Source organism: Peribacillus sp. FW305-BF15 (assembly GCF_058783805.1).
Window position 1 is genome coordinate 90137 of the sequence record NZ_JBYSYV010000001.1, and the last position, 57671, is coordinate 147807.

The 57671-nt window shown below is 39.8% G+C and carries 50 protein-coding genes and 1 pseudogene (1 of these 51 cut by a window edge); 33 read left to right on the plus strand and 18 right to left on the minus strand.

Annotation, left to right across the window (positions count from 1 at the left end; translation table 11 throughout):
* Positions 1–668 precede the first annotated feature (668 nt).
* From AC3WLU_RS00380 to AC3WLU_RS00410, 7 genes are all read left to right on the plus strand, one after another.
* Positions 669–2549, plus strand: a complete 1881-nt coding sequence (locus AC3WLU_RS00380) for a transporter substrate-binding domain-containing protein (RefSeq protein ID WP_492596663.1) — start codon at positions 669–671, stop codon at positions 2547–2549.
* A 24-nt stretch (positions 2550–2573) separates the two neighbouring features.
* Positions 2574–3950, plus strand: coding sequence for a sigma-54-dependent transcriptional regulator (locus AC3WLU_RS00385; RefSeq protein ID WP_222619803.1), 1377 nt, complete (start codon positions 2574–2576; stop codon positions 3948–3950).
* 162 nt (positions 3951–4112) lie between these two features.
* Positions 4113–5120: a TAXI family TRAP transporter solute-binding subunit gene (locus AC3WLU_RS00390; protein ID WP_413002347.1), complete on the plus strand. Its 1008-nt coding sequence runs from the start codon at positions 4113–4115 to the stop codon at positions 5118–5120.
* A gap of 19 nt (positions 5121–5139) precedes the next feature.
* Positions 5140–6240 (plus strand): ABC transporter substrate-binding protein, encoded by a 1101-nt coding sequence (locus AC3WLU_RS00395; protein WP_034306740.1) that lies wholly within the window; start codon positions 5140–5142, stop codon positions 6238–6240.
* Positions 6241–6259: 19 nt separating this feature from the next.
* Positions 6260–7420 carry an ABC transporter ATP-binding protein gene (locus tag AC3WLU_RS00400; protein ID WP_340861992.1) on the plus strand — a complete coding sequence of 387 codons (1161 nt, stop codon included), beginning with the start codon at positions 6260–6262 and terminating at the stop codon, positions 7418–7420.
* On the plus strand, positions 7384–8328 hold the full coding sequence (locus AC3WLU_RS00405) for an ABC transporter permease (RefSeq protein WP_063576219.1): 945 nt from the start codon (positions 7384–7386) through the stop codon (positions 8326–8328). The genes AC3WLU_RS00400 and AC3WLU_RS00405 overlap by 37 nt, the downstream gene beginning before the upstream one ends.
* A complete protein-coding gene (locus AC3WLU_RS00410; RefSeq protein WP_095678476.1) occupies positions 8328–9134 on the plus strand; it encodes an ABC transporter permease in 807 nt (268 codons plus the stop codon). The genes AC3WLU_RS00405 and AC3WLU_RS00410 overlap by 1 nt, the downstream gene beginning before the upstream one ends.
* A gap of 64 nt (positions 9135–9198) precedes the next feature.
* Here AC3WLU_RS00410 and AC3WLU_RS00415 read toward each other — a convergent pair whose 3' ends face one another.
* Entirely contained in the window at positions 9199–9840 is a 642-nt protein-coding gene (locus tag AC3WLU_RS00415) for a hypothetical protein (RefSeq protein WP_440438506.1), read from the minus strand.
* Between the two features lie 110 nt (positions 9841–9950).
* Here AC3WLU_RS00415 and AC3WLU_RS00420 point away from each other — a divergent pair, with 110 nt between their 5' ends.
* The gene (locus tag AC3WLU_RS00420) at positions 9951–11357 is read left to right on the plus strand and encodes an FAD-binding oxidoreductase (protein ID WP_492596568.1); all 1407 of its coding nucleotides are present in this window, start codon (positions 9951–9953) and stop codon (positions 11355–11357) included.
* A complete protein-coding gene (locus AC3WLU_RS00425) occupies positions 11354–12685 on the plus strand; it encodes a (Fe-S)-binding protein (protein ID WP_492596569.1) in 1332 nt (443 codons plus the stop codon). Before AC3WLU_RS00420 ends, AC3WLU_RS00425 begins: the two co-directional genes overlap by 4 nt.
* 215 nt (positions 12686–12900) lie before the next feature.
* On the opposite strand, the gene AC3WLU_RS00430 is transcribed toward AC3WLU_RS00425, so the two are convergent.
* Complete coding sequence (locus tag AC3WLU_RS00430) at positions 12901–13530, minus strand: homoserine/threonine efflux transporter (protein ID WP_098186777.1); 630 nt, start codon at positions 13528–13530, stop codon at positions 12901–12903.
* A 139-nt stretch (positions 13531–13669) separates the two neighbouring features.
* Here AC3WLU_RS00430 and AC3WLU_RS00435 point away from each other — a divergent pair, with 139 nt between their 5' ends.
* The 17 genes and pseudogenes from AC3WLU_RS00435 to AC3WLU_RS00515 all read left to right on the plus strand — a co-directional run.
* Positions 13670–14497, plus strand: a complete 828-nt coding sequence (locus AC3WLU_RS00435) for a TrmB family transcriptional regulator (protein WP_492596570.1) — start codon at positions 13670–13672, stop codon at positions 14495–14497.
* Positions 14498–14772: 275 nt separating this feature from the next.
* Complete coding sequence (locus tag AC3WLU_RS00440) at positions 14773–15228, plus strand: HEAT repeat domain-containing protein (protein ID WP_098865835.1); 456 nt, start codon at positions 14773–14775, stop codon at positions 15226–15228.
* Between the two features lie 173 nt (positions 15229–15401).
* Positions 15402–16220, plus strand: coding sequence for a methyltransferase domain-containing protein (locus tag AC3WLU_RS00445; RefSeq protein ID WP_492596571.1), 819 nt, complete (start codon positions 15402–15404; stop codon positions 16218–16220).
* Between the two features lie 791 nt (positions 16221–17011).
* Positions 17012–17662, plus strand: coding sequence for a GntR family transcriptional regulator (locus tag AC3WLU_RS00450; RefSeq protein ID WP_492596572.1), 651 nt, complete (start codon positions 17012–17014; stop codon positions 17660–17662).
* Positions 17663–17680: 18 nt separating this feature from the next.
* On the plus strand, positions 17681–18613 hold the full coding sequence (locus AC3WLU_RS00455) for an ACP S-malonyltransferase (protein WP_492596573.1): 933 nt from the start codon (positions 17681–17683) through the stop codon (positions 18611–18613).
* Between the two features lie 19 nt (positions 18614–18632).
* Positions 18633–20294 (plus strand): malonate decarboxylase subunit alpha, encoded by a 1662-nt coding sequence (mdcA, locus tag AC3WLU_RS00460; protein ID WP_492596664.1) that lies wholly within the window; start codon positions 18633–18635, stop codon positions 20292–20294.
* A 15-nt stretch (positions 20295–20309) separates the two neighbouring features.
* Positions 20310–21167 carry a triphosphoribosyl-dephospho-CoA synthase gene (locus AC3WLU_RS00465; RefSeq protein WP_492596574.1) on the plus strand — a complete coding sequence of 286 codons (858 nt, stop codon included), beginning with the start codon at positions 20310–20312 and terminating at the stop codon, positions 21165–21167.
* Positions 21168–21180: 13 nt separating this feature from the next.
* Positions 21181–21489 (plus strand): malonate decarboxylase subunit delta, encoded by a 309-nt coding sequence (locus AC3WLU_RS00470; RefSeq protein WP_268565662.1) that lies wholly within the window; start codon positions 21181–21183, stop codon positions 21487–21489.
* On the plus strand, positions 21470–23152 hold the full coding sequence (gene mdcD, locus AC3WLU_RS00475; protein WP_492596575.1) for a biotin-independent malonate decarboxylase subunit beta: 1683 nt from the start codon (positions 21470–21472) through the stop codon (positions 23150–23152). Before AC3WLU_RS00470 ends, mdcD begins: the two co-directional genes overlap by 20 nt.
* Entirely contained in the window at positions 23143–23754 is a 612-nt protein-coding gene (locus tag AC3WLU_RS00480) for a malonate decarboxylase holo-ACP synthase (RefSeq protein ID WP_413002362.1), read from the plus strand. Before mdcD ends, AC3WLU_RS00480 begins: the two co-directional genes overlap by 10 nt.
* A gap of 420 nt (positions 23755–24174) precedes the next feature.
* Positions 24175–24378 (plus strand): DUF3311 domain-containing protein, encoded by a 204-nt coding sequence (locus AC3WLU_RS00485; RefSeq protein ID WP_214768263.1) that lies wholly within the window; start codon positions 24175–24177, stop codon positions 24376–24378.
* A complete protein-coding gene (locus AC3WLU_RS00490) occupies positions 24375–25853 on the plus strand; it encodes a sodium:solute symporter family protein (protein ID WP_252298041.1) in 1479 nt (492 codons plus the stop codon). Before AC3WLU_RS00485 ends, AC3WLU_RS00490 begins: the two co-directional genes overlap by 4 nt.
* Before the next feature lie 42 nt (positions 25854–25895).
* Positions 25896–27071, plus strand: coding sequence for an amidohydrolase (locus tag AC3WLU_RS00495; RefSeq protein WP_413002365.1), 1176 nt, complete (start codon positions 25896–25898; stop codon positions 27069–27071).
* Positions 27072–27109: 38 nt separating this feature from the next.
* Positions 27110–28258 (plus strand): M42 family metallopeptidase, encoded by a 1149-nt coding sequence (locus AC3WLU_RS00500; protein ID WP_413002367.1) that lies wholly within the window; start codon positions 27110–27112, stop codon positions 28256–28258.
* 358 nt (positions 28259–28616) lie between these two features.
* Positions 28617–29312: a GntR family transcriptional regulator gene (locus AC3WLU_RS00505; protein ID WP_492596576.1), complete on the plus strand. Its 696-nt coding sequence runs from the start codon at positions 28617–28619 to the stop codon at positions 29310–29312.
* Positions 29305–30222, plus strand: coding sequence for a DMT family transporter (locus tag AC3WLU_RS00510; RefSeq protein WP_318292028.1), 918 nt, complete (start codon positions 29305–29307; stop codon positions 30220–30222). The genes AC3WLU_RS00505 and AC3WLU_RS00510 overlap by 8 nt, the downstream gene beginning before the upstream one ends.
* A 160-nt stretch (positions 30223–30382) precedes the next feature.
* Positions 30383–30724 (plus strand): annotated as a pseudogene (locus AC3WLU_RS00515) (family 4 glycosyl hydrolase); the annotation flags it as partial.
* A gap of 271 nt (positions 30725–30995) precedes the next feature.
* On the opposite strand, the gene AC3WLU_RS00520 reads toward AC3WLU_RS00515, so the two are convergent.
* A complete protein-coding gene (locus tag AC3WLU_RS00520; protein WP_057277645.1) occupies positions 30996–31367 on the minus strand; it encodes a cyclic-phosphate processing receiver domain-containing protein in 372 nt (123 codons plus the stop codon).
* A gap of 301 nt (positions 31368–31668) precedes the next feature.
* Between AC3WLU_RS00520 and AC3WLU_RS00525 the strand changes: the two genes are divergently transcribed.
* Entirely contained in the window at positions 31669–31848 is a 180-nt protein-coding gene (locus AC3WLU_RS00525) for a hypothetical protein (protein WP_057277646.1), read from the plus strand.
* A 188-nt stretch (positions 31849–32036) separates the two neighbouring features.
* Here AC3WLU_RS00525 and AC3WLU_RS00530 read toward each other — a convergent pair whose 3' ends face one another.
* Positions 32037–32825, minus strand: a complete 789-nt coding sequence (locus tag AC3WLU_RS00530; RefSeq protein ID WP_412992184.1) for a FadR/GntR family transcriptional regulator — start codon at positions 32823–32825, stop codon at positions 32037–32039.
* A 541-nt stretch (positions 32826–33366) separates the two neighbouring features.
* Here AC3WLU_RS00530 and AC3WLU_RS00535 point away from each other — a divergent pair.
* Both AC3WLU_RS00535 and AC3WLU_RS00540 read left to right on the plus strand, forming a co-directional pair.
* Positions 33367–34755: an FAD-binding oxidoreductase gene (locus AC3WLU_RS00535; protein ID WP_440438501.1), complete on the plus strand. Its 1389-nt coding sequence runs from the start codon at positions 33367–33369 to the stop codon at positions 34753–34755.
* A 4-nt stretch (positions 34756–34759) separates the two neighbouring features.
* Complete coding sequence (locus AC3WLU_RS00540) at positions 34760–35734, plus strand: bile acid:sodium symporter family protein (protein ID WP_413008561.1); 975 nt, start codon at positions 34760–34762, stop codon at positions 35732–35734.
* A gap of 90 nt (positions 35735–35824) precedes the next feature.
* Here the strand turns inward: AC3WLU_RS00540 and AC3WLU_RS00545 are convergent, their stop codons facing one another.
* Positions 35825–36856, minus strand: a complete 1032-nt coding sequence (locus AC3WLU_RS00545; protein ID WP_492596577.1) for an acyltransferase — start codon at positions 36854–36856, stop codon at positions 35825–35827.
* A gap of 751 nt (positions 36857–37607) precedes the next feature.
* On the opposite strand from AC3WLU_RS00545, the gene AC3WLU_RS00550 reads away from it, so the two are divergent.
* On the plus strand, positions 37608–38249 hold the full coding sequence (locus AC3WLU_RS00550; RefSeq protein WP_492596578.1) for a glycosyltransferase: 642 nt from the start codon (positions 37608–37610) through the stop codon (positions 38247–38249).
* Between the two features lie 537 nt (positions 38250–38786).
* Here the strand turns inward: AC3WLU_RS00550 and AC3WLU_RS00555 are convergent.
* Positions 38787–39515, minus strand: coding sequence for an exosporium leader peptide (locus AC3WLU_RS00555; RefSeq protein ID WP_413002376.1), 729 nt, complete (start codon positions 39513–39515; stop codon positions 38787–38789).
* 1019 nt (positions 39516–40534) lie between these two features.
* On the opposite strand from AC3WLU_RS00555, the gene AC3WLU_RS00560 reads away from it, so the two are divergent.
* Genes AC3WLU_RS00560 through AC3WLU_RS00570 form a run of 3 tightly spaced genes read left to right on the plus strand, consistent with a single transcriptional unit; the run spans position 40535 to position 44396 of the window.
* A complete protein-coding gene (locus AC3WLU_RS00560) occupies positions 40535–42082 on the plus strand; it encodes a spore germination protein (protein WP_492596579.1) in 1548 nt (515 codons plus the stop codon).
* Positions 42079–43173: a GerAB/ArcD/ProY family transporter gene (locus tag AC3WLU_RS00565; RefSeq protein ID WP_413002379.1), complete on the plus strand. Its 1095-nt coding sequence runs from the start codon at positions 42079–42081 to the stop codon at positions 43171–43173. Before AC3WLU_RS00560 ends, AC3WLU_RS00565 begins: the two co-directional genes overlap by 4 nt.
* A complete protein-coding gene (locus AC3WLU_RS00570; RefSeq protein ID WP_492596580.1) occupies positions 43170–44396 on the plus strand; it encodes a Ger(x)C family spore germination protein in 1227 nt (408 codons plus the stop codon). The genes AC3WLU_RS00565 and AC3WLU_RS00570 overlap by 4 nt, the downstream gene beginning before the upstream one ends.
* Before the next feature lie 342 nt (positions 44397–44738).
* Here AC3WLU_RS00570 and AC3WLU_RS00575 read toward each other — a convergent pair whose 3' ends face one another.
* The 12 genes from AC3WLU_RS00575 to AC3WLU_RS00630 all read right to left on the minus strand — a co-directional run.
* Complete coding sequence (locus AC3WLU_RS00575) at positions 44739–45644, minus strand: tyrosine-type recombinase/integrase (RefSeq protein WP_492596581.1); 906 nt, start codon at positions 45642–45644, stop codon at positions 44739–44741.
* A 615-nt stretch (positions 45645–46259) separates the two neighbouring features.
* Complete coding sequence (locus AC3WLU_RS00580; protein ID WP_492596582.1) at positions 46260–46604, minus strand: hypothetical protein; 345 nt, start codon at positions 46602–46604, stop codon at positions 46260–46262.
* Positions 46605–47539: 935 nt separating this feature from the next.
* Positions 47540–48517, minus strand: a complete 978-nt coding sequence (locus tag AC3WLU_RS00585; RefSeq protein WP_057277652.1) for an NAD(P)H-dependent flavin oxidoreductase — start codon at positions 48515–48517, stop codon at positions 47540–47542.
* A gap of 71 nt (positions 48518–48588) precedes the next feature.
* Positions 48589–50475 (minus strand): sigma-54-dependent Fis family transcriptional regulator, encoded by a 1887-nt coding sequence (locus tag AC3WLU_RS00590; RefSeq protein WP_492596583.1) that lies wholly within the window; start codon positions 50473–50475, stop codon positions 48589–48591.
* 206 nt (positions 50476–50681) lie between these two features.
* The gene (locus tag AC3WLU_RS00595; RefSeq protein WP_057277653.1) at positions 50682–51458 is read right to left on the minus strand and encodes an acetoin reductase; all 777 of its coding nucleotides are present in this window, start codon (positions 51456–51458) and stop codon (positions 50682–50684) included.
* A 35-nt stretch (positions 51459–51493) separates the two neighbouring features.
* Positions 51494–52876: a dihydrolipoyl dehydrogenase gene (lpdA, locus tag AC3WLU_RS00600; RefSeq protein ID WP_063576234.1), complete on the minus strand. Its 1383-nt coding sequence runs from the start codon at positions 52874–52876 to the stop codon at positions 51494–51496.
* 16 nt (positions 52877–52892) lie between these two features.
* On the minus strand, positions 52893–54113 hold the full coding sequence (locus tag AC3WLU_RS00605) for a dihydrolipoamide acetyltransferase family protein (RefSeq protein WP_492596584.1): 1221 nt from the start codon (positions 54111–54113) through the stop codon (positions 52893–52895).
* A 105-nt stretch (positions 54114–54218) separates the two neighbouring features.
* On the minus strand, positions 54219–55253 hold the full coding sequence (locus AC3WLU_RS00610) for an alpha-ketoacid dehydrogenase subunit beta (protein ID WP_098865818.1): 1035 nt from the start codon (positions 55251–55253) through the stop codon (positions 54219–54221).
* A gap of 21 nt (positions 55254–55274) precedes the next feature.
* Complete coding sequence (locus AC3WLU_RS00615) at positions 55275–56267, minus strand: thiamine pyrophosphate-dependent dehydrogenase E1 component subunit alpha (RefSeq protein ID WP_492596585.1); 993 nt, start codon at positions 56265–56267, stop codon at positions 55275–55277.
* Positions 56268–56600: 333 nt separating this feature from the next.
* Positions 56601–57143: an NADPH-dependent FMN reductase gene (locus AC3WLU_RS00620; protein WP_440438495.1), complete on the minus strand. Its 543-nt coding sequence runs from the start codon at positions 57141–57143 to the stop codon at positions 56601–56603.
* A 74-nt stretch (positions 57144–57217) separates the two neighbouring features.
* A complete protein-coding gene (locus AC3WLU_RS00625) occupies positions 57218–57547 on the minus strand; it encodes an antibiotic biosynthesis monooxygenase family protein (protein WP_492596586.1) in 330 nt (109 codons plus the stop codon).
* A 102-nt stretch (positions 57548–57649) separates the two neighbouring features.
* On the minus strand, positions 57650–57671 hold the 3' end of the coding sequence (locus AC3WLU_RS00630) for a TetR/AcrR family transcriptional regulator (RefSeq protein ID WP_063591155.1). Its footprint extends 572 nt past the window's final position; only the last 22 of its 594 coding nucleotides appear in the window; the start codon falls outside the window, past its right edge; it ends in the stop codon at positions 57650–57652.

Sequence of the window (57671 nt, forward strand, 5' to 3'; positions counted from 1 at the left end):
ATAACTGGCTTGACGAGACCCCACAGACGCTTACTTTGATGCGGCTTGGCAGACAGTCGGCGGAAAGGGAGCGGATTTTTGAAATCATGGGAAATTTTATTAAGAAAAAAACTGCAGGCAAACGCCTTTTCTTCGTATATGTCTAAAAACAAGACAAGAGTAACCTTCATGTTCCTTTACTGCAATCCTTATTGGATGGAAGAAATTTGCGACACTCCTGCCGAATAACTGGCTTGACGAGACCCCACAGACGCTTACTTTGATGCGGCTTGGCAGACAGTCGGCGGAAAGGGAGCGGATTTCTGAATCAAGGAAATTTTTTCAAGAAAAAAACTGCAGGCAAACGCGTTTTCTTCGTATATGTCTAAAAACAAGACAAGAGTAACCTTCATGTTTTTTACTTTCAGAAACACACTCTTTTGTAGGTTATTGTTATATTGTGTCAGATTATACTAAGAATTCTTTACATTTTAAAGGGTTCAAGTCTTAATTGGAGAAGTATATAATTATGATGTTTTTAGCAAAGGATTACTGACTGCAAGGATTTTGACGTAGAAGGAGGGCTCTTAATTAAAAGGCAGCTGCTTAAACTAAGTATATTTTGCTTTATAATTTTTGTTCAAACATTATGGTCTCCCGCTGTTTTTGCTGAAGAAAAAACATTTATAATTGCTGGAGAAAGTGCCCTTCCTCCATTTTCATTTGAAAATGAAGCTGGTGAACTGACAGGCATCAATATTGATTTAATGGAGGAAATAGCGAAATATAATGACGTAGATTTCAAATATATTCCGATGAGGATGGAAGAAGCCGAAAAAGCCTTAAGTAACGGAACAATTGATGCTATTGTCGGAAGTACCTATAATACCGAAAAAGATAACCAATTTGATTTCACGCAATCCTATTTTACAATGTCCCAATCCATAATCATTCCTAGTAAAAGGAAACAGGATATTCATACGTTAACGGATCTACGTGATTCACATGTTGTCCTTGACCATAACACACCAGTTATCAGTACATTTCTCAATATGAGGAATACAAACTTAACGACCGTTTCAAATCAATACTCCGGAATTTTAACATTATTGAACAACCGAGCTGATGTGTTCATCGGAAACAAATGGACTGCTGATTTCTATTTAAAAAAATTCCGCCAAGAAAAGAATTACATCATTCTTGATGAAGTCATTGAACCTGCGGATTATACGATTGCAGTGAAAAAGGGAAATCAATCGCTTCTTTTCATGATGGACAATGCACTCACAGAACTTAAGGCAAACCGTAATATCAATGGGATAATCGATAAATGGGTAATGCCGCAATCCAATCAGAAAATTGCCAGACTCGAACAATTCATATTTTGGTTGATCATAATCTTAACTGCCGTGGCCCTTATCCTTCTAATCATTTACATATGGAATCAAAAGCTAAAAAAATCCGTACATAACCAGACTTTGAAATTACATTTATTAAATAAGGATTTAGAGAAACAACGGCAAAACATCGCAAATGCTGAAGCGTTTAAAGATCAAATCTTAAACAATATCAATAATGGCATCATAACATTCGATCTCGATTTCATGATTACCAGCTGCAATGCAAAGGCATCGGACATTCTTAACATTTCCAAGGAAATGATTCTGAATCTTACGAATCATTCGCAATTGATGAAGAATTTCGAAGCTTTACACCAAGAACAAAATGAGAATAATTGTACGGGTTCTTTTCGAATCTTGGTATTAAATGAGGAAAATGAACAGAAGGTGATTTCTTATTCGATGCATAAGATGTTCAATACTGAAGATATACAAACCGGATACTTACTTTCCATGAATGATGAGACGGAAAAGAAAACATTGGAGAAAAAATTGGTCACACAAGAAAAGCTGCACGCTCTTGGTCAACTCGTTGCAGGTGTCGCACATGAAATAAGGAATCCTTTAACATCGATTAAAACATTCATTGATTTACTTCCGAGTAAATATGATAATCCTCAATTCCGACAAGTTCTAATGGAACACTTACCTACTGAAGTTAACCGCTTGAATGGGATTGTTACCGATTTAATTGAATATGCACGCCCGCGGCCGCCAAATATTACAAATTGCCACGCTCATGAGCTTATATCCTTACTTGCTTTTCATAAGGTGACAATGGATAAAAAACAAATAAATTTCGAGCAGATGATTGAGGAGGACTTTATTTTTTATATAGATTTACAACAAATTCAACAAGTACTTCTTAACTTGGTGTTGAATTCGATTGATGCCGTTGAAGAAACAAAGGAAAAGACCATTAAAATCACCATTGATAAAGTGAACGAAAAGACAGGGCGGATTGCCATATCGGATACGGGAAAAGGGATGAAGCAGGAAGAACTGAACCATATTTTTGAGCCTTTTTTCACAAATAAAGAAAAGGGCGTCGGTTTGGGACTTACGTTATCGTATAGGCTCATTAAAGAAAATAACGGAGATATCCATGTGAAAAGTTATCCTAATTCAGGAACGACATTCACCATTTTACTACCTATATATATTGAATAGAAGCCTGGAAAGAGGAGGATTCATATGAAAATGCAAGTATTGGTGATTGATGATGAACCTGCTATTTGCACCGCTCTTAGCTTTGCATTGGAAGATTCTTATGATGTCATGACAACTACAGACCCGGATGAGGGTCTACGGAAAATCGACAATCAGCACTTTGATATTGTGTTACTTGATTTGAGAATAGGAAATAAAAGTGGACTTGATGTCCTACAGAAAATCAAACAAATATCACCTAACGTAACAGTCATCATGATGACTGCCTATTCATCCATTGAAACTTCCATTGAGGCCATAAAAAAAGGAGCCTACTACTATATTGAAAAGCCAATTAATATTGAAGAACTTTCTTTGTTGTTGATGAGGGCAGCCGAATTCAAACAGATGTCCAATCAATTGGAGACATTACATGAAGAATTAGAGATTCAAAAGGGATTCGGTAACTTCCTTGGTAACAGCAAGGCGATGCAGCGTATTTTCTCAATGATCGAAAGAGTGAAAGATATTGATTCCAGTGTTCTCATCACGGGGGAAAGTGGTACTGGAAAGGAGCTTGTAGCCCGAAATATCCATACGTTGGGAAGAAGGAAAAACAATCCAATGCAGATCGTCAACTGTGCAGCAATTCCTGAGATGCTGCTGGAATCTGAATTGTTCGGTTATGAAAAGGGAGCATTTTCAGGTGCAACTCAGAGGAAGGAAGGGAAATTCGTTGCTGCTAATGGAGGCATCCTTTTTCTGGACGAGATCAGTGAAATGCCCCTTCCACTTCAAGCCAAATTATTAAGGGTATTGCAGGAACGGGAAGTGACGCCTCTGGGATCCAATACAAAAATCTCATTGGACGTCCGTATTATAAGTGCAGCCAATAAAAACCTGGAACAAATGGTGATGGAAGGGGAATTTAGGGAGGATTTGTTTTTCAGGCTAAATGTCATTCCCATCTCGATGCCGCCACTAAGAGATAGAAAAGAAGATTTACCGATCCTTATGGATTATTTTATAAAAAAACACGCGAAGGATATGAATCGTGAAGAAAAGATGTTCTCGGCAACCGCACGTAGGATTTTACTGGATTATCATTACCCTGGGAATGTCCGGGAGCTTGGAAACATTATAGAATATGCTGTTGCCCTATCAAACTCAAAAAAAATGGAAGAAACCGACTTGCCGCAATATGTTCAAGAACAGAAGTTCATTCTTCAGCCGGATGGCACGGACGACGATTTCAACAGTTTCAGGATTCCCATTGGCATTTCCATGAAAGAGATAGAAGAAAAGGTCATAACGGCCACACTTCAATATTGTAATAATCATCGGCAAAAAACAGCCCAAATCCTAAAAATTTCTGAAAGGAGCCTTCGTGATAAAATCAAGCTCATTTCAAAAGAAGAATAAAGGGTTCATCGTGTTAACCGGCAATTTTTTCTGGAAAACCGGAAAAAATTGCCGGTTTATCCTTGTATGACATTCTTGAAATAGGCAGAATTTGCGTTTTAAAGCAGAAAATCGACTTGGCATGGCATTTGCATCTAAATTCATTAAGAAAGGAGGATCACGATGAAAAATGGAGCACTCTTTATAAAAGTCGCTTTGTTATTTTGTTTCATGACAGGATGTTCTTTTATGAATGAGCAGCAGGAAATATCTAAACCTGCTACTACCTTGATCCAGAGGCAACTAACTTCAGACGGACAGGATTTAAATAACAGGATGATAATCATTGGAACCGGAGATATGACAGGTGTTTACTTTTCATTGGGACAAAGATTATCAAATATGTATGAAAAATACAACGGGGCTGTGTCAGGTACCCAGGTCACCGATGCTTCTATCGAAAATACTGAATTGGTTAGCCGTCATCGGGCAGAAATTGGTTTTACCTCAGTGGATGTACTGGATTTGCCTGAAACGGATAAATCCAAGTTAAGAGCTTTAACGGCCCTATATTCCAATTATGTTCAAATTGTTTCTACTAAACAAAATGATATTGATTCCTTGGACGATTTAGTTGGTAAACGCATTAGTGTAGGAACGGCTGGAAGCGGTACAAGGCTTATTGCAGAGCGGATACTGTTAGAATCCGATTTACCGACTGATCAATTGAATTTATCCTATCTTTCTTTTTCTCAATCTGCAGAAGCATTACGAAATGGTACCATTGATGCAGCTTTCTTTTCTTCGGGAATCCCTAATAATGAAATCGCTTTCATATCCAAGCAGACGGAACTAAGTTTCATTCCAATACCGGGAGACATCATTGAACGCCTTCAAAAACAATATGGAGTTTATACTCATAATGAAATTCCTAGAGATACATACAGGGGGATGAAAAAAAATGTCCAAACGATTTCAATTAAAAATGTCCTGGTAACCTACAAGGAAATGTCTGATCCTCATGCTTACAATCTTGTGAAAACATTATATGAACATCTGCCTGAACTGCAGCATACACATCCAGCTGCTTCTGATATTTCAATAACGGAAGCAACTAAACAAGTTCCCTTGGATTTTCATCCAGGGGCCGTGAATTATTTCACCGAACAAGGAATTATTGGAAATCAATGAAAAACGGGAGGTAATGATTATGAAAAAGCTGATGAGTCTTTTATCAATAATAGTATTGATCGCTCTTGCGGGATGTGGTAATCCTACTCCGCAAAAACCGGGGGAATCCGTACAAACGGGTGCTGGTGAAAAAGGAGAGAAAAAAATAACGATAGCCGGTAATGGCGGTGTCATCGAAAGTGCCATCCGAGATGTGATTGCCCCAAAATTCAAAGAAGAAACGGGAATCACGGTTAATTATATTTCCGGTTTATCAGGTGAAATCCTATCCAAAGTGGAATTACAGAAGAATGCTCCGCAAATAGATGTTGCCCTTTTTGTACCGGTTGATGTTATACGCGCTAAGGAGAAGGAACTGATTGTACCAATTGATGAGTCCAATGTTCCCAATATGAAATCGGTGGATTCACGGTTCATTCCGGTTGAAAATGCGGCCGCTCCAGCATTTGGTTTGGTAATTGCACCAGCTTATAATACGGAAACCTTTAAAAAGGAAGGCTTAAAATCAATTGAATCATGGAATGATCTTGTCTCTCCTGATTACGAGGGTAAAACGGCATTTTCAGATATTACGAATGATTGGGGTTTCAATACCCTTAATGGTCTGGCGATTTCAAACGGCGGCAGTACGGAAGACATGGAACCAGGTCTCGAAAAGGCAAAAGATCTTGCAGCGTATTCCAATACATTTTATAAAAACTCAACGCAAATGATGCCAGCGATCCAACAAGGAGCTGCTGACGTAACGGTCATGGGAAGTTATTCCATCGGTGAATTAGCCGTTTCAGGTATTCCGATTAAGATGGCCGTGCCTAAAGAAGGGGTGCCGCTTCAAGCTTTCAGCGCTGGTCTAGTGAAAAATACGCCAAATAGCAAAGAAGCCCTAGAATTCATCAACTATGTAATCAGTGAAGAAGCACAAGCATTAATTTCCGAAAAAGGATTTTATCCGACCGTGGAAGGCATGAAAATTCCAGAAAAATATGAAGAGTCAATCGGGCTTAAAGCAGGTGATAAAACATTCAAACCTGATTTCGCCAAGTTTGCCGAGATCCGTGCAGAGGTGTCAGACAGATGGGCGAAAGAGGTTACTCCTGAATTAGGGAAAAAACTCAAATAAAAAGGAGCGTGTTGATCACATGGAAGTATTAAAAAAAGATGTGGAAATTAATAGGCAACACCTGGAGGCAGTTCAGGGGGTTGGCTCAAATAAAAATGATGTAGAGATAAAAGGCGCGTTTAAACAATTTGGAGCGAATGTTGTCCTGAATGGCATTGATTTGGAGGTGAAACAAGGAGAGTTACTCACTCTTCTTGGTCCTTCCGGGTGCGGAAAGTCCACAACCTTAAACCTTATTGCCGGGTTCCTCGATCCGGATCGGGGCGAGGTCCATATTAAAGGCAATAATGTTACGAAGGTTCCGCCTTACAAGCGTGATTTAGGAATGGTTTTTCAAACCTATTCGCTTTTTCCCCATATGACAGTCTATGAAAATCTCAGTTTTGGCTTGAAACTGCGCAAAGTCGGGAAAGCTGAGCAAAAAAAGAAGATTAGTAAAGCGCTTGAATTAGTGAAAATGTCAGGATTGGAGAATCGTTATCCAAGGGAATTATCAGGAGGTCAGCGTCAGCGTGTGGCGATTTCAAGGGCACTTGTTGTTGAACCGGAGCTCCTTTTGCTTGACGAGCCGCTTTCAAACCTTGATGCAAAGCTGCGTCATGAACTAAGGGCCGAGATTAAGCGTTTACAAAAGGAAATTGGCGTAACGACCATTTTTGTGACTCATGATCAAGAAGAAGCTCTATCCATGTCTGATCGAGTCGTGGTCATGAATGCAGGGAAAATTGAACAAATCAGTACTCCGACTGAAATATACAATCATCCGAAGACAGAGTTCGTCTTTCAATTCATCGGGAAATCGAATTGTTTTGAAGGGAATGTGTCTGCTATCGATAAGCGGAAAGTTGCAGTCAAAATCGGTTCTGATATCACTCATGTAGACACAAATAACGTCATGGGAAATGAAAGTGATCTGAAAACCGGGGATGAGGTAAAACTTTATATTAGACCGGAAAAACTGCAAATTGTTTCACTCGATGAAAAATCTTCATCTCCATTGGATTTCCATCGTGCCAAGATCAGCCAAATGAACTATCTCGGTACCTCATGGGAAATCAATGTTCTGTTACAGGGGAAAAGTATTCAAGTATTGACTTCCGCTTTCGATTCATCATGGCAAAATGGAAGTGAGGTGTTGATTGGATGGAGCCCATCAGAAGTTATGCTAGTCAAGAAATAGAACAGCAAACGAGTCCTATCGAGCCGCAAAAGAAGCCTAAAAGCAAGAAAAGGAAAGTCTGGGTGCCGGGATTACTTCTTTTAACGCCGATTCTGCTTTTCATATTTGGTTTCTTTGTCATACCGATGTTATACATTTTATATTTAAGCTTCATATCCACAGATAATCTTGGAGGAGCGGAGGCAGTTTATAGCATAAAAAACTATACACAATTATTTTCCGATAGCTATTACTTATCTTCATTATGGCTGACAGTGAAGATCAGTTTATATTCGGTCTTGGTTGCTTTATTTCTTGGATATCCAGTAGCTTTGACAATGGCCAAAAGTTCAGCGCGGATCAGAGGGTATATCACTCTCTTGATCGTGTCACCGCTCTTGGTAAGTATAGTTGTCCGTAATTTTGGCTGGTACCTTTTGCTCTTGCCTAATGGAACGATTAATCAAACCTTGATGGCCCTTGGCATAATAGATGCACCATTGAAACTATTGTTTTCAGAGATAGGAGTTGTGATTGGGCTTTCCAATGCATATCTTCCTTTCATGATCTTATCCATCGTAGCAAGTCTTTATAATATCGATCCTTCTCTTGATAAGGCAGGAGCCATACTTGGGGCAAGCCCATTCAGAAGGTTCTTTTCCATTACATTGCCGCTAAGCATCCCAGGTATCGTATCTGGCTGCATTCTCGTATTCAGTTTGTCAATGAGTGCTTATGTGACGCCTGCACTAATGGGGGGAGCCAACGTGCCCGTGATGCCTGTTGTCATCTATGATCAAATTAATAACCTGCTGCATTGGACATTCGGATCTGCTCTTTCTTATATTCTATTAGCAACCACTGTCATATCGGTAACAGTCTTTACCAGAGCGTTTGAAAAAGGGAAATTCAAGGAGGTATTCCGATGATGAAAACGTTTGGCGGCCTGCGGGTCGCAGTTGCCGTTTTGGCCATTATCTATATCTTGATCCCGCTCATTGTCGTTATTCCCGCTTCTTTTACAAGTGCCAATTATCCAAGTTTTCCGGCTGAAGGCTTTTCACTGCAATGGTATGCCAAGATCTTGGAGCGCCCTGAATTTTTGGAAGCATTTTTGAACAGTGCGAAGTTCGCAGCATTAGCTGCCCTTTTCTCCGTCATATTCGGTACTTTGGGTGCCCTTGGCATCGCAAAGTATGATATTCCGGGAAAATCGTATATTACGGCCCTTTTAACTTCTCCATTAAGTGTGCCGCAATTAGTCTTAGGGATTGCACTCTTAATGTACTTTACACCAATGATGCTTGCCGGTACGTCTACAGGATTTTTAATTGCCCATATCGTGATTTGCATACCATATGTCATGCGGCTCGTATTAACCGGTTTAAGTGGATTCGATTATAATCTCGAAAGGGCTGCGGCCATACTTGGAGCCAATCCACTAACGGTATTCATGAAAGTGACACTGCCGCTAATTGGATCCGCGGCCATCTCAGGGGGATTATTCGCATTTTTGACATCATTTGATAATGTAACGGTCTCTCTTTTTATGGTATCACCTGAAATGAGAACGCTGCCGATCGAGATTTTCTCGCAAATGCAGGATGCCTACAATCCAATCGTAGCATCCGTGTCGAGCGTGGTTATTTTCATATCAGTCCTTCTGATTGTCATACTTGAAAAAATTCAAGGTGTAGGCAAAGTTTTTGGCGGTTCGCATCATACAAACGGTTAAAAAACGGTATATATGATGTGACATACGATCATGCTGGCAAAGTTATGATTTTTTCGAAGAAAACTCATGTGTACATTCCATTCAAATGGGCCAAACACCTTTTCGCAGCCAATAACGGCGCCGTTAGGACAGGGACAGAGGGATTAACCTGCTTTGCGATATGTTCCATACTATATTGTGAAAGCAAAATCACTTCTGTCTTTCCATCCAATTGTTCCACCATCTTTTTAACCCGATTGTCATGTTCCTTTCTTTTTCCTTGTGATAATAAATGGATGATTCCGGGATCGACCAATGACTCGATCATACAGTCCGGATTCTTATTTAATAGGTAATTTTGAAGAGCAATCGGCGTTTCTTTTACGGTGGAAACCAGGCCAATGCGAGTATAGCGAAGAGCTTCATCAAGCATGGCCTCATCTGAACGAAATAACTTTACAGAGTATAAAGGCTGTAAAATTGCAGTGATGTCATTAAAGGCAGAGCAAGTAAGTTGGATGCATGAAACATCAGAATCATAGGCGATATTCACTAATGCAGAAAAGCGGCGGATGATTTCAGGAGTTAACTTGCCGCTCTTTTCCATCAAGGAGAGAAGAGACGTGTCCATGAAATGAAGGAGTTCAATGTTCGGTGCAACGGTCTGAAAGGCAATTTCAATTGGTTTTAGTGCAGTTGTGGTTGCATGAATCAGTGCGATTTTCAAAAAAAACCTCCTTTTCTTTCATCATTATATCTAGCAGAATCTTAAAATGCCATTATATTACATACGGATAGACCTTTTCCAAATTTCTATTAAGAAAGGAAGTGGGAATCATGGAGAAAGAAGCCTTGGTCGATCTTCGACAGGTAATTCCAGGTGACAGAATGTTTCTTGATTTGGCAGAAAGGTATTGTTATAGCTATGACGCTTCTTTTGGGGAATATTTACCCGAAATCGTCATCCAGCCCAAAAACGCGGAGGAAATCAGTGAAGTGGTTAAATTGGCTAATACTCACAAAATACCTGTTTACCCTAGAGGATCAGGAACCTCGCTAAGCGGCGGCCCTTTACCTGTTAAAGGGGGGATGGTTCTTGATATGACCCTTTTGCGGGATAAATTGATCATTGATCGGGAAAATATGCTTGCCATAGTCTCTCCAGGGGTGATTACGGCAGTTATTCATAAAAAGGCTGAAGAAGCTGGCTTATTCTATCCGCCGGATCCAAGCAGTTCCAATGTAGCCACTATAGGCGGGAATCTATTAGAAAACTCCAGCGGGCCAAAGGGATTGAAATACGGAACGACAAAAGAATACGTGATAGGTCTGGAGGTGGTCACCCCGACAGGAGAAATCATTCGTACTGGCGGAAAGACCGTAAAAAATGTAACTGGGTATGATTTGACCCGATTGATCGTAGGATCGGAAGGTACTCTGGGCATCGTAACTGAGGCAATCATCCGCTTAATACCAAAACCTCAATCTAAACAAACATTTGTCGCCCACTTCAATCATTTGATAGACTCTGGACATGCAATTACCAGCATTTTATCATCAGGAATTCTACCCTCTGCCCTGGAATTAATGGATAATGCGTGCATCCGTGCTGTTGAAAGCTACCATCCTTCCGGGTTGCCTCTTCAGGCAGAAGCCATTCTGATCATAGAAATAGATGGACACCCATTGGCGATTGAGGAAGAAATCAATAAATGCGCCGATATATGCAGGGCAGAGGGTGCTTCCTACGTCAAGATAGCGGAGACAGAGGAAGAGCGCCAAACGATTTGGAGTGCGCGTAAATTGGTTTCCCCGGCCATTACACAAATGGGTCCTACAAAAATTTCTGAAGACGCGACCGTTCCACGCAGTCAAATACCGGCAATGATGGAGAGATTAAACAATATCCGGGAGAAATACGGGTTGAACTTGGTTGTATTCGGTCATGCAGGGGATGGGAATTTACATCCGAACATCATTACTGATAAACGAAATATTACGGAAATGAAAAAAGTGGAGCTTGCTGTCAGTGAAATTTTTGAAGCGGCAATCGAATTAGGCGGAACACTTTCAGGGGAACATGGAATCGGTACTTTAAAGTCACCATATATGGAAATGGAATTAGGAATTACTGGAGTGAATATGATGAAAAAAATTAAAGAAGCATGGGATCCCAATAATATCCTGAATCCAGGGAAGATTTTTCCTGATAAGGGACAGACAAGGGTCGTGTTGGTTCCATGAATCTACCCACCAAACCGAATGAGTCAAATGCTGCGGTCCAAAATTTATATTCAGACGCCTATGATTGGACAAACCAATGCGTAAAATGCGGATACTGTTTACCGGCATGCCCTACATATGAATCAATGGGTGTGGAATCCGCCTCTCCACGCGGTCGTATCAATCTAGTGAAAATGGCAGCCGAAGGAAAAATAGATTTCCAAAAAGATTTAGCTGAACCAATCGACTTATGCTTAGGCTGTCGTGCTTGTGAAACAGCATGTCCTGTTGGTGTGCCATACGGACATATACTGGAAGCGGCTAAAGAAGCCATTGAAAACTCCCCGTCAGCAAACCAAAAAAACAAAATGACAAAAATCAAAAAACTGGCATTGGTTCATCTTTTTCCATATCCAAAACGAATGAACAGGATTGGAAGTGCAGTGCAGCTCTATCAAAAAACCGGCTTATCCAAGCTTATCCGTTCATCAAATATATTGCAGAAGGTTTCCCCTGCCCTTGCACATTTAGAACAGGCACTTCCAGTCATCGAGACTTCTTCCAAACGTATCCGACCAGGTACGATTATGCCGGCAAAAGGGGAAACGAAATTAAAAGTGGCATTTTTTACTGGGTGTATCATGGATTCCATGATGTCACGAATTAACCGTCTTTCCATTGAGCTGCTTACCATAGCAGGTTGTGAGGTCATTCTCCCTGAAAATCAGAATTGCTGCGGTGCTCTGCATTCCCATCAAGGTGAAACAAAACAAGCGAAAGCATTGGCAAAGAGGAATATCCAATCCTTCATGCAAACGGATGCTGATGTAATCGTAAATAACGCAGGAGGTTGCGGCGCTTCGCTTCTTGAATATGGACATCTATTGGCAGAGGATCAAGAATGGGCTGCGGCGGCAAGGGCTTTCTCGGAAAAATCAAAAGATATCAGTCAAATTCTTCATCAATTGGGACCGCTACCCTTCACTGAAGGATGGCAAGGCATCGTTTCCTATCAAGATTCATGTCATTTACGCAATGTACAAAAGGTCCAAAAGGAACCTCGTTTATTATTGCAATCCATACCAGGAGTTTCCTATGTCGAAATGGAAGGGTTTGACCGTTGCTGTGCATCTGGAGGCATTTACAATCTTCTCCACTTTGATGAATCCATGAAAATTCTTGATGAGAAAATGAAGAATCTTAACGAAACGAAAGCAACTACCATTGTTACGGTTAACCCAGGATGCCAAATGCAAATGAGCATTGGCATCCAAAGGGAGGGAGCGGCAAACCAAATGAAAAGTTTGCACCTTGTTGAAGTACTTGCCAAGGCTTGCGGCTTGGATTGATAAAAAGGGATACTTCAAACTTCATAGGACATTACTTCGTCAGTATTTTCTGCACTTATGGGAAAATACTGACGTTTTTGTTTTAAATGATGAAGACGTAAAAATCTTTTCAGTCAATAATACAGTGCCATATGTATAATTAAAAAGATATCGGTGCCGGTTCGTAAATGAAAAAACCGTTCAATTGTCTGAACGGAATGTGTGAGTATATGAATTTAAATTCCTGTTTTTATCCCAAAACCGATTAAAATTAAGCCAGTTGATTTTTGGAATGCTTTCTGGAATTTGGAATTGTTCATCCATTTTTTTGCGTAATCAATTAGATAAACAAGAAATAGAAACCACAGTACAGCGAGCAAGGTTAAGATGAAGGCTAAAATAATCAATTGTTGGTTTACATTTCCGTTCAAATCGATAAATTGTGGCATGATTGTTATATAAACTAAAACGGTCTTTGGATTAAGAATATTATTAAGTAATGCTTGCATGAAGGAATCTTTATTGTGCCGGTTTGAATACTTAACAGGTGTATTTGCTTGTGCTTGAATTTCTTTTAAGGAAAAAACGCTTTTAGCAAAAAAACTTTTTATCCCTAAGTAAATTAAATATGCGGCTCCCAAATATTTGATTGTACTGAAAAGAATCACAGACTTTGCAATGACAACAGATAGTCCAAGAATGGCTATAAGCGTCCAAAAAGAAAGTCCCGTTGCCATTCCGAGAACGGTATAACGTCCCGCTTTCGGACCATGGCTAAGCGTATTTTTCACTAAGAGCATTGTATCTGCTCCCGGTATAATAACCATCATTGCCACGATTGAAATGTATGTAAGTAAGCTGTCCAAACTAATTCCCCCTCCTGTTTTCATAGTGGTTACTAAAGTAACTACTTAGTAAGTATATTAGATGAAAATGGAAAACGTCAACAGATTTTGCTAAAATATTAGTTACAAAGGTAGCGACTAAGGTTGTGTTGGAGGGCTTATGAAAGAAACCATTTTAGAAACATTAAAAAATCTGAATTTCACCGAATATGAAGCGAAAGCATATCTTGCCTTATTGGAAGAATCGCCATTAACAGGCTATGCAGTAGCAAAAAACTCCGGTGTACCACGTTCAAGAATATATGAAATTCTGGATAGTCTCGCCATACGCGGAGATATTCTGGTCAGTCCTGGAAACACACCACAGTATACTCCTGTTCCTGCAAAGGAGCTAATAAAAAACCGTCGGATGAGAGCGGAAGAGAATTTTGAACTGGCAGAAAAATCATTAGCGGAGTTCGAACGGTCTGCAAATGATCGTGAAAATATCTGGAATATCATGGGGCGCAATGAAATACTTGATAAAGTTAAAGCTTGTATATTATCTGCTAAAAAAAGAATACTCTTAGAGATTTGGGAAGACGAATTCGAAGAATTAGAACCTGAACTAAGACAGGCCGCAAATGGTGGGGTCAATGTAACAATTATTGCCTATGGGGAAATCGTCTGTGATTTTGCAAATGTTTACCTCCATTATATGGGTTATGAAATTACAGAAGAGTATGGTGGACGATGGCTTGTTATCAGTGGCGATGATTCTGAAGTAGTCGCAGGTATAGTCTCTCTTGGTAAAGATAGCCGTGCAGCATGGACCATGCATGTAGGTTTAGTGATGCCCATTACAGAAGTCATGATTCATGATTTGTATCTCATGGAAATCATGGAGAAACATAGGGAACTTTTAGAAGAAAGTTTTGGTGTAAACCTCGTCAATTTACGTAAAAAATTTTCTATTCATCCAGATAATAAAAAACATTACGTGGACTAGATTTGTACATGTTCAATAATAAAAGCATCCTTCAAAGTGGCATGAATCCAGGCAGGATTTATGCCTTTTAAAGTTGAAGTTGATAGGCGCAGGTTAATTGAAGACAAACAAAGCATCTCGTCCTGGAACCCGGGTGTTTGACGATACGGCAGATAAATTTAACTATATTAAAATATGGAAAAGGGTATAATGAAGAAGGAATAAGCCATTTTGGTAATGGGATTATCATATCGGATTACATGTTTGATATCCGGATCACTAAGACAGAAGGAGAAATGATTCATTTGAATAACAAGGAAACAACGGGTATCGAGTTACCTGCCAACTATGAGGAATTAAAAAAATCTGCCAATCGCAAATCTAATTGGAGAGAACGTTTAGATGCAATCGAAGAATTGGGTCAAGCAAAAAATAAACAAGTAATCGACATTCTCACACATATCATGAATAATGATTCTGTATATAAAGTTCAAGAGGCAGCCTACCGTCAATTGAAAAGTTTAGGCGAAGATGTGCAATTGCCAGCAAGGAAAAAGGGCGAGTTGATTAAAGGTTTGACCAAAATCTTAGTGAGGATCAAGAAGAGTTTACCTGAAAATCACACATATCACGAATTCAAAGACAAACTCCAGAAGATGAGAATGGATATATATGATACATATGAGGGTGAAAAAGGAGCAGACTTTGATAAATGGCTTGAAAATACGTGGTCAGCTTTATCGAAAAGATAAAAGTTTTTAGAAAAATAAGCAATATGGATACAGGAGCAAAGTTTTTGCTCCTTTTTCTTATGTGTAAAACAAAGTTTTAGCTATGGTATGCTAATATATTTAATAGAGGAAGTATTTGGCTGTTTGCTTTAATTTGAAAACCGATAACTACATACGAATTCAGGGGAGAAAAGATGACAGATTATATTGAACTTTGGAAACAGGCAATGACAGATCATACAGGGAAGATACCTAACAGGCTAAAAGATGATGCTGCAGAAGAAGCTTTTTGGGCTTCCAAGGTTGCAGTGAAAAAACAACATAAAGCGGACCCTTATGCAAAAATTGTGCAGCAAGAGTTATTGGCATTATTAAAACAGGATGACCATGTTTTGGAAATCGGCCCTGGATGGGGCAATTATACATTTGATATTGCAAAAGAAGTCAGGAAGCTAACTTGTATAGATAGTTCCAAAAGCATTATCGATTTTTTGGAAGTCCAGGCAAACGAAAAAGGTTTCGAAAACATGGAGTTAATTCATGATAAGTGGGAAAGTGATAACAAAAAAGTCAAATATGATGTAGTATTTGGTTTTAATTGTTATTACCGAATGAGTGAAATCGGTCATACCTTATTAAAAATGAATGATTCTGCAGCTCGTTTAGCGATAGTAGGTATGACAACCGGACCAGAAAAACCTCATTATATGGAATTGAAGCAACGAGGATATACGATCAATTTAAGAAGACGGGATTACATACACATCTTGAATGTTTTGTATCAACTTGGAATACTGGCGGACTGTAAGATCGTTAAATTGAAAAGTAAAAAAATCTATTCCACCTATGAAGAAGCAATCCGAGATAATACAACAAAAATTCTTGATGAACATTTTTCCTATGATGAAGTAAAAACGATCCTAAATAAATATGTGGTGGAAAAAGAAGGAGTTTTCGAATACGAATATCCGTTTCATGCAGCTTTGATGTATTGGAATCCAAGGTTAAATTAACAATTTTAATACCTTTTTCTCTGGCCCTTCAGGAAAAAGGTATTTTTTCGGTTGGATATTCGCAAAATAATAGTAACAAGGCTACAAATATGTTGAAAAAACGGAGTGTGAATGATAAATGAAAGAAATATCCGAAAAGAGATTTTGTGAAACTTGTAAAAAAGAGACAGTTCATACAGTAACTGAAGATGCATTGGAAATAGAATATTCATGTAATGAGTGCGGTAAGCACCAAGATATTTTCAAGACATTTTTTTAGAAAATATTTAAACCAATTTTAATTTCGCAATCGGAATTTTGTTGCAAGGTAAGTAGTTCGACCATGGTCATCTTTCTTGGTATTTGGAAATGACCTCCCCCTAAGGGAATCACTCGCATTTTCGATATTTTTTGCATCCCCCTTATTTAGAGCGGAACGAAATCAGCTGAATAGTTAAAAGCCAGTCAAAACAAGTGGACCCCCATCTAATGCAATAGTGTCATTCCCGTTTTCCACCAAGTATCTACCGATAACGAACTGTTTTAAAAAAGCTCCTTCATCCGCACCCGCCTTGTTCCACCATAAAGTCGACAATCAACATAAAATTGTCAGTACTGCAGCTAAGACTTCGTCATTCCCACAATAGTTAATCAAACGAATAATTAAAATCGAGTGGGTTTCACGAAATATTATCCTGGCATATAAAAAAACACAAACTTTATTTTAAATTTTCAGAAAATATTGAATTCTATTTAATTTGTTTGTATAATTGAGCCGACAGTCGACAGTATTCTGAAAAAAGGGGTGCTTCATGGGTTCACTTATGAATAACGCATTATCTAAGTCAATAGCGGAACAAATCACAGAACAAATCATAACCGGTGTACTTAAGCCAGGAGAAAAATTGGTGGAACTTATTTATGCAGAAGAATACGGAACGAGCAGAGCACCGGTTCGCGAGGCAATTTATTTGCTTGCAAAAGAAGGATTAGTAGAAAGAATTCCGCGTAAGGGCGCCATTGTAAAAGAATATACGGAAAATGAAATATACGATTTGCTTGAAATTCGGAATATGTTGGAGAACATGGCGATCGAACGAATTAAAAAGCATGGAATAGACCAATTACTTCTTAGAGAAATGAAACAGCATCTTTCAGAAATGGAGAAAATAGAAGATATACACTCCTATACCCAATTGAATCATTCCTTTCATACATGTCTTATCAAGATGAGCAAAAGTGAAACCATCAAAAACATGTACTCCCAACTAGGCTGGCCTTTGCTGAGAATTCAAAGCCTATCTTTTTCAAACGGGAACAACATTGAAAAATCCATTTCTGAGCATGAAGTTATTTTCCAATTGTTGGTCGACCGAAACATGCATGAATTAACAGCAGTTTTACAAAAACACAATCTTGATGTGATTACCAGCATTCAAAAATGCTTAAATAATCGTTCATGACATGAACGGAGGTGAACAGTGTTGAAGGTTGCTTTTTTGTTTCCCGGTCAGGGTTCCCAGAAGCCAGGACTATTAAATGAACTGCCGGGCGGCAACGCAGTCAAAGAAGTGCTGGAAGCAGCAAGTGAAACACTGAATGAAAACGTATATAACCATCACTCAAAAGAATCACTATGCTCGACCAAGTCAGTACAGATTTCCCTTTTGACTGCTGGTATCGCAGGATTTAAAGCACTTGAAGCGGAAGGAATCATGCCAAATTTTGTCGCCGGACATTCAGTGGGCGGATTTAGTGCTGCAGTGGCTGCAGGCGTCATTGATTTTAAGGATGCCATAAATACCGTCAAGCTTCGGGCTGAACTAATGGAACGGGCATATCCTCAAGGATATGGCATGGGGGTTGTCATAGGCATGGCAGCAGATACACTACAATCACTTTTAAGCCAATATTTTGATGAAAAATTCCCAGTGTTTATGTCGAACAAAAATACACCAGATCAAATAACGCTATCGGGAGCTTTGTCCGGTATAAACAGGATATTAAATGTAGCCAAAGAGAACGGGGCCCGCAGTGCTTCTTTGCTGAATGTCAGCACGCCATCCCACTGTCCACTTCTCTCATCTGTTTCACAAGAGCTCGGTGAAGCGCTTGACGATATTCTATTTCATCGTCCTTTGATTCCGTATGTAAGCAATCGGGGGGCACGGCTCCTGTTTAATCCGGGAGATATTCGACTGGATTTAGCTGAAAGCATCTCATCCCCTGTCCAGTGGCATGATGCTTCTACCGTTTTATACGAAAACGGAACGAGATTATTCATTGAAATGCCGCCGGGAAATGTATTGTCGCGTTTAGCAGCAAAAGGATTTCCGGATGCCAGAGTCATGTCAATATCAGAAAATGGCTATGATGATTGTCTGTATATAGCAAAGCGAGAAAAAATCAAATAAATAAAGGAGGACTGCCATGATGAAATCCGCGGGACAGGTAGTAAATCAAAATAGATCATGGACGAAACGCCTTGAAGAAAAGATAAAGCGTATGGACAGTGTAAAGGATCTCGTAAACGAGATGTTTATCCCTACTGATCGAATTGTGGACGTGATGGAAAAGGTTATTAGGCCTTATGATCGTGTAGTTCTTGAGGGAAATAATCAAAAGCAGGCCTCTTTTCTTTCAAAAGCGCTGGCACAGACCAATCCAAAAAAATTGTTTGATTTGCATATGATAATGTCCAGTATTTCAAGACCGGAGCACTTGGATCTATTTGAATACGGCATTGCAAAAAAAATCGATTTTGCTTATGCTGGTCCGCAAAGTCTTCGTATGGCTCAAATGCTTGAAGATGGCAAACTATCCATGGGAGAAATACACACATACATCGAACTTTATGGACGCCTTTTCATAGACCTGATTCCTTCAGTCGCACTGGTTGCTGCAGACAAGGCAGACCGACATGGGAATCTTTACACTGGACCAAATACAGAAGAGACACCTACCATCATTGAAGCAGCCGCATTTCGCGATGGAATTGTCATCGTTCAGGTAAATGAATTGATTGATGAACTGCCACGTGTCGACATTCCCGCTTCTTGGATCGATTATATCGTTGTGGCAGATGAACCATATGAACTTGAACCCTTATTTACACGTGATCCCCGGCATATTACGGATATTCAAATTTTACAGGCGATGATGGTGATTCGTGGTATTTATGAGAAACACGAAGTCCTATCGTTGAATCATGGTATCGGGTATAACACGGCAGCGATTGAACTGCTGCTTCCCACTTATGGAGAATCACTTGGATTAAGAGGGAAGATATGCAAACACTGGGCATTGAATCCGCACCCGACACTCATTCCCGCGATTGAAAGTGGCTGGATTGACAGCGTTCATTGTTTTGGCGGTGAAGTCGGTATGGAGAAGTATGTGGCGTCCCGCCGTGATATTTTTTTTACCGGACGCGATGGCACTTTGCGTTCGAACCGAACATTATCGCAGATGGCAGGGCAATATGCGGTCGATTTATTTATTGGGTCGACCCTACAAATGGACAAAGATGGAAATTCTTCTACTGTAACCCGGGGAAGACTGGCCGGGTACGGCGGTGCGCCAAATATGGGTCATGACCCAGGGGGACGGCGACACTCAACTCCAGCGTGGTTAAATATGATGACGGCCAATGATCCGCTAGCTCGTGGAAAGAAATTGGTTGTCCAAGTTGTGGAGACCTTCCAAGCCGGTAATAAACCTATATTCGTAGAATCATTGGATGCTATAAAAGTCAAAGAAGATACAGGTCTCGCTATAGCGCCCGTCATGATTTATGGGGATGATGTTACACACGTCGTTACCGAAGAAGGCATCGCTTATTTATACAAAGCGGACAGCATGGAAAAACGCAGAGAAGCGATTGCAGCAGTCGCAGGGGTAACGCCTGTTGGTCTAACACATGATCCGAAGAAAACTGATAGCCTGCGGCGTGAAGGATTGATCGCACTTCCAGAAGATTTGAACATACGCCGGTCTGATGCAAAACGGTCTTTGCTGGCGGCTAAAAGTATAGAGGAAATCGTTCAGTGGTCGGATGGGCTATACGAACCGCCGGCAAAGTTTATTAGCTGGTAACCGGGAGGCGCAAAAATGAGTCATGCAAAAGAGACATTCAGCCGCAACGCAGCTGATTCAGCAGTTCATTCTTTAATAGAAGAAGTCGAACTGACACCGAAACCGGGCCTTGTTGATAGGGTCAATAACGGCGCACACCAAGATTTGTCTATCGAACTCATGCGAAAATCCGCACGATCATTAAAGGAAACATTTGAACAAATTGCATTGATTAGCTACGGCAACAGTCCCTCACTTTCTTTAAGAGAAGAAATTGCGGCAATAGGCCGTAATGGAGAAAATAGAATGTTCGAAACTACCTGTGGCGTGAACACGCATAAGGGCGCCATTTGGGCGATTGGTCTGCTGGTTGCAGCTGCAGCCATGGGAAAAGGTTGTTATGCAATAAAAGAAATTGTTTCACTGGCCGGTGAGACGGCCCGTTATCCAGATCGACATTGTCCTATTACCGCTACAAACGGCATGCTTGTTTCTGCAAAATACGGTGTAAATGGAGCAAGAGCAGAAGCGGAGCAGGGGTTTCCTCATATTGTGCATGTTTCCATGCCAATGCTAAAGCAAGCGAGAGCATGCGGATTTGCGGAAAATGAAGCTCAACTATATTCACTGTTAGCCTTGATTGCTTCTTTGGATGATACATGCATTTTACATCGAGGCGGTCCTGAGGCACTTATATTTGCTAAAAGGCAAGCAGCTTCGATGTTAACGAGTGGAAGTCTTGAAATGCTTAAAGCACTTGATGAAGAGTTTACGAGACTTAATATATCTCCAGGGGGAAGTGCGGACATGCTCGCTGCTACGCTTTTTTTGGATAAAATCCAAAGACATATTATCGGTGATGTAGTTCAAAAAGAAGTCGGGTCTATACATTAAGGGGGTGCTTCATTTGGAAAGTTTCAAATACACATTTCCTGCAACAAGGAAAATTGTCAATCAGGCGCACGTTGGCGTTGTTGGATCGGGTGATTTGGAAGTGATGATAGAGCCGTGCGAAGAATCACAGACCGAGGTGACCATCCGGACGGGAATCACGGGTTTTAAAGACACATGGGAGGCGATAATTCAACGATTTTTCACACAGAATGATGTCGCTGCAAAAGTTACAATTAATGACTTTGGCGCAACACCTGGTGTTGTGACGATCCGCCTTGCACAAGCGCTGGAGGTGAGCTTTCTTGATTCAAACAAAAAGTAGTTTTGTAGAATGCAGTGGACGGGAAAGAGCGATGAATCTACTGGATGATGGAACATACAAAGAGCTTCTTGGTCCTTTTGATGGGCTGGAATCGCCTCACTTGGAACCTCAAGGAATCGTTCCGCAAAGTGATGATGGCGTCATTGTGGTTAAAGGTACAATTAATGGGGAACGGGCAGTCGTGATTTCCATAGAGGGGAATTTTCAAGGCGGAGGTATCGGCGAAGTATCTGGTGCAAAAATCGCTGGTTCACTCGAAATGGCCTTAATAGATTGTGAAGCCGGAATAAAGACGATACCAATCATACTGTTTGATACAGGGGGAGTGAGGCTGCAGGAAGCCAATTATGGATTACTTTCCATTGCCGAAATTGGTTCAGCCATTGTGGCGCTTCGCCGCCATGTTCCAGTCATTGCTGTTATTCCAGGGAAAATCGGTGCATTTGGCGGTATGTCTATAACAGCCGGCCTTTGCAGTGCCATCATTATGACCAGAGAAGGCCGCCTGGGATTAAACGGACCTGAAGTAATTGAGCAGGAAGCCGGTATTCGCGAGTTTGATTCAAAAGACCGGCCACTAATTTGGGGTACACTTGGCGGAGAACAGCGGAGGTCGGCCGGTTTTGCGGATATATTAATTGAAGATGATACGGAGGCTGTAAAAACAGCCGTCTTTTCAATATTAAACGGTCACGTATCCTTTGAACCAAGATCAGAACAAATTAAGAGGTATAAGTCGTTTATAAATGCAGCGGAGCCGTCACAGCGGATAACGCCACAACATGTACGAAAGCTCTGGAATCAGTCTCGATATGATATTATGGAAAATCAAAATGTTTCAAACGGTGAAAAATATAATGGACGGGGACAGACCTGGTTTGATTTATTGAGTAATGGGGTTCCTGAAATAGGCGATGTTCCCTCCGTTCGAGTTGCTGATGCTTACTTAGGCAAGACGAAGGTGCGTTATATTGCTGTAGTATCCGATGCAAAGAGTCGCTTTCCAAGGGCAAGAAATGGGGAAGTAGGTTTACAGGAGGGTTGGTCAATTGCCAAGCATGTTAGGGAAGCGATTGAAGAAGATCGTAATGGTGAAAAACGAGCAATCGTGGCCATCGTCGATGTTCCGAGTCAGGCCTACGGATATCACGAAGAATTGTTAGGCGTTCATCAGGCATGTGCAGCTGCCGTTGATGCATATGTCACCGCACGTTTGGAAGGTCATCCCGTTATTTCGTTCATACCGGGCAATGCCATTTCAGGTGCCTTTTTATCACATGGTATGCAAGCCCACCGGTTAATTGCACTTCGTGATCCCGGTGTGAATGTACATGTTATGTCAAAACAATCTGCTGCCCGAATTACACAAAGAAGTATAGAAGAATTAAAAGTCGCGGCGAAAAAAGTTCCAGCGATGGCATACGATATTGTATCATTCCAACATCTTGGCGCATTGCATTCGTTAGTAGATGGAGTAAACGCGGACATGCCGGAACAAAAGGACCGCGATGTTATTCATGAAGAAATAAAGGAAGCGATTTCTGACATGAAAATGGCTGGTTCAGTAGATTTAAAAGTGCGATTAACCTCTCCTTTTGCTGTATCAGGTGGACGTGCGGCATCCATTTTAGTGAGGGAGAAGCTGAATGAACAATGGAACTAAGCCCACATGACTTGTTGAGGATTAAAGGCACAGAAGAATTAATCAGCCATACCCCTATCCCGAATTGGGTAGAAGGATCTCTGGCAATTTCGCCATTTGTGGTAATCCGCCGTTCCCGTGCTGCAAAAGGACAGGTGGCGGTAGGTGTGCGAGGGACGGAAAGAAATAAAAGATTCGCAGCATTTTTACCAATTGATTCGATTCTGAGCAGGGTTTCTCCCGAACAGCTTGCACAGGAAAAAGGATGGCAGAACCATTCAAAAAAGATTTTTCATTGTTTAGATCGGATCAGTGATTTACTGGATGTGGCTTCGCTAACGTGGGGGCCAACTGGAAGTGTTGGATTCGAACTCGTCACTGGACAAGAAGCAGTCACAGAAAAAAGTGATATTGATATTGTCATTCGAATTTCCGAAGAATTCACCATTACTTTCGCACAGAAAATTGAAAATGGACTGAAGAAACTTCCTTTTCGGATTGATGTCCAACTGGAAACGAAAGAAGGTGCTTTTTCATTAAGTGAATATGTAAATTCAGAAGGAAAGGAGGTATTATTTCGGACGATGGATGGTCCCTTTTTAAAAGAAGTCACTCTTCGATAATAGAGGACGCCTTGATCTGAAAGTGGTAATGTTTTTCTTCATCTCATTTTGGGTTTATCCATCTATTCAAAATAGGTAAAACCGTGTATTGGCAAGGAGAGATTGAGAAACTTTTTTCTAAGTAAAAAACCTTTTTCCTCACCCTTAATTTTCAGAATAAACGCATTATTAAAAGGGTTTTATAAAAAACAACGTCTTATGAAATATAAGATCATTACATGATGAATTGATTTTACCCGATTAGTTTTTTATGAGTAAAAGCATTGAAAGGAGGTGATTCATAAAGCCGTGTGTTTTTTTGAAATAAACATAATAGGGGGTTTTGGTTTTACTAGATTTCAACATGATGAAGTGCAAGCAATTCGAACAACATTATATGGTTGTCATTTAAAACGATTAAATTAGAAGGAGTGTTGGACAATGAAGCTTGGCCATTTTTTAAGTATGATTCCTTTTCTCGGAATGCTTTTTTCTCTTCCATTAGTTAATCGTGTAGAACCGTTTGTACTCGGATTGCCGTTTTTCATGTTTTGGATCGTTTTATGGGTCGTTTTAACGACATTAATTATGGCCATCGTTTTTAAACTTGACCCCGCCAATCAAGAAGGTGGTGATACGGAATGAATGCCTCACTCTTTGTGCTTTTCGGTTTTCTGCTGTTCATTATTTATACCGGAATAACTGCAAGAAAAGGTAAAGATATGAACCTTGAGCAATGGGCTGTTGGTGGAAGAGGGTTTGGAACGATTCTTGTTTTCCTTCTAATGGCAGGAGAATCGTATACAACATTTACTTTTCTAGGTGCAAGCTCTTGGGCTTACGGAAAGGGTGGACCTGCTTTTTATATAATCGCATATTTAAGTCTCATTTATTGTATTTTTTATTGGCTGTATCCAAACGTTTGGAAATATGCAAAAGCTCACAGGCTGGTGTCTCAATCCGATTTCTTTGCTAGTAAGTATAAAAGTCCATATTTAGGGGTTATCACTGCTCTTATTGGTGTCATTTCGATGATTCCTTACATCGTGCTTCAGTTAAAAGGTCTGGGCATCATTGTCTCTGAAGCGTCTTATGGTTTCATATCCCCTACTATCGCAACTTGGATTGGTGTAATTTCGGTTACGGTTTACGTAATGATTTCTGGAATACATGGATCCGCTAAGACGGCTATAATCAAAGATATTCTAATATTTGGAGTGGTTGTATTTATCGGAATATATATTCCCTACCATTATTATGGTGGAATAGAGTCCATGTTCAGAGAGATTCAAGCTTCCAATCCAGACTTTCTCAAGCTGCCTGATTTTGGCCTCGGAATATCATGGTTTATTTCCACTGTCGTGATGACAAGCATTGGCGGATTAATGTGGCCCCACTTATTTGTTGCAACTTATTCGGCAACTGGGCCAAAAGCTATTCGAAAAAATGCCGTAATAACTCCGCTGTATACACTTATGTTATTGTTTATCTTTTTTGTCGGCTTTGCAGCGATTAAGCAAGTCCCTGGATTACAGGGTGCGGAAACTGACCTCGCATTACTGCGTATTTCAATACAAACGTTTGATCCTTGGTTTGTTGGGGTGATTGGTGCAGCTGGCTTATTGACTGCTTTAGTTCCAGGCTCAATGCTCTTGATGACAGCATCCGTAACACTATCCAAGAACGTATATAAAGTCATTATTCCATCAGCTTCAGAAAAACAAATTTCAATGCTTTCTAAAATGTTGGTCCCTGTCATTTCCCTAATTTGCGTTTACTTTACATTTAACGGTGGCAATTCCATCGTAACCCTTCTCCTTATGGCATATAGCTTTATAACGCAATTGTTCCCAGCAATACTGTTTAGCTTGGCTAAAAACAATGTAGTTACGAAACAAGGTGCTGCAGCTGGAATGATAGCTGGAGTCATCACAGTGGCGTACATAACGATCACAAATGCTACCATTGGTACTATGCTGCCGGCACTACCACAAGTATTGAAGGATTTGAATTCGGGTATTATTGCGTTGGGCGTAAACATAATCATCATGCTGATTGTAAGTGCTTTCACCAAACAACTTCCAGTATCTTCAGAAGTGAAAAATTCCCACTTAATTTAATTTCAATTGCAAGAAAAATAGTAAATGGAAAGGACTTTTCTTATGATAGAAAACTTGCTTAATAGGTTCCAAGATTTATACCCTGCACTAGTAGAAATCCGCAGAGATCTTCATATGTACCCAGAACTATCCTTTCAAGAAGAGGATACCCCTAAGAAAATAGCTGAGTTTCTAACTAACCTGGGATTGGAAGTGAAAACGGGAGTTGGTGGCAGAGGAGTTCTGGGAAAGTTGAAAGGAGGGAAACCCGGGAAGACAGTTGCTTTCCGTGCCGATTTTGATGCTTTGCCCATACAAGATGAAAAAGAAGTAGCTTATAAGTCAAGAGTTCCAGGAGTCATGCATGCTTGTGGGCATGACATTCATACGGCAGCTTTACTTGGAGTGGCAAAAGTGTTGAGTGAAGTGAAAGATAAGCTTGAAGGTGAAGTTGTGTTTATTCATCAATTTGCTGAAGAAGTAATTCCAGGAGGAGCCAAGCCTATGATCGAGAATGGCTGCCTTAACGGAGTGGATTCCATTTATGGGGCGCATGTTGCTTCCCATCTTCCATTTGGAACAATAGGAGTTAATGAAGGATACTTAATGGCTTCGGGAGACCGGTTTGAAATCGACATCTTAGGAGTTGGAGGTCATGGGGCTACACCAGAATTAACTGTAGATCCACTTTTGGTCGGAAGTCAACTTGTCATGAATCTTCAACAAATTGTAAGCAGACGTGTGGATCCGCTCAAGCCTGCTGTTGTTACAGTCGGTTCATTTAACAGCGGTGATGCTTATAATATAATCCCAAACACCGCAAAAATTAAAGGAACGGTACGAACTTTCGACGAAGATGTCCGTGACTTGATTGAAAAGTCTATTGGGCAAATAGCAAAATCCACATGTGAAGGTGCAGGAGCTACAGTGAAGTACAGTTATGAAAGAGGCTATCCTGCAGTTTGGAACCATCCGAATGAAACAAGAAAAGTGGAAGAACTAGCTAAGCTGCTTATCGGAGAGGAACATGTAAAAAAGATGAAACCTCATATGGGCATGGAGGATTTCGCCTATTATTTGCAAAGAGTACCCGGAACATTTTTCTGGGTTGGAGGTAAGAACCCGGATAAAAATGCTATATATCCTCATCATCATCCAAAGTTTGATGTAGATGAACAGTCCATGTTAATCATTGGAAAAATGTTCATTTCCATTTTTTTAGCGAAAACCCTACTATAAATTAGGTTAATCCATTGAAACCAAAAGGAGGAGTTCAAATGAAAACTACCAATATGATAGACCAAAAGGCAGGACATTCACTTAGAGAGGAAAAAGTGAAAGAAAGTATAAAAAACTCATTAAGAGATTTAACTGGCTTGGTAGGAGTTTCTGGTTCAGAACAAGAAGTTGTTAAATATATGAGAGACAATTTGTTACCATATGCTGATGAGGTGGATGTAGATCGCAATGGCAATGTGATTGCAATAAAAAAAGGAAATGCCCCCGGGCCAAAATTGATGATATCTAGTCATTCTGATGAGGTTGGATTTTGCGTAAAAAATATTTTACCCAATGGGTTTATCATGTTTGATAAGGTGGGAGGAGTTTCCGATCAATTATTGTTAGGGAGGAAAGTCTGGGTTACAACAAAAAAAATGCCTGGAATAATCGGGATCAAAGCTGGACACATGCAAACTCCCGAGGAAAGTAAGCGCGTTAAAACAACACGTGAATGTTACATAGATGTAGGGGCTTCCTCGAGAATAGAGGTTGAGGACATGGGAATTAAAGTGGGGGATCCCATTGTATTCCAAAGTGATTTTATGGAAATGGTAAATAAAGATCTTGTATGTACAAAATCAGTGGATAATCGAATTCATTGTGCAATTTTAATAGAGTTATTTAAAGAATTACAAGGCGTTGAATTTGCCGGAACATTGTATGGTGTTGTAACTGTTCAAGAAGAGGTGGGACTACTAGGAGCCATTATGGTAGGAAATGCGATTGAGCCTGATTATGCAATCGTCCTAGATACAATCCCAGCTGGTGATACACCTGATATCGATACGGAAATATCACTTCCCGTCTACCTAGGGAAAGGACCAGCTTGTCCTATTGCGGATGGGGTAAGAGGTACAATGGTATTTAACCACATCCACCCTAAAGTGAGAGAAATCATTGAAGAACAGGCAGCTAAAGCAAATGTATCCTTACAGATGATTACATTGGTCGGGGACGCCTATACAACTGATGCAGCCAGCTTGACTTCAGCTAATAAAGGAATACCAGTAGGAGTTCTTTCAACGCCGCGCAGATATTCCCACTCCCCGGTGGAATTAGTCAATCTCAATGATGCCGAAGGAGTATTGAAGATTGCAAAAGGAATCGTATTGGACAATGGAGGGAAAGATTTAGGTTTTATTTAACAGATTATTGTGTATAGAAGGAGTTAAGTTTCTTAAACTTTTCACTTTAGAAAATAACTAAAGGTTAGAAGGTGTTTTCCGCTTTCCAATGGCAAAAGAATATACCATACCGCCAATTACTTATCAATGATGGGATAACTCAAATAAAAAGACAGCACTCTGGTTGTGAGTGTTGTCTTTTTTGTTTCTAATTATAGTGTTTAAATTCTATTCCTCGTGGTTTTTACCACCATCTAGACGTCTTAGGCCATGTGGCGGTGCAATTATGAAATCATTTTGAAATTTTCTGATTTTCATTCCAATGGTATGCAATATGTGATATATTGCATATTATATATATCTTTAAGGAGGAAAGCCGTTGAATCATTCAAATTCTTCACAAAAAATTAAACGTACGTCTGTACGTGAAGAAGCATACATGATATTGCGGGATTGGATTGTCCAGGGGATCCTGACGCCAGGCCAACAATTACGCGACAAAGAATTAGCCGAACAATTGGGAGTAAGCAGAACCCCTATTAGAGAAGCACTTTTAAGGCTTGAGGATGAGGGGTTTGTCGAGACCAAGCCGAGCCGTTCAACTATTGTTTCCCCTATTCGATTCGAAGGGGGATTAAACATATATTCCCTTGTTTGGACACTGGAAAAGCTGGCTATGGAACAGGCTTTTGATTTCATTGAAGAAAGACACTTAATGGAAATGGAAGCCATCAATCATGAAGTTAAAAACGCAATCGAAGAGGGAAATCAAATAGTGGCCGTCCAGAAAGATAATGACTTTCATTCCATTTACATCAATCTTTCAACAAATGATGAGTTGAAGCGGATTCTATCGGGACTCAAACAAAAACTTATACGAATGGAACTGTTTTATTTCAATCAGGTAAGTGATGTTCACTTTTCCGTTGATGAGCATGACCAGATCATACAGGCAATTAGGGGTGGAAATCTCACTATGGTGCTTAAGGAGATAGAAAAGAATTGGAAAGAAAGTTACTTTAGAATACAAGCCCATACGGAACGTGTAAAAAGTGGGAAAGAAAAAAATGAATAATGATACTTTAGTTGCCATATCACCTTCAAGAAATAAAGGGATTGCACTGGTACTGACTGGCGCTGCGTTATGGGGAGTGTCAGGAACGGCAGCTCAATATCTATTTCAGCAGCAAGGTTTCAGTCCTGAGTGGCTCACTGTTGTACGCTTGTTGCTTTCTGGAATCATCTTATTGGGGGTCGCTTATAAGAATGAAAGACTGAAAGTTTTTGAGATTTGGAAAACTAAAAATGATGCGCTTCAAATTATCCTTTTTGCCATTCTGGGCATGCTCGCTGTTCAATACACATATTTTGCAGCAATTGAACATGGCAACGCAGCCACTGCCACTGTCCTTCAATACTTGGCCCCGGCACTGATCACATGTTATTTAGCCATTCGTTCCAAACGTTTTCCAAGCATTACGGTGAGCGTAGCTGTGATCATAGCGATTTTAGGCACTTTTTTGCTTGTGACGGGAGGAAGCATACGTACACTCTCCATTTCCGGGTGGGCAGTATTTTGGGGAGTAACATCAGCCTTTGCCTTGGCATTCTATACATTGCAGCCTTTTAAACTCCTTTCAAGATGGGGTTCAATGATTGTTGTGGGCTGGGGCATGTTGATTGGAGGCATATGCTTTAGCATGATCCATCCCCCATGGGCATTTGAAGGAAAATGGACGTTATCTTCATTTTCAGCGGTTTTATTCATCATCATTTTCGGTACGATCATTGCTTTTTATTTTTATTTGGAAAGTACAAAATTCATATCTGCTTCAGAGGTAAGTTTATTGGCTTCCGTTGAGCCGTTATCCGCAACCTTAATATCCGTTTTCTGGTTGAATGTAACGTTCGGTTTTGCCGAGTGGCTCGGCACACTCTGCATTATAAGCACCATTACGATACTATCCATCGTAAAGAACAAGTAAGGTCATTGTAAACCGGGGAAAATCTTCAGGAGTTTATTTTTACTTGGCGATTAAAACCATAGTCTACCCTGTAAGGGGATAGCTCGAATATTAACGAAAGCTAAATTAGCATGAGTTATATCCATACACTTCATTAAAAAGCAATTACACTACATGTGAATTGCTTTTTTTTGTATCGCTTGCCGAAGAAAAGGAATCCTCAGCAACAAATGGGACGACGAGGGCTGAGGTCGTTCAACAACTGGAAAAAGATTTATTTGAATTGTATAGAGATCCTGAACTGAATGTTAAACCGACTCAACTAGAAAAGCGCGGTGGAGCGTATTACAGCGAAGCGGCCTGCAGCCTCATCTATTCGATTTACAATGATAAGCGGGATATTCAGCAGCCAGTCAATACACATAATAACGGAGCGATAGCGAGTATCCCAGATGAATCAGCAATTGAAATTAACTGTGTGATCACCAAAGAAGGGCCAAGACCAATCGCCATAGGCGACCTGGAATCTTTATGTGTACCCGGTATGAACTTCTGCTTGTCGGTACAATGCTATGGGAGTTGGGATATAGATATACGCAGCCAAAAAGAAAAAGTAATTCGATGATCAAGTTGTTCACATGGTGATGATGGCAAAGTGTGCAATGAAAAATATTCAATCTCTTAAACAAAGTAGAAATACAAAAAGAGCAACTCGGATTAAAGTTGCCCTTTGTATCTTACCTACGGTCTAATGTAAAAACAATGGGTGAAATGTAATTGAGATTGAGAAGGGGTTACCGTATATCTATATAATGTTGCAGAACCTTTGACGGGAAGAATTTGAGGGGCAATGGTCGTAAGGATACGATAATGGCAGGGGGCATAGTTAAATTCCGTTGTGCTTGCTTTAAACAGTTGTACATCGCTTTACCGCCAACTGAATTGGCAGAGTGAATAGTAATGCGATTAGCAAATAGTTTTTCTTTCACCATCTCTTGAACAAGCATAAAACCATTCCTGGTTTTATTTAATAAATCATGATCCAAAGAGAGATGTTCAATATCAAAGTTTTGCAATAGCTCTAAACATTCGTCAATAGTCTCGACTAACACATAGCCATCGGGTGCTTTCCGATAGTCATCCAAAAAAACGCTGATTTTCTCCATTTCCTTCACTCCTTTGCTTATGCAAGTGTGACTAAGAAAAGTCAATTAAAACCAAGAAAATATGGTTTTATCTATTAAGTCTAACACAACAAGGTAAGAAGGGGGCATATTCGACGTTTAATACTACTATACGACAGCCTTTTTTAGATCGTCGTGCTACTTCAACTAATGGATCTTTACTATAAGAAGGAATTGTTACTGAGCAATACCTTGTGAAATATAGTACAAAACATCCGCTTACAAGTTAATGATTGTAATAATTTGGGTAAAAGGTAATATCTTGATTAAAAGGAGAAGTGATATGTTACATCCAGACGAGATTTACCTTATATTAAGGGACAAAACGCTGCTGTTGGAGTTAAAGGAACAAATTAATGACTATCATATTTCCTACTTATCAATGATTAATGAACAGCTTTCATTGATTGATAATGCTCTAAAAGTATGTATCATTGATTCCTTCACTATGTCAAAAGGATAAAACCAACATTTACTTATATAGGGGATCAATTTTTTAACTATAATTAACCAGCTTAGCGCCCTCTGAGAAAGGCGCTTTTTTTATTGGGCAAAGTAGTATCAATTAATAGGCCAAGGTTAAAAAATCACTTAGTTTATAATTTTAGAGGTGTAGTTCCATATTGGGTTAATCATATTGCAAGCGGAACTTTATTTTTCACCTACAGCATTGTGAGGCTGGTCTTTTTTATTTGGATAAGCAGCAATTTTTGCATCTTTTCCAATGCTTTCAAGTGTAGCCGCAGCCATCTGCTCTCTAATGCGAATGATATGGGCATTCATTAGTTGCTTGGCTTTGTCCGCGTCCTTTAATGCGATGGAATAGTAGATTTCTTTATGTTCTTGAAGCGTTTCTTGAAAATGACCTGGTTTTGCGAAACGATGCCGTCTGGTGGCACGAATCGTATTTTTCATTTGGTCACTTAAAGTATGAACCAATCCAGCATATATGGAATTATTTGTGGCTTGTGCAATACTATGGTGAAAAAGCAGATCTGCTCTTAAGCCTAATTCTTCATCATGTTCCGAGCGTGCCATTTCTTCTAGAGCCTTAAGGATATTTTGTAAATCAAGAGAGTTTGCTCTCTGCGCAGCAAGAAAAGCACACTCCGTTTCAATTACTCGACGGACTTCAAGCATTTCATAGACCATATTGTCCTCAGATTTGATGATGGAGGTGGATAGCTGTTCAATCAGTGATTGAACATCAGATTGTCTGATAAATGTTCCATCACCTGGTCTAATCTCAATGACTCCGTTTATCTCCAATACTCGAAGGGCTTCCCTGATTGATGTTCGACTCACCTTAAAAAGGTTGGATAATTCGCGTTCAGGCGGTAATTTATCTCCAGGTTTCAATTCACCGCTAATAAAAGAGTCCTTAATTTGATTGAAAATGACTTCGTACACTTTGGGAGATTTAACTGGTATTGAATCCATTACTTTCTTCACATCCTTCCATGACAACCCTAACAACATGTTGTTACTAGCATTAGTGAAATCATTCTAACAAGCATTCAATTATGAAGCAAGGGGATAATCCGCACTATTAAAATTAAAATTAAAATTAAAATAGGTAACGGTTGAAAATATCTGATATTCAATTGGTTAGACCAATATTGTAAAAATATAACGGTCTAGATTCAGTCAAATTATGTTCACATGGCTATTAAAGGTCATTTGGTTTTTGTTATAAGGATGGAAAATTAACTATAAATATTGAGAATAAAGCATTTTTTTATGGAAAAAAGTATAAAACGGATAATTGTTGAAAAAGTCAAAAAATTTAGTATAATGGAAATTGGTTAGACCAATTATCCGATAAATGGAAGCGATATCATATAAAGCTATTTAAGGAGGGGGAAACCATCTCTTGATACTCAGTTGAAGAATAGAAGAAGAAACTAAATATTGGTATAGGTACGACCAAAGTTTTTGATATGACAAAAACGGATGTTATAGCAGAAAGAAGGAGAATAGAATGGAAGCGGCTAGTGTAAATTTAATCAACGATCTAAAGGAAATTCTTTCGGAAAGTCAAATAACGGTAAACCAGACAGTAAGAGAATTGCATGGCAGAGATGAATCCTACCATGCTGTAAGTCTTCCTGATATTGTTGTATTCCCGGAAACAGCACAGCAAGTCAGTGAAGTTGTGAAATTGGCAAATGAGTACAAAATTCCGATGGTTCCTTTTGGGTTGGGATCAAGCCTCGAGGGACATGTCATACCGTACAACCATGGCATAACTATTGATTTTTCACTAATGAATAAAATCCTGGAAGTGCGTGAAAACGATTTTCTCGTAAAAGTTCAGCCAGGTGTAACGCGTTCGCAACTAAACAAAGAATTGAAAAAATACGGTTTGTTTTTTTCCGTTGACCCGGGAGCTGATGCTACTCTTGGCGGAATGGCGGCAACCAATGCCAGTGGAACGACATCCGTTAAATATGGTGTGATGCGTGATCAAGTCCGTGATCTAGAAGTGGTACTTGCAGATGGTTCGATTATACATACTGGCAATTTGGCCGCTAAATCGTCATCAGGCTATCATCTAAACGGCCTATTTGTTGGATCAGAGGGAACGCTTGGCTGCTTTACGGAATTGACGTTAAGAGTTTATGGAATTCCTGAGCACGTTATGGCGGCAAGAGCATCATTTCCGACATTGACCCATGCAGTGGAAGCTGTTGTATCCATTTTACAGTCAGGTGTTCCAATAGCAAGGGTGGAACTTGTCGATGAACCCTCAATGAAGCAGGTTAACCTTTATAGTGATACAAGCTATAACGAAGCGCCTACACTATTTTTGGAGTTTCATGGCAATGAAGCCGGGTTGAAGCAAGACATAGAGTTCACTAAGGAAATAGTAGCTGAACATAATTGTCTCGATATTGAATTTGAAACAGATAATGCTGCCAGGAACCGCCTATGGGAAGCTCGCCATAATCTTGCCTATGCTTATATTCATGGCAATCCTGGGAAAAAACTGATGGTGACTGATGTCTGCCTTCCGATTTCAGAGCTGTCCGGTGCCATTCACCATGCAAGGGAAGCTATTGATTTCCTGGGCCTTGCCGGTGGGATCGTCGGCCATGTAGGCGACGGGAACTATCATGTACTTTTAATGATTGATAACAATAATCAAGAAGAGATTAAAAGAGCTGAACAGCTAAATGAACAAATTGTCCTTTATGCCCTAGAACGTAAGGGAACATGTACTGGCGAACATGGTGTTGGGGTCGGTAAACAAAAATATCAGGAAAAAGAACATGGGAACTCACTGTTTGTGATGGAAAAAATCAAATTAGCCCTTGATCCAGATAATTTATTAAATCCAAATAAAATATTAATGCTAGAAAGAGTGTGATGGAATGAAAGTATTAGAAGCATTAAGCGCAGTAGCCGGAAAATATTTTGCTGTTTGGGTTATCTTAATATCCGTCATTGCTTTTATTTTTCCTGCTCCATTTTTGGGATTGGGGGGATTCATTACAATATTGCTTGGCGTTGTCATGTTTGGAATGGGGCTCACTTTGAAGGCAGTTGATTTTAAAATCATCATTACTAAACCACTCCCCGTGATAATTGGAGTTTGCGCCCAGTTTATCATTATGCCATCTGTAGCATTCCTTATTGCTAAACTCATGAATTTGCCAGCAGAATTAGCTGCAGGTCTGGTATTACTTGGTTGTGTACCAGGCGGAACAGCCTCTAACGTGATGGTATATCTTGCAAAAGGGAATGTACCTTTATCGATAGCTATGACTTCGGTATCAACTTTACTGGCTCCTATCATGACACCGCTGCTTCTGCTTTTGCTGGCAGGACAATGGATGCCGGTTGATTTTTTTGATATGTTTAAGTCCATTGTACAAGTCATCCTTCTTCCGATTGTTTTAGGATTGGCCATTAAGCGGTTTTTCCCAGTAGCAGTTGAAAAAAGCTTGACCGTTTTACCACTTATTTCGGTAGCAGCCATCATTACTATTGTAAGTGCAGTAGTCTCAGGCAACGCAGCTAGCATTGCTGCTTCAGGGTTCCTTATTTTTACTGCCGTGATGCTTCATAACGGATTTGGGCTACTTTTTGGTTACTTAGCAGCAAAAGTGCTTGGACTTGATGAAGTGAATAGAAGAGCGATTTCGATTGAAGTGGGCATGCAGAACTCTGGGTTAGGTGTTGCGCTTGCTACTGCACATTTCGGCCCGCTGGCAGCACTTCCAAGCGTCCTGGCTGCTGCATGGCACAACATATCGGGTCCAATTCTCGCGACTTACTGGTCAAAAAAACATGCTGGCGACAGTATAGAGGAACCGAGAGTTCATCCGGTGGAGACCAAGCTTTAATTATTTGTAATTGAAAAAAAATCCCATGCTCCCAGCAGGGGTTTTTTTTATCTATAAATCCCAGCACTAAGTAAGGGTTTTAACCTTCCACTAACAGATTTTTACCAATTCGTTTAAACGCCTTTTGAAATATTGAAGCAGGTCATAAGAAATGTACGACATCGTAATTATAAGGAGTGTCTCAAATAGTTTTAAGAAAAGATTGTCAGATATATGATCCATTCTTAGTACCGATATAATTAAATCAAAAATATCGATGAAGACTACATGAACAATGTATATACCCAGGGCTCTTCCTCCTACTTTAGTAATGAACAAATCCTTCCCCAATGTTTTATTATTTAATGCAAACAAAAAAAGAAATGCAGTTAAAAAGATAGTAGAAATAAAATATTCCCCATGACTTCCCGATAATATCTTTTCTAATAAGTATCCTTCTACAACTTGGATAGTAAAGAAGATAAAAATTAATGATAAATTGGTTTTGGCTGTTATTGCTCCCGACTTTTTAAAGAATTTATTATCCGCAAAGAAGAATCCCAAAGTTGTATAAAAAAGACCAATGAATAAAGCATCCCGTGTACTCAGAGGAAGATCATAGAACACCGAATACGATTGTCCGAAAAGACCTAACAAGTTGAATATTAAGCTAATGGTTAAAAGAAGCCTTGCTTTTTTTAACTTAAAAAAACCGAATAGAATGATAACACTCCAAATTAATGCGGTTAAAAACCACAATTGGTATCCGCTAGTCCCAGTTCCGTAATATAAAAGGTCAAGAAAAGAAAAATGATTAATGTATTGCGCAAATTCCTTTGGTACATCGGCAGCATCTTTATAAAGAATTAGAACATCATACATCATATAAAAGAAGAGCCAGCACAAATACAGTTTCAAGATTTTTATAATATACCTTTTAAAATAATCAAAGGAATCCCTTTTATGGATCATCTTTTGACCGAACAAATAACCAGATGCAGTAAAGAAGAATGGCACCGCAAACCTTGAGAGGTTATCGAGAATAAATAGACCAATTTGGCTATCCCTAGGGAATACATGAATGACTACAACAGAAAATATGGCAAAAAATTTAATAAAGTCAATCGCGTTATTTCTTTCCATTTGCTCACCCTTTTCATAACACTTTTACTATCATTGATTATTCCCTATATTATGTACACCAAAGAAAAATTTATTTTTCTCTTTCTGATTCCAATTACAAGATACTGTAAGACTTAATTAATGAACAGCTAATCGTTCAGGAGGGTGGACTGTTTGTAGTAGTAGCTTCACTATACAGATAGTAATCATTTGAATGCCTATGTTCTTGTTAATCTGGCCCTTACAGAAGAAACCCCTGTAATCAAGCCTTTTGACTAAGGGAAATGGGAGACTTTCTGATTGCAACTTGCAAATTGATATTTAATTATCATTGCTTGGAGCACTACCCACATGCTGGAGCATAAGTCCTGCTGATCTATTAAAAACATTTAATTTTTGCTGCTCTAAAAGAATGCTTAATAGTCTTGGTAAGACAATGGGATGAAGGGGGAGGAGGCGCTCTTATTTTCTACTTTTTCTATTAACTTGCTCTCATATTAAATTCACTAATTCTTTGCGTCTCATTCCTGAATTTTCAAGTAATTTAAACATTAATTCATCATATTTCAAGCACCAATGCGGCGTAGTTGTGTCTGTGTATTAATCATGATTGATGACCTGATTTTATACAAAACAGCTTACATTGGACAATGTGAGTCCATCTAATTCCAATTTAATGTAAACGTGGTAAGTACAAGCAATTTTATGCATATAAAAATCGCATATATCAATAATAAAAAAGAACTTTTTAACTTTGGGAGGAGATGGTTTTATGAAAAAATTATTGTTGATGGGATTCATTTTATTATTTCCTCTAAACATGGTGGCCGGAACAACTAGCGCATACGCTAAGCCACAGGAACAACGTATTAGCCAATCTGAGGTAAACTTCGAAAATGAATTCAGGAGACTTTGGATTGATCATGTATTATGGACAAGTAATTATATAACAAGTGCAACCACCGCTGGAGCGGAGGATCAAAAACAGGTACTGGCTAGACTTCTGAAGGATCAGGAGGCTATCGGTAATGCTGTAAAGCCAGTATACGGAGAGAAAGCTGGGAACAAACTTACCGAACTGCTTAAGGAGCATATTGTAATTGCGGGAAAGATTGTAGATGCGGCTAAAAGCGGAAATGATGCCTTGGTGAAACAGCTAAACAAAGAATGGTATAGAAATGCTGATGAAATAGCAGCTTTCCTTAGCGGTGCCAACCCCCATTTAAAAAATGAAGATCTGAAAAATTTACTGTATATCCACCTGAAATTAGTGACGAATGATTTATCTGCAAGCTTAGCAAAAGATTGGAACGCAAGAATCGCTGCAATAGACGAAGGGGTCACACATATAATCTTAATGGCAGATACTATCACTGCGGGAGTTATAAAGCAGTTTCCGGATAAGTTTAAATAATAATTTTAAGAATCCTCCAGCAATCTGTTGGAGTATTCTTTCATGTTTAGAGAGATATTGATTAAGTTTAATAACTGGTTCAATCAAATGCGCGCTGGTTGCGCAACTGCATTATTACACTGAACTGCACGGTTACTTTAAGTACATTCCTTGACAACCTCTTTTATAAAAGAGATTTCTTTAACATCATGCCAGTGCATTATACTGAAGAAAGGTAAATTTCACTTTTCGAATTATTAAGGGTATGGGGATATTTCTCATTAGTTACTTATCAGTGAGTAGAAGCTAAAACAAATAAGTGATCAAGACACAAAAGTATTGTTTTTCATTCGATTAACAAAAATTCGAATTTAATCCAAAGACAGCAGGTTTGTGTTTGTGTCACTAAATTAATAAACACAAATTTACTGTCTTTTTAATTTTTAGACATTATGACTTCACTAGTGTGTAACCAAAACCACCACGTTCAGTAAATCGGAAAAAGCCCACAACATTTAGGTTAGGGCTCTTTTTTCTCCTATTTACTGACTTTGGCAGCTAGTTGGCGATTTTTGTGACTACTAATGAGGGATACCTATATGTTACATTGGCAGATGCAGTAATAACTCTAATACTTAGCCTATCGTTTGCGGATAATTGAAGTTGGATTGTTCTTCCTATCGTGTTTCTAGTTTCAACTTGCGATGGTTGACCGCCTGGACCGCCTGAAATACGATTAAAGGATTCAAAAGTACTTTCAAGAACCGGGGTTGTGTCATTGATGAATAACCTGAACTGCACCTCGGTATTAAACGTCAAGTTAGAAGCATTAATCAATCTAGCTGTTAAATCCATGCTAATCTCATAAACCCCAGCAGTCAGAACCTCAATATCAGTATAAGGACCAGGACCAGGAGGAAAAGGAGCAGTTCCTAATAACGGCCCAGTAGTTGTAAAAACAACCTTCTGCCCCAGAGCAGGAGGACTTACCGTAGATACTGTGACAAAATTTCCAGACGGATCGTACAATGATCCATAAGCCAAAGCACCCCCTGGTCCTGGGGGTCCAGTTTCTCCCTGAGGTCCTGGAGGTCCTGGAAGTCCTTGAAATCCTTGAGGTCCTGCAGGTCCTTGAGGTCCTCGAAGACCTTGTTCACAATCCTTACATTTTTTATGATCGTTTTTATTGACGCAATCATCTGTTTTATTAAAGAAATCATCTTTTTTACACTTATAGGTCGTGTCAACAAATCTACGACCTTGAATTGGCTTATCTATTTTACTCACCCTTTTTCTCATTGTTCACTTTCCGAAAAGTCGAACAATGAAGCTTTTTTTCTGTTTTTTCCGTTTCTCTTTCTGCTTTAATAGTTTCTATTTCCTCTTTAGCAGAGGATACAAGGGTCCTATACGTTTTACAGTAAGTCACGGAGATCTATAAGAAACACTTCCACTCACTGACAAAATTCCCAGACGGATCGTACAATGATCCATAAGCCAAAGCACCCCCTGGTCCTTGAGGTCTTGTTTTCCACAGTGTGATTCTTTGCAACAATTATTATCGTGATCGGCCAAATTAATCACTCCTTTCTACAACTATATATGCCGATATAAAAAAAAGGCTTGGATTTTTAGGTTTGTTTTTTTAAAATCAGGATCTATTTAAAGTTATATTGAATGGGTTATATTGAATGGGTTATATTGAATGCGTACAATTAGAATGATAGCTGAATATCGTTTGGGCAAGTCGTTTTAAAGAAGAAGCTGGAATATCGATTTATCAACAACGTTATGTACACCTTACAAAGAAAAAACTTAATTACAACTGAAGAGAATGTGCTTGTTGAACTACCATGAAAATTAACTTCTGCAGTTATGGGAAAAAGGCAATACTGAATAAGACGCAGTTCATTTGTAAAAGGGGAGAGCGTCTTATTTATGGAATCGGATTGGTTATAAAACTGAATTAAGAAGACTCCGGTTCTGCCAATGTAACCGTGTAGCTTAAACTTTCAAGTCTTCCAAGTGAATTCCGAACAATGGATTGTTGCTACTGAGTAATATGATTTTCGTAAAAAGAAGTATTGTCGAATCCCTTTGCGTGTGGAAAATCATGGATTTCTAAATCTGAATCACCCTGGGGTATATTTGAAAAGTTTAGATTCATGAATATGATATTTGTAAAGATTTGTGAATTATTTCGGGAATAAGGAAATGAATCAAATAATAAACGATTATCTAATTATTTAAGAAATAACTAATAGTCCTTTGCCCCATACTAAGTAAAAAGCAGGCAGAGGTGTGTGATGATTAATTTTCATTCAAGAAAAAAGAAATCCAAAATAAAAGAAAACGCAGAAAAAGAACAGGTGCTTTTTTCGTATGATTTGCAGGAAAACAGTACCTATCTGAAAACCATTTTTTCTTATCCCGATAACTCCGACTTCGGAGTCCGTTCCATACATGTTCCTTCACAAAATAAAGACGCCCTCGTTTTTTTTATGAGGGGAATGGTGGATACCCACCTCATCGAACACGCCATTTCTTCTTTGCAAGAAAAGGAGATACAAATAGAAACGGGCGAGGAATTGACTGAAGCGATAAGCAAAACGATTCTTACAGGAAATCAAGTCTCCACCCTTTTAGAAAGGGAAAAAGCCGTCTCCGCTTTATTGGCCGGACAAACCATCATCCTGATGGAAGGGTCATCAAGCGTCCTATCGCTTCAAACAGCCAAATATGACGGTCGAAGCGTGGATAAGCCGCAATCGGAAAATGTGATCAAAGGGTCCAATGAGGCGTTTGTGGAGTCAGGAACCGTCAACATTTCCCTCATTAGAAAAAGGCTCCGTGACGAATCATTAGTAACGGAAACGCTCTATATCGGACATGATAAGAAAACGAAAATCAGTCTGATGTATCTAAAAAATGTGTTGGACCCTGACTTGTTGCATCAAATTAAACATCGCGTGACCCAAATTGACGTGGACTATATCGAGGATGTATCGGTATTGGAACAACATATGGAAGAGAGGGCGTACTCCCTTGTTCCGACCATTCTCTATACAGAACGACCTGACAGGGCGACGTCCTTCATACGGGAGGGGAATGCCATCCTCCTCATGGAGAATTCACCCGCAGCGCTTGTGGCGCCCGCTACTTTTTGGTCATTTTTTCACACGTCGGAAGATTATTACCTGAGATGGGCCTATGGAAACTTCATACGTTTGATTCGATTGTTTTCGGTCTTCATCGCCCTTTTCACACCCAGTTTGTACGTGGCGATCGTGAACTTCCACAGTGCCATGATTCCAACCGACCTTCTTCTTGCCATCGCCGCAACAAGGGAAACCGTCCCGTTTCCTGTCATTTTTGAAATCATCATGATGGAATCGGCTTTTGAAATCTTAAGGGAAGCGGGAATCAGGATTCCGACACCGATGGGTTCGACGATTGGAATCGTAGGGGCACTCATTTTAGGTCAGGCTGCCGTCGATGCCAATATCATCTCCCCGATTTTGGTCATCGTGGTTTCGATAACGGGTCTTGCCTCCTTTGCCATTCCGAATGTATCGTTTAGCTTTGCGGTTCGGATTATGCGTTTCGCCATGCTCATCCTCGCCGCCTTTATGGGACTTTTCGGTATCATGATGGCGACAATCATGTGTGTAGCCTATTTATCCACCCTCACTTCTTTTGGTGTGCCGTACCTGGCACCGACCATTCCTTTCTTCCCATCGTCTAAAGATACGATAGGAAGAAAGGTTTCCTGGAAGGATCGAATCAAACCAATGTATCTGCATCCGAAGAAAGCGAATGAAAACTCCAAAACGAAAGGAAAGAGAGGGCTATGATCCAGAAGAAAGAGTATAAACTCGGAAAAAGAGAAATCATCTCGTTGCTTTTGCCCGTCATTGGAATTAAGTTTGCCGACATGACGCCCAATCTGATGTTCGACGAAACGGAAACAGCCAGTTGGATGGCGATACTCGTTTCCGCTCTTTGTTTTCTTCTTTCCTTTCTTGTTTTTTTAAGCGTGATGAAGAAATACCCTGATAAAGGATTAGTCGACGTGTTTGCCATGATTTTTGGAAAACCCTTGGGTTTCATGGTGGGATTGATCCTCTTTCTTTTTTTCCTAATCGGAACGGCCGTGGATACCAGAAGCTATGTGAATATCATTTCCACTCTTTATTTTCCGAAAACGCCCCTTCTCGCTCTTTATTTCCTTCTCTTTATTGTGTGTGTTTTTCTTGCAAAAAGGGGGCTGGAAGGAATCACCCGAACCAGTTTCGTTTTTCTTTTTATGATAAAAGGAGGGTTGTTCCTCCTCATTATCCTCCTGTGGGATCGGCTTGAATTTTCGAATCTTTTTCCGATTTTCGGACGAACATGGGAAAACATTTTCATCACAGGGTTCAAGTTCATGCCGCTTTTCGTGGAAATCATGGCACTTGCCGTCTTCATGACTTTTTTTAGGGATTTTTCCACCTATAAAAAATCGAGCCTCATCAGTTTTGCTTTCGTCTTTTTCGAACTGGTCACGTTTTTCTTGTTTTATATCATGCTATACGATGTGCCGCTAGTGACGGAAATCACCTATTTGTTTCATGAAACGACCAGAAATGTTTCGGCAGGACGATTTTTAGCGAACCCCGAAACCATCTTTTTACCGATTTGGCTTCTTTCGACGTTTATCCGATTTTCCTTTTACCTGTATATCACCACCGCCCTATTTTCCTATTTATTTAACATCAAAAAAGTCGAACCCCTTTTGATTCCCTTTGCCGCGCTTCTCATTGGTCTAGGCATGCTTCCTGAGAATCCCGTCGAATCGGAATACAGCATAAGGGAAAACGTTATTTTCCGTTTCGGTTCCTTCTATTTCTTTTTCTTGCCCTTCGTTATGTGGATATTTGCAAAAAGGAAGGAGGGGAAATCATGAAAAAGTGGATGCTTGTCTTGTCCCTTTTCTTATTAACGGGGTGCTGGGATAAAATAGAACTGGAAGAACAAGCGTTTGTTGTGGTGGTGGGTTTGGACAAAGGGAAAAATGGGATGCTCGATGTAACCTATCAAATTGCCAATCCACAAGTCGGTTCAACGGATCGTTCCAAAGCAGAGAAAGAAAAACCTTTTGAAATCGTGACGCTCTCTGCCCCGAACCTTGCGGTCGCCACACAACTCGCGAATGTAAGCATAACAAGGAACATTTCCCTTTCGCATGTGAAAGCGTTAATCGTCGGCGAGGAACTGGCGAAAGATAACATGTTTCTGCATATATCGGAAACCATCACAAAAGAAAGGGGACTGAGGGAAAACGTGTTATTTTTGGTATCGAAGGAGAGTGCATCCGATTTCATCAAACACAATAAAACCCCCTTTGAGACAAGGCCTCACAAATTTTACGATTTGATGGGTCAAAGGTGGAAAGAGACGGGATTTGTTCCTTTATCGACGTATCAAATGTATTTAAAAAATACGCAGCACGATGCGGGTGCCTTTTTAGCCATTTATGGTACAGCCAAAAATAGACCTCAACAGGTAAAGAAAGAAGAGGATGATAATGTGGCAGGTGAGGTGAAAATCCGATCAGGAAGTCACACACAATCCATCGGTTCGGTTGTGTTCAGAAATGGAAAAGCGATCGGAAAGTTGACGGGTGAAGAAACGAGGTTAACCCTCCTATTGCAACAAGATTCAGATGTAGATGAATTAACGACCGCATTTTTAGATCCCGTCAAAACAAAAAATACGATTGGGACACGGATTTATATCGAAAAAAAGGCCAAAATAAACGTCAATACAAAAAAATCAAGGCCCGTCATTACAGCGACCGTTCCCGTGAAAGTGGATCTCGTTTCTGTTCCGAGTTTGGTTAATTACTCAACGAATACAGAGAATGGAACCATGCTGAAAAACCATATTGAAAAGGAATTGGAAAGGAAAACGGATAAGGTGGTGGAAAAATCACAAGAAAAATTGAAAGTGGATATTTTTGAATTTTATTATCTGGCGAGGCGAAAATTTCTCACCATGAAACAATATGAAGCCTACAATTGGATGGAAAACTATCCAAAAGCCACGGTCAACATTCATTACGAGGTGGAGTTATACCAATTCGGAGAACAAGTGTTACCCACCAATCGACAACGCGTAAGGGATTGATATTATGGTTTTTCTTACAAATCTTTTACTGATTTTTATCATCTTCCACACATTTAAGCATGGGGTAACCGTAGGCAGAGAGATTGGAAAAAAAGCGAAATATGCGGTATGGTTTTTAGCCCTTTCCCTTATTTTCCTGCAAGGATATCATTTTTTTCGTTAAAAAAATGACGATTGTCACCCCATACGCAAGGTGTCTTCTGACAGGCAAAGATTATTAAAAGACTGAGTCAGTCTTTTTTTCTAAACATATATTAGTTTGCCTGATGTATTGAACACTTACATCAAATCGCATGTAGAACCGTTGAAGCTTTCCTTTTATAAATCTTATAATTTCAAGATTTAACCAATTAAAAAACTATTTATCGCTTTTTTCTTTTGTTTAAAATCGATATGGGTATACATACTAATAGTAGCAAGACTTTCATAACCTAATAATTCCTGTAACGTTCTTAAATCCACTTTATCTTTGTTTTCTTGCAAGAGTAAGGTAGCAAAAGTATGCCTTAAATGATGCAGAGAAAATCGGTGAGCGGGTAAGCCAGCCCTTTCTAGAATCTCCTTAAATATTTTGTGCAATCCACGAGGATTTAAAGGCTTATTTTTTTGATTATAAAAGATCGGTTCACTGTAATGTTTTTGCTGCTCCAAAAGGGTTTCTTGATAATCTTGAAATAACGGTAAGACAATGGGATGAAGGGGGAGGAGGCGTTCTTTTCTCCCTTTTCCTCGAACTAAAATCGTTTGATTTTCTAAATTAACTTGCTCCCATGTTAAATCCACTAATTCTTGACGTCTCATTCCTGTTGTTGCGAGTAGTTTAAACATTAATTCATTTCTAATGCTTTGGGGGCGCGGATCATGTTCTAAATAGGTAAATAATTTTTTAAGCTCCTGTAAGGTCATATATTTAGGTAAATTCTTATCGGCTTTTGGTGCTTGAATACCTGCTGTGAAGTCAGACTTCATGTAATTTTCTTTTAAACAATATTTACTAAATGATTTTAAGCACGAAATGCGGCGTTGTAGCGTTCTTGGCTTAATACCATAATTAATGATCTGATCTTGCACAAATCGCCGCACACTGGACGAAGTGAGATCATCTAAGTCTAATGATCGGTTGTTATCAGTTAAAAACTCACCGTAGAGCTTTAAATCGAATGCGTAACTAGATAAGGTGTTCAAGGAGTAATTTTTGTCAACTTCTAAGTACATAAGATAATCATCCGAAGCTTGAACGTAATTCATAATTATCTGACCTCCTGGGAATTATTCGGTCCAACCCAAGGAATTATGTTCGAAACCATTTATTATGAGAACTAACCGACTTATAGAAAGAACCCTGATAATTATCGGAAGCAGCATTGAATATTATAGTCAACTTGAGCCAAGTTAGGGGACAATAATGAATCTTACGGGAACTTGAAGCTGAGACCACTTGGTACTATTATGTTTTATTCTAGTTTACATAATATATATTATAGGAAGTTGTATTTTTAATGTTTATTTTGTCTCATATCTTAAGAATACTTAACTTAGTGAGACGGGATACGGATTTTTTATATTTAATATCATGCCATTATTTATCTATAATTTTTTTATTAATTAGTCATTGTTAACTTATACTTTAAAACTTAAATAAATATTGTTCCATTTAAAATGATTGATCTTCAATTAAAAATTCGGTCTAAATTCGCAATAAGATTTCTTTGATTTAAGGTAATTTCACATCAGTTACGGTCATTAAAATTTTCTTGATTTATATATTGATTTTTAATTTATCTGCTAATTGTTAACATATTTCGTTTTCAATCATTTTTATACTATAGATCGGATTATTCAATTAGTATTTATCATCCTTAGTCATTTCACTCTAAGGATCTCTAATTGCTTGGTTGTGGTAATCAAATCTATTTTATTATTTCCCTTCATGTATAAAACGGAAGCGCCCTCACTTTTCCCCTTTTTCCATCCATTCGCTTTAAGGGCCATTGCATATCCATTGGGAATGCCGTCTTCTTCAGAAGCCCTTGACCATTCATATCTATTCCCTTGTTCATTTAACTGAACCAATTTAGCATTTTTAGGTATAGGGAATTCATTTAAATCTTCTGTAGCTGTGTATAAAGAAATAGAAATTGAGTAATAAATGATTGCCCCTCCTAAAAAAGCAGCTAGGGTAAGTGCACAAATAATCTTTTTCTTCATATTGCTTCCCCTTTCCTTTCCTAAAGACCTATTCAAAGAATAGTTATCTAATAACCTGTAGTAATCTAAATATCCCGGTTTTATTTACATTTTTTATCATTTTTATTATTCTTATATATAAATTAAATGGCCAAATGAGAAAAATCACGGGTTAACATTTATGAAAAGTTATATAAATATAATTTACCTCAATGATAATTCAAAAGGTTTTTTATCATGCAAGTTCCGCTTTCTACCTGAAATTGATGATAGCTCCTCCATTTAGCCACATAATTACAATATAAGCTTTCATAATTAACCTCATAGCAGCCTTTAGCATGAATAACCTTTAAAAATTGTTTTAAACTTAATGATGCTCAAACCGCCATCGAGTTTTGATGTAAAATAACAAGCATTGACCGCTTTCATATGTGGAAACAAGAAGTGAATCAATAGGAAGCTGCCAAGGATTATAAGGCAAACCTTCAAATTAAATTTGTATAGAGCCACACCTACTTTGAGCAATCAGTTCTTGTTTATCATGAGTGAAATAAAATCGTAAAAGTCGATTTTTACATTTTATATAAAAAGATTTAAAAGTTTCAGGAATCAAAAATGCCAGATAAAATAGAATGGTTTTAAAATCTCAAGCTTTGTTTGAATTAAGCAGAATAATAATGTTATGTAAACACTCACGAAAGGTTAATTACCTTTTTGGTTTTTTTGCATTTGAAAGTTTTTATTAAGAAGTTGCTGAAAGTTAATTAGCAAGTAATTGATGGGCTTATGTAGCTTTTTTCTCTTGAATTGGCTTTTCGCGTTAGAGTTATAAATCATTCTTCTGTTATAAATAACGGTCATGCATTTTTGATAAAGTCTATTCTTGACCACCTATGGATAATAGATAAAAAAAGGAACACGAAATCACTATTGATTGCATGTTCCAGTTAGGTTATTTATGTTCGAATGGATTCGATACGGCTTTGGATGAATTCGAACGAGTTTTTTGCTTCTTGGACGATTTGTTTGATCAGTTCATTGACGGTCAATATTTCTTTTATGAGTCCTACGGATTGACCGCATGACCAGATGCCTCCGTCTAAATTTCCTTCAAAGTATACTTTCTTGCTTCTTTGTCCCGTAATTAGCGGAATCAATTCCTCTATAGTGGCTCCTTCATTTTCAAGTTTGTCCACTTCTTTACTGACGGCATTTAATGCTACACGCGAAGGACTGCCTATATTCCGTTGGATGACGACCGTATCCGTTTCATTGGCCGATACCATCCACTGCTTCACGTTTTCATGAATCGGTGCTTCTTGCGTTGCCATAAAGCGAGTCCCCATGACGATACCTTCAGCACCGAGTGATAAGGCGCTGATAAGGCCCCTCCCATCCGAAAATCCCCCTCCAGCTATTACTGGTATATTTACAGAGTCAACGGCTCTAGGGAGCATGACAAGCGTTCCTACATCCCCCATGCCTGGATGTCCGCCTGTTTCATTCCCGACAATAATAATCGCATCGACTCCTAATTTCTCTGCAGAAACAGCGTTTTTGACGTTCGCTACCTTATGTAACACGGTAAAGCCGTGCTCTTTAAGTCTGGGCATTAAACTTTCTGGGCTTCGGCCACTCGTTTCAACAATTTTCACATCTTCCTCAATTAAAATATCGATGAACTCATCATTCGGGGTTGCCGTTTGACTTGGAAACAGGTTCAGGTTGACAGCAAAGGGTTTCTTGGTCAAAGTTTTCACTTTCCGTATTTCATCACGGAGACCCTCTGGTGTCACCTGTGTTTTCGAAGTGATGATACCAAGTCCCCCGGCTTCTGAAACAGCGGCTGCGAGCGGGGCCCGGCCAACTTGAAACATCCCGCCGCAAATGATCGGATATTCAATCCCCAATAATTCAGTCATTCTCGTTTTCATTTGCCATACCCCTTTCATTTTTCAAGGATTTCTATAAGTCTGTTTTTCTTACATAATGTACACACGCATGTCTATATACCATACTTATGGAGCCGCTTGTAAAATGTACTTCTTGGAATATCCATCAGCTTTGCTGCAGCAGTGACATTTCCTCTTGATTTTTGTAATGCCTCTATCATTAGATCCCTTTGAATTTTTTCACGGATCGTCAGTTCATTTCCCTTGATGCCATTTTTACCCGGTTCTTCCCATGCAGGGAAATCATCATGCCGTGTAACGGTCGGTGAATGCATGGTATTCAACACTTTAACATAATCAAGAGGTCCTTCTGCTAGTAAGATGGTCAATCGCTGAAGTACATTCTGCAGTTCTCTTATATTTCCTGGCCAATTGTACTCCTTTAAACGGTTCAATAATTCTTCAGTTAATGGAATATTCCAATGATTCTTCGAACACAAGTAGTTGACTAGATAAGGAATATCTTCAATCCTTTCCCTTAAGGGAGGTACATGAATGGGGTAAACGTTCAGCCGATAGTATAAATCCTTACGAAAGGACCCTTCATTGACAAGCTCTTCAAGATTACGGTGTGTTGCAGTGATAATGCGAATATCCAATGATATGCTTTTTGTGCCGCCGACCGGAACGATTTTTCTTTCCTGAAGAACACGCAGTAAGGCAACCTGCATCGCTGAAGGGATTTCACCGATTTCATCGAGAAAAATGGTCCCTCCATTTGCCTGCTCGAACTTCCCTTTGTGACCTTGCCGTTTAGCCCCTGTAAAAGCGCCATCAACATACCCGAATAGTTCACTTTCCATTAAATCCTTAGGTATGGCTCCGCAATTTATCGTGACGAACGGTCCTTTTTTGCGGATGCCATTATCATGAATAGCCTTGGCAATAAGCTCTTTCCCGACACCCGTTTCACCGGATATATACACATTCGCTTCTGTCGGTGCAACAAGCTTCACTTTACGTAATGTGTTATGAAAGGATTCACTAATCCCTCTTTCCCCTTCGAAGACAAATCTTTCTGAAGGCATTGAAGCAGGAAAAAGCCTATTGGCTTCACGACCATGATTCTCCGATAGGAATAAACACTTACCGGAAATCCTATTATCCTCTTTGGATAGAAGCGGATTTTCCTTTACGATTCGATATCCATGATTTAACAGATCGGTCAACGCCATACCGATGGATTGAGGAATTTTTTTGCGAACCTGTTTACTGGCGGAGATTATCATTTGTTTATGATTACATACGATAAAAGGCAAATCTGGATAGGTTTCTGCAAGTTCTATCGAGTGCTGGGTCAGTGCCAGCTCCTTTTTATAGGAACGCATTCCCATTTCCTGTTCGATCGTATACGCCAAATTGGCTACCATCCCCAGCATGGAGGGATGAAAATATTCTACTGGACATGATATATCCAAAACTCCTAATATCTTACCGTCTTCATTTAATATGGGCATGGCAGAGCAACTCCATTTGTGCGAGGCAATCGAATAGTGTTCGGTACCTTGGATCATTACGGCTTCACCCGTTTTCAAAGCTGTTCCAATTGCGTTCGTTCCGACCTCACCCTCCGTCCAGCATACACCCTCCACAAAATTTATTTTTCCTGCCTCATCGAGGATTTTCTCATTTCCGGAAAGTGAAAGGACATATCCATCCGGATCGACCAATAAAGCCATCATTCCAGATTCTTTTATCGATTGATTCATCCTGGATAATTGGGGTGATGCAACTTCTAATAGGAAGGAGTTTTTTTCTCTTTGAATGTCCAATAATTCATCCGTCAAAATGTGTTTGCCTTTATTAAGGTATGGGTTGACTTGATCTTTTTTGCAGCGATACCAGGATTCCATTATTCGCTTGTTCAGACGATTTGAATCGAGAACCCCTTCACTGACAAAGCGTTCCCATGTACGTAGATAACAACTGGTGGATAGCATATAATCCTCCTCTAATCATTTGGTTTGAACCTTCATTTGACCAGTCAATCTAGAGGAAAAATACCATGGAGTAATAAAATAGGATGTTATTCGAGGTCTTTTTAATTATAGTAGATTATGTATTCGCTTACAATATATAGATTGAGTTTGCAAAAAAAAGCATCATGTGATCATTCACATGATGCTTCTCTATTTACCAATAAAGTTTATGAGAAAATAACTCCTCCATCAATCATGATGGATTGACCTGTCATATAATCCGAATCCGGTGAAGCAAGGTAAGATACGAATTTCGCCACATCTTCTGGGGTTTCGGAGCGTCCCAAGGTTATGGAATCTGTGAACTTTTTAAATGTTTCCCCTTTAGCAAGATTCATATATGGACCCATTTTTTCATCGATTAAATCCCACATTTGGGTCCCGACAATTCCTGGACAGTATGCATTCACCGTAATGCCGAACTGGGCCAATTCCTGTGCTGCCGCTTGTGTAATGCCCCTAACGGCAAATTTTGTGGCCGAGTATGTACCTAGTAAACTAAACCCTTTATAACTGGCTATGCTGGCAGCACTTATGATTTTCCCGCCTTCTTGCTTTTTCATTTGTTCTGCCGCCGCTTGCAGGCAAAAGAGGACACCATTTACATTTATATTGAAAATCTGTTCAAGATCTTCTTGAGTTACTTCCAATAGAGGCTTTATTTGAGCAATTCCTGCATTTGAAACCATAACATCCAGTTGTCCAAAACGTTCCACAACTTGATTCACCATTTCGAATACTTCCCGTCTATTGCTTACATCCGCTTTAACGGCAAAGCTTTCACGTCCAAGTTCCCTTATCTCATTCACGACCGATTCAGCCGTATCCAGTTTGACATCGTTAATGACCACATTCAATCCATCTTGAGCTAATCTTAATGCAATGGCACGTCCGATACCACGACCTGCACCAGTGACGACTGCCGTCCGTTGACCGCTAACCATACAAAATCCCCCTTCAGTAAAAAAACTTATTTATTTTAGGAATGCACAGCTTGACCCACTACATTTAAAAGAGCTTCATGTATGGATTCCGACAAGGTTGGATGCGCCGCCACTAAATCTTCCAACATATCTGCCGTTATTTCTGCATGCAGCATGATCGTCCCTTGTCCAATCAATTCTGTTGCATGCTGACCGACAATGGAAAAACCTAGAATTTCATTATATTGTGGGTTCACTAGGACTTTGACCTTTCCTACCGGTTTATTGGAAAGGGCAGCTTTCCCATTTGCCGAAAAAGCGAATTCACCAACTTTAATTTCACCATATTTTTGACGCGCTTCTTTTTCGGTCAAGCCTACACTGGCAATCTCCGGGGAGGTATAAATGCAGCGAGGGATTGCCCGGTAATTCACTTGTGCAAATTGACCGCAGGCATTCAGGGCCGCCACCCGTCCTTCATGAAAAGCTACATGGGCAAGTTGGATGCCTCCTATCACATCACCGCAGGCATAAATCGTTGGATTGCTTGTTTGCATTCGATCATCCACCGAGATGCCAAGTCGGGAAAAATCAATATCGTTTTCCTCTAAGCCTACTCCGTTCACTCTTGGTCTTCTCCCTATAGATACGAGTACGTAATCAGCATGCATTTCTTCCAATTTGCCATCGCCATTCTCTAAATATACCGTTTTACTGGTTGCATTGATGTTTTTGACAGCTGTGGAGGTATGGACCGTAACGCCTTGGTTTTTCAATTCTTCATGCAGAATGCTGGTGATATCCTCATCTTCCCCTGGAAGCAGCTTTTCCCCCATTTCGATAACGGTAACCTCGGTGCCCATCCTGCTATAAATGCTGGCAAATTCACATCCGATGACGCCGCCTCCGACAATTAGCAGGGAATCGGGAATAGCAGGAAGTGACATGGCATGACCACTGTGGATGATCCATTCACCATCAAACGGCGCAAAAGGTAGTGGAATCGGTTCAGACCCCGTTGAAATGATGATCTTACTTGCATCAATCACTTCATTTTCATTTCCGTTCTCGATCCGCAGTCGATTGCTTGAAAGGATAGAAGCCCTGCCCTGTATAACTTTTATTTTATTCTTACCCATTAAATATCGAATGCCGTTCACAAGTTTAGAAATGACCTCTCTTTTTCGTTCCTGTACGGTATCCCAATCGACTTCAATCGAATTGAGGGAAAGGCGAATTCCTATTTGCCCTGCATTTTTCACCAAGTCATACGTATCGGCACTTTTCAATAATGACTTCGTTGGCATGCAGCCTTCGTTTAAACAGGTTCCGCCCAATGGCCCATCGACTACCAATATGACTTCCTTATCCTGCTGGGCAGCAGTGATTGCCGCTACATACCCTGCAGGACCTCCGCCTATAATAACTATACGATTCAAGTCTTTCCCTCCTTTTCTATAAAATCACGGTGATCGGCTCTTCTAAATACCGTTTTAGTGTTTGTAAAAAGGCAGCAGCGGGTGCCCCGTCCAGTACACGGTGATCAAAAGTTAAACTGAGTGGCAAAATCGTTCTCCTCTCCAATTCTTCGCCAATATAAAGCGGGGTATCGTAAGCAGTGCCAATTCCGAGTATCCCCGTTTCCGGTGTATTGAGAATCGGTGTAAAATGCTCAACGCCATATGCCCCGAGGTTACTGATTGTAAAAGTGGAACCTTGCATGTCTTCAATTGGCAATTGACCGTCACGTGCACACCGGGCCAACTCCTTCCCCTTATTCGATAACTGTCTTAGGGTACAATTTTCGGCATTTCTAATGACGGGAACAACTAGTCCATTCTCCAAGGCCACCGCTAATCCAAGATGGATAGACTCATACAAAATGATGTTATCTTCAATATAGGCACTATTCATTTTAGGGTGCTCTTTAAGTGAAAGCACGACAGCCTTGGCAACAAAGTCCGTTATAGTCAATTTAGTTGATTCATATTTTTGCAGCGTTTCTGTAGCCTGTTTTTGCAAAATGACTAGATCAGTGACATCAACTTTCAGCGTTAGCGTTAATTGGGCACTGCTTTGCAAGCTCTCTTTCATACGTTTGGCAATGATGTTCCTCATTCCCTTAACAGGAATCTGCTGCTGACTCTCTATAGCAGGTTTTGGCGGAACTATTCTTTCTTCTGTATTTACCGGGATGGAATCCCTTTTCTCCATTACTTTCTGGACATCTTCTTTAGTGATTCTTCCTCCTGGCCCGGTGCCTTGAATCATCTCAATGTCAAGATTCGCTGCCTGTGCCATTTTTCGTGCAACCGGAGTGATCATCAATCGATCTCCTATAGGCAAAGTGGGGGACTCGTTTGTTTTCGGCTTTTCTTGTTCATCAATTTTCAACTGGGTCTCTACAGCAACAGGTTCATCGATCTTTATTTTTTCATTCGGATCTCCGATATGACAGATAACGGTTCCTGGAGGTACGCCTTGTCCTTCTTGAACAGCTATATTCAGAATCGTACCTTCCGCTGGAGATTCAATATCCATTTCTATTTTCTCTGAATTGATGCTGGCTATTGCTTCACCTTTTTGGACTGGATCCCCAACAGCCTTACTCCATAACGAAACAGTGCCTTCTTTCATTGCCATGCCCAATTTCGGCATTACCACTTCGACAGCCATATCTAATTTCTCCCTTCATAATGGTTTGTTTTATCCATCATTGGTTTTGTTGCTCCAACCTTTGCAGTTCTATGCGAAAAAGCTGGAGCATGCATCTGGATTTATTTATACTCCTAGAATGGAAGGTTCCCCTAATAATTCTGAAACGGCTTGTATCACTTTTTCTGATGTAGGAAGGTAAATATCTTCAAGCGGTGGAGAAAAAGGGACAGGTGTATGTGGTGCCGTAATCCTCTTGATTGGCGCATCGAGCGTATCAAACCCCTTATCCGCCACCAGTGCGGCAATATCCGTTGCGACACTGCATCTTGGGTTCGCTTCATCGATCACGATCAAACGATTTGTTTTTGCCACAGAGGAGAGAATCGATTCTTCATCCAGTGGTGACAAGCTCCGCGGGTCGACAATCTCAACTTCAATTCCTTTAGCTGTGAGTTTTTCAGCAGCCTCCATTGCGGTGTGAACTTGTTTACCGATGGCAACGATCGTCAAATCCGAGCCTTTCCTTTTCATTTCGGCTTTGCCGATTGGGATTGTATAGTAGCCTTCCGGAACCTCTCCAACCATGTTGTATAGTGTTTTATCTTCAAAAAAGATGACAGGGTCATTATCTTCAATGGCTGAAAGTAAAAGCCCTTTTGCGTCATAGGGGGATGAGGGAACGACGACCTTCAATCCTGGAATGCTGGTGAACAAGGCATAAAGGCTTTGTGAATGCTGAGCTGCAGCCCTGAACCCTGCGCCATGCATCGTACGGATCGTCACGGGAACCTGTGCTTTACCGCCAAACATATAGCGGAATTTCGCACCTTGATTCAATACTTCATCCAAACAGCTGCCAATGAAATCGTTGAACATTAACTCGGCTATCGGTCGCAAGCCTGTCGAAGCGGCTGCCATTGCCGCTCCCATATATCCTGCTTCCGCAATGGGTGTGTCAAGAATTCTATCCCGGCCAAATTCTTGAACCAATCCTTTCGTGACACCTAAGACGCCACCCCATGCTTCGTCATCCTGCAAATGATCGACCTCTGCACCGCCGGCTACATCTTCTCCCATAAGGATGACATTCTCGTCTTTTCTCATTGCAATGGCCATTGCTTCATTTATTGCCTGCGACATACTGATTTTTCTACTCATCTCAATTCCTCCTTTTATGGTTTAATAAGATACATAAACATCGTTTAATAAATCGGACGCTTCTGGATATGGGCTCTCTTCACTGAACTTAACTGCTTGTTTAATAGATTCCTCAACGGCATTCTCAAGAGAAATCAGTTCTTTTTCCGCCAGCAGATTCTGATTCAGTAAGTAATTCCTAAATAGGGCAATCGCATCTTTCTCTTGTTTATGTTCCTTTTTTTCTTGTTCCTTTTTATATTTCTGTGCATCTCCCTCGAAGTGGCCATAATTACGATAAGTAACGCATTCGATCAATGATGGGCCTTCTCCCCTGCGAGCCCTCTGAACGGCTTCTTCAGCAGCCTTATACACGGCCAATACATCTTTCCCATCCACCCGGATACCCGGGATATTGTAGCTTATCGCCCGATCGGCTATCGTTTTACAGCTAGAAGCATAGTTGAAAGGCGTGGCTTCTCCATACCCATTATTTTCAGCGATGAATATTACGGGCAGCTTCCAGATTGCCGCCAGATTTATCCCTTCATGGAATGTCCCATGATTATTGGCACCATCACCAAAAAAACATACACTAACATGATCGGTCTTTTTATACTTGGCAGTTAATGCTGCACCGCATGCGAGCGGAAAGCCTCCGCCGACTATCCCGTTTGCACCTAACATCCCCTTGTCCAAATCGGCAATATGCATTGAACCGCCTTTTCCTTTGCAAAGCCCGGTCACTTTCCCATAGATTTCAGCCATCATCCCGTTTAGGTCACATTCTTTTGCAATACAGTGGCCATGCCCCCTGTGAGTGCTTGTAATGCTGTCCTTTTCGGATAGGTGGGCACATACACCAACAGCAACCGCTTCTTCCCCTGCATATAAATGGACAAACCCAGGTAAAATCCCTTTTGCAAAAGATTCATGAACTTGGTCTTCGAATTTTCTGATCTCCAGCATTTTCTTGTACATCCAATAAGCCTTGTCCTGAGATAACTTTATTTCATTCGATTGAACCGTTTCCATTTTTCAGCCCCCAATCAGTAATAGCGAGTCAATCTTATATAGTGCAATTGCCGTGCCAAAATGGGAGGCGGTAAAATTAGGACATTAACTATTTTCAGCAGAAACAAAACGAGACAAAATGAGATTGGTGTCTCGTTTTGTCTCGTTTTGTTTAAAATATACGATCCGAATTCACTTATAACTGAAGTTCAAAGATGGTTTGAATGTGAAAAGCAGCCTGCTTAAGCTTAGGAATAAGCTCTTTATACACCTTTTATTTAGGTTTCAGTATTTACTAACATGAATTTTGTTAAATAGTTAGAAAGGAAGGACCTAGCTAGTAAACTATCAAGCTTAACGTAAATTTTTAAGCGCACCGCTCCATGCAATTGTTTGATCTAGCATTGCATGGACATTACCAAGGTGTAAATCAGCTGGTTTAAACGTTTTGAAGTTTTCAAAGTCTGTAAATAGCGATAATGTTGGATTTACACGAACGTCCGCAACTAGTAATTCCCCTAATATGCCACGCAAATGTTCGGCTGCACGGGCTCCGCCAGTTGAACCATAGCTTACGATGCCCGCAGCTTTGTTGTTCCATTCATCACGTGCGGAATCAAGTGCGTTTTTTAATGCCCCTGTAATGCTGTGATTATATTCTTGTACGATAAACACAAAACCATCCAAGCTAGAGAGTTTTTCTGACCAAGCTAATAATCCTGGTTCTTTACCAGTGCCTTCTCCAAAAAACGGCAATTTGTAATTTGCGATATCGACAATTTCATAAGTTGCATCTTCTCGTTTATCAGCTATTTCTTTAACCCAATTTCCCACTTGTGGACTTACGCGTCCTATTCGTGTGCTTCCTAAGATAATTCCAATCTTTAATTTTTCCAATGTTTTCTCCTCCTCGTAAAAACTGACTGGCCAATTAATTGTTTTAAGAATATAACCTTTATAAGATGATGGATTTACATATTTTCAATCTCTTCCACTAACGTGTAGTACCCACCTTCTGTATCTTCAATGAGATGCTTTATTTTGTTAAGATGTTCTCCGAATTCACTTTTTTCTAACCAATTTTTATGAAAATCAATACTCTCAAAGGTCGTTACCATAATTGCCTTATCATTATCTACAGAACGATGCCAACGGCTGCTGATCCAACCGGGAACACCTTGTGATCCCTTCTTGAAATTGAGCAGTTCTTCAGCTTGGATAGCAACCAATTCATCTAGTTTGCCTGTTTTAGCTGTAAATACATTAATCCATACTATTGTATTACTTGATTTCGTATTCATAATCTCCTGTCTTCAAACTATTTTTAGTTCATTAAAAATTGGCATTTCCTTTACAATCACCATGGTATGTCAGTACTGACTATCATTATACTTATTCAAAAACTAGGGAGTCAAAGCCCTAGTA

Coding starts and splice junctions, on each gene's coding strand:
- AC3WLU_RS00385 (WP_222619803.1), top strand. CDS start 2,574: ATGAAAATGCAAGTATTGGTGATTGATGATGAACCTGCTATTTGCACC.
- AC3WLU_RS00390 (WP_413002347.1), top strand. CDS start 4,113: ATGAAAAATGGAGCACTCTTTATAAAAGTCGCTTTGTTATTTTGTTTC.
- AC3WLU_RS00395 (WP_034306740.1), top strand. CDS start 5,140: ATGAAAAAGCTGATGAGTCTTTTATCAATAATAGTATTGATCGCTCTT.
- AC3WLU_RS00400 (WP_340861992.1), top strand. CDS start 6,260: ATGGAAGTATTAAAAAAAGATGTGGAAATTAATAGGCAACACCTGGAG.
- AC3WLU_RS00405 (WP_063576219.1), top strand. CDS start 7,384: ATGGAGCCCATCAGAAGTTATGCTAGTCAAGAAATAGAACAGCAAACG.
- AC3WLU_RS00410 (WP_095678476.1), top strand. CDS start 8,328: ATGAAAACGTTTGGCGGCCTGCGGGTCGCAGTTGCCGTTTTGGCCATT.
- AC3WLU_RS00420 (WP_492596568.1), top strand. CDS start 9,951: ATGGAGAAAGAAGCCTTGGTCGATCTTCGACAGGTAATTCCAGGTGAC.
- AC3WLU_RS00425 (WP_492596569.1), top strand. CDS start 11,354: ATGAATCTACCCACCAAACCGAATGAGTCAAATGCTGCGGTCCAAAAT.
- AC3WLU_RS00435 (WP_492596570.1), top strand. CDS start 13,670: ATGAAAGAAACCATTTTAGAAACATTAAAAAATCTGAATTTCACCGAA.
- AC3WLU_RS00440 (WP_098865835.1), top strand. CDS start 14,773: ATGATTCATTTGAATAACAAGGAAACAACGGGTATCGAGTTACCTGCC.
- AC3WLU_RS00445 (WP_492596571.1), top strand. CDS start 15,402: ATGACAGATTATATTGAACTTTGGAAACAGGCAATGACAGATCATACA.
- AC3WLU_RS00450 (WP_492596572.1), top strand. CDS start 17,012: ATGGGTTCACTTATGAATAACGCATTATCTAAGTCAATAGCGGAACAA.
- mdcA (WP_492596664.1), top strand. CDS start 18,633: ATGAAATCCGCGGGACAGGTAGTAAATCAAAATAGATCATGGACGAAA.
- AC3WLU_RS00465 (WP_492596574.1), top strand. CDS start 20,310: ATGAGTCATGCAAAAGAGACATTCAGCCGCAACGCAGCTGATTCAGCA.
- AC3WLU_RS00480 (WP_413002362.1), top strand. CDS start 23,143: ATGGAACTAAGCCCACATGACTTGTTGAGGATTAAAGGCACAGAAGAA.
- AC3WLU_RS00485 (WP_214768263.1), top strand. CDS start 24,175: ATGAAGCTTGGCCATTTTTTAAGTATGATTCCTTTTCTCGGAATGCTT.
- AC3WLU_RS00490 (WP_252298041.1), top strand. CDS start 24,375: ATGAATGCCTCACTCTTTGTGCTTTTCGGTTTTCTGCTGTTCATTATT.
- AC3WLU_RS00495 (WP_413002365.1), top strand. CDS start 25,896: ATGATAGAAAACTTGCTTAATAGGTTCCAAGATTTATACCCTGCACTA.
- AC3WLU_RS00500 (WP_413002367.1), top strand. CDS start 27,110: ATGAAAACTACCAATATGATAGACCAAAAGGCAGGACATTCACTTAGA.
- AC3WLU_RS00510 (WP_318292028.1), top strand. CDS start 29,305: ATGAATAATGATACTTTAGTTGCCATATCACCTTCAAGAAATAAAGGG.
- AC3WLU_RS00520 (WP_057277645.1), bottom strand. CDS start 31,367: ATGGAGAAAATCAGCGTTTTTTTGGATGACTATCGGAAAGCACCCGAT.
- AC3WLU_RS00525 (WP_057277646.1), top strand. CDS start 31,669: ATGTTACATCCAGACGAGATTTACCTTATATTAAGGGACAAAACGCTG.
- AC3WLU_RS00530 (WP_412992184.1), bottom strand. CDS start 32,825: ATGGATTCAATACCAGTTAAATCTCCCAAAGTGTACGAAGTCATTTTC.
- AC3WLU_RS00535 (WP_440438501.1), top strand. CDS start 33,367: ATGGAAGCGGCTAGTGTAAATTTAATCAACGATCTAAAGGAAATTCTT.
- AC3WLU_RS00540 (WP_413008561.1), top strand. CDS start 34,760: ATGAAAGTATTAGAAGCATTAAGCGCAGTAGCCGGAAAATATTTTGCT.
- AC3WLU_RS00545 (WP_492596577.1), bottom strand. CDS start 36,856: ATGGAAAGAAATAACGCGATTGACTTTATTAAATTTTTTGCCATATTT.
- AC3WLU_RS00550 (WP_492596578.1), top strand. CDS start 37,608: ATGAAAAAATTATTGTTGATGGGATTCATTTTATTATTTCCTCTAAAC.
- AC3WLU_RS00560 (WP_492596579.1), top strand. CDS start 40,535: ATGATTAATTTTCATTCAAGAAAAAAGAAATCCAAAATAAAAGAAAAC.
- AC3WLU_RS00565 (WP_413002379.1), top strand. CDS start 42,079: ATGATCCAGAAGAAAGAGTATAAACTCGGAAAAAGAGAAATCATCTCG.
- AC3WLU_RS00570 (WP_492596580.1), top strand. CDS start 43,170: ATGAAAAAGTGGATGCTTGTCTTGTCCCTTTTCTTATTAACGGGGTGC.
- AC3WLU_RS00575 (WP_492596581.1), bottom strand. CDS start 45,644: ATGAATTACGTTCAAGCTTCGGATGATTATCTTATGTACTTAGAAGTT.
- AC3WLU_RS00580 (WP_492596582.1), bottom strand. CDS start 46,604: ATGAAGAAAAAGATTATTTGTGCACTTACCCTAGCTGCTTTTTTAGGA.
- AC3WLU_RS00585 (WP_057277652.1), bottom strand. CDS start 48,517: ATGAAAACGAGAATGACTGAATTATTGGGGATTGAATATCCGATCATT.
- AC3WLU_RS00590 (WP_492596583.1), bottom strand. CDS start 50,475: ATGCTATCCACCAGTTGTTATCTACGTACATGGGAACGCTTTGTCAGT.
- AC3WLU_RS00595 (WP_057277653.1), bottom strand. CDS start 51,458: ATGGTTAGCGGTCAACGGACGGCAGTCGTCACTGGTGCAGGTCGTGGT.
- AC3WLU_RS00605 (WP_492596584.1), bottom strand. CDS start 54,113: ATGGCTGTCGAAGTGGTAATGCCGAAATTGGGCATGGCAATGAAAGAA.
- AC3WLU_RS00610 (WP_098865818.1), bottom strand. CDS start 55,253: ATGAGTAGAAAAATCAGTATGTCGCAGGCAATAAATGAAGCAATGGCC.
- AC3WLU_RS00615 (WP_492596585.1), bottom strand. CDS start 56,267: ATGGAAACGGTTCAATCGAATGAAATAAAGTTATCTCAGGACAAGGCT.
- AC3WLU_RS00625 (WP_492596586.1), bottom strand. CDS start 57,547: ATGAATACGAAATCAAGTAATACAATAGTATGGATTAATGTATTTACA.